At 73.5% G+C, this 57,128-nt stretch carries 48 protein-coding genes (2 of these 48 cut by a window edge); 21 read left to right on the forward strand and 27 right to left on the reverse strand.

Going from position 1 to position 57,128, the window contains the following annotated elements:
- Positions 1-1,122 carry the 3' portion of a flavin-containing monooxygenase gene (locus ACIBST_RS08130; RefSeq protein ID WP_397170096.1) on the forward strand. The gene continues 351 nt to the left of window position 1, outside the view, so 1,122 of the gene's 1,473 nt are visible here — the last part of the coding sequence; its start codon lies beyond the left edge, outside the window; it ends in the stop codon at positions 1,120-1,122.
- Positions 1,123-1,132: 10 nt separating this feature from the next.
- Here ACIBST_RS08130 and ACIBST_RS08135 read toward each other — a convergent pair whose 3' ends face one another.
- Together ACIBST_RS08135 and ACIBST_RS08140 are read right to left on the reverse strand one after the other, a co-directional pair.
- On the reverse strand, positions 1,133-1,606 hold the full coding sequence (locus ACIBST_RS08135; protein WP_397170098.1) for a glycoside hydrolase family 25 protein: 474 nt from the start codon (positions 1,604-1,606) through the stop codon (positions 1,133-1,135).
- 228 nt (positions 1,607-1,834) lie between these two features.
- Positions 1,835-3,559 carry a gamma-glutamyltransferase family protein gene (locus ACIBST_RS08140; RefSeq protein WP_397170100.1) on the reverse strand — a complete coding sequence of 575 codons (1,725 nt, stop codon included), beginning with the start codon at positions 3,557-3,559 and terminating at the stop codon, positions 1,835-1,837.
- A 94-nt stretch (positions 3,560-3,653) separates the two neighbouring features.
- On the opposite strand from ACIBST_RS08140, the gene ACIBST_RS08145 reads away from it, so the two are divergent.
- A complete protein-coding gene (locus tag ACIBST_RS08145; RefSeq protein WP_397170102.1) occupies positions 3,654-4,763 on the forward strand; it encodes a sensor histidine kinase in 1,110 nt (369 codons plus the stop codon).
- Positions 4,760-5,407 (forward strand): response regulator transcription factor, encoded by a 648-nt coding sequence (locus ACIBST_RS08150; RefSeq protein WP_352349443.1) that lies wholly within the window; start codon positions 4,760-4,762, stop codon positions 5,405-5,407. The genes ACIBST_RS08145 and ACIBST_RS08150 overlap by 4 nt, the downstream gene beginning before the upstream one ends.
- On the opposite strand, the gene ACIBST_RS08155 is transcribed toward ACIBST_RS08150, so the two are convergent.
- Positions 5,388-6,866 carry an FAD-dependent monooxygenase gene (locus ACIBST_RS08155; RefSeq protein ID WP_397170103.1) on the reverse strand — a complete coding sequence of 493 codons (1,479 nt, stop codon included), beginning with the start codon at positions 6,864-6,866 and terminating at the stop codon, positions 5,388-5,390. The genes ACIBST_RS08150 and ACIBST_RS08155 overlap by 20 nt on opposite strands.
- A 57-nt stretch (positions 6,867-6,923) precedes the next feature.
- Here ACIBST_RS08155 and ACIBST_RS08160 point away from each other — a divergent pair, with 57 nt between their 5' ends.
- The 6 genes from ACIBST_RS08160 (at position 6,924) to ACIBST_RS08185 (ending at position 11,220) form a co-directional block, all read left to right on the forward strand.
- Positions 6,924-7,121, forward strand: coding sequence for a helix-turn-helix domain-containing protein (locus tag ACIBST_RS08160; RefSeq protein ID WP_352326953.1), 198 nt, complete (start codon positions 6,924-6,926; stop codon positions 7,119-7,121).
- An 8-nt stretch (positions 7,122-7,129) separates the two neighbouring features.
- A complete protein-coding gene (locus ACIBST_RS08165) occupies positions 7,130-7,591 on the forward strand; it encodes a Clp protease N-terminal domain-containing protein (protein ID WP_397170105.1) in 462 nt (153 codons plus the stop codon).
- Between the two features lie 58 nt (positions 7,592-7,649).
- The gene (locus ACIBST_RS08170; RefSeq protein WP_397170106.1) at positions 7,650-8,423 is read left to right on the forward strand and encodes a class I SAM-dependent methyltransferase; all 774 of its coding nucleotides are present in this window, start codon (positions 7,650-7,652) and stop codon (positions 8,421-8,423) included.
- 140 nt (positions 8,424-8,563) lie between these two features.
- Positions 8,564-8,800 carry an SHOCT domain-containing protein gene (locus ACIBST_RS08175; protein WP_397170108.1) on the forward strand — a complete coding sequence of 79 codons (237 nt, stop codon included), beginning with the start codon at positions 8,564-8,566 and terminating at the stop codon, positions 8,798-8,800.
- 96 nt (positions 8,801-8,896) lie between these two features.
- A complete protein-coding gene (locus tag ACIBST_RS08180; RefSeq protein WP_397170109.1) occupies positions 8,897-9,775 on the forward strand; it encodes a sulfite exporter TauE/SafE family protein in 879 nt (292 codons plus the stop codon).
- Positions 9,776-9,831: 56 nt separating this feature from the next.
- Positions 9,832-11,220 carry a tetratricopeptide repeat protein gene (locus tag ACIBST_RS08185; protein ID WP_397170111.1) on the forward strand — a complete coding sequence of 463 codons (1,389 nt, stop codon included), beginning with the start codon at positions 9,832-9,834 and terminating at the stop codon, positions 11,218-11,220.
- A gap of 34 nt (positions 11,221-11,254) precedes the next feature.
- Here ACIBST_RS08185 and ald read toward each other — a convergent pair whose 3' ends face one another.
- Both ald and ACIBST_RS08195 read right to left on the reverse strand, forming a co-directional pair.
- The gene (ald, locus tag ACIBST_RS08190) at positions 11,255-12,364 is read right to left on the reverse strand and encodes an alanine dehydrogenase (RefSeq protein WP_358282942.1); all 1,110 of its coding nucleotides are present in this window, start codon (positions 12,362-12,364) and stop codon (positions 11,255-11,257) included.
- A gap of 52 nt (positions 12,365-12,416) precedes the next feature.
- Complete coding sequence (locus ACIBST_RS08195) at positions 12,417-13,799, reverse strand: aspartate aminotransferase family protein (protein ID WP_397170113.1); 1,383 nt, start codon at positions 13,797-13,799, stop codon at positions 12,417-12,419.
- Positions 13,800-14,030: 231 nt separating this feature from the next.
- On the opposite strand from ACIBST_RS08195, the gene ACIBST_RS08200 reads away from it, so the two are divergent.
- Complete coding sequence (locus tag ACIBST_RS08200; protein WP_397170115.1) at positions 14,031-15,386, forward strand: M20/M25/M40 family metallo-hydrolase; 1,356 nt, start codon at positions 14,031-14,033, stop codon at positions 15,384-15,386.
- Positions 15,387-15,487: 101 nt separating this feature from the next.
- Here ACIBST_RS08200 and ACIBST_RS08205 read toward each other — a convergent pair whose 3' ends face one another.
- Positions 15,488-15,712: a hypothetical protein gene (locus ACIBST_RS08205; protein ID WP_397170117.1), complete on the reverse strand. Its 225-nt coding sequence runs from the start codon at positions 15,710-15,712 to the stop codon at positions 15,488-15,490.
- 10 nt (positions 15,713-15,722) lie between these two features.
- Positions 15,723-16,223, reverse strand: coding sequence for an ArsR family transcriptional regulator (locus ACIBST_RS08210; RefSeq protein ID WP_397170118.1), 501 nt, complete (start codon positions 16,221-16,223; stop codon positions 15,723-15,725).
- Between the two features lie 94 nt (positions 16,224-16,317).
- Here ACIBST_RS08210 and ACIBST_RS08215 point away from each other — a divergent pair, with 94 nt between their 5' ends.
- The 4 genes from ACIBST_RS08215 to ACIBST_RS08230 are packed head-to-tail and all read left to right on the forward strand — an operon-like array spanning position 16,318 to position 20,428.
- Positions 16,318-16,962 (forward strand): alpha/beta fold hydrolase, encoded by a 645-nt coding sequence (locus tag ACIBST_RS08215; RefSeq protein WP_397170120.1) that lies wholly within the window; start codon positions 16,318-16,320, stop codon positions 16,960-16,962.
- A 57-nt stretch (positions 16,963-17,019) separates the two neighbouring features.
- Positions 17,020-17,589 (forward strand): ATP-binding cassette domain-containing protein, encoded by a 570-nt coding sequence (locus tag ACIBST_RS08220; protein WP_397170122.1) that lies wholly within the window; start codon positions 17,020-17,022, stop codon positions 17,587-17,589.
- On the forward strand, positions 17,589-19,865 hold the full coding sequence (locus tag ACIBST_RS08225; protein ID WP_397170123.1) for a YhgE/Pip family protein: 2,277 nt from the start codon (positions 17,589-17,591) through the stop codon (positions 19,863-19,865). The genes ACIBST_RS08220 and ACIBST_RS08225 overlap by 1 nt, the downstream gene beginning before the upstream one ends.
- Positions 19,862-20,428 (forward strand): TetR/AcrR family transcriptional regulator, encoded by a 567-nt coding sequence (locus ACIBST_RS08230; protein ID WP_397170125.1) that lies wholly within the window; start codon positions 19,862-19,864, stop codon positions 20,426-20,428. The genes ACIBST_RS08225 and ACIBST_RS08230 overlap by 4 nt, the downstream gene beginning before the upstream one ends.
- An 82-nt stretch (positions 20,429-20,510) precedes the next feature.
- On the opposite strand, the gene ACIBST_RS08235 is transcribed toward ACIBST_RS08230, so the two are convergent.
- On the reverse strand, positions 20,511-21,032 hold the full coding sequence (locus tag ACIBST_RS08235) for a cysteine dioxygenase (protein ID WP_397170715.1): 522 nt from the start codon (positions 21,030-21,032) through the stop codon (positions 20,511-20,513).
- A gap of 117 nt (positions 21,033-21,149) precedes the next feature.
- Between ACIBST_RS08235 and ACIBST_RS08240 the strand changes: the two genes are divergently transcribed.
- The 3 genes from ACIBST_RS08240 (at position 21,150) to ACIBST_RS08250 (ending at position 29,323) form a co-directional block, all read left to right on the forward strand.
- A complete protein-coding gene (locus ACIBST_RS08240) occupies positions 21,150-22,031 on the forward strand; it encodes a LysR family transcriptional regulator (protein ID WP_397170127.1) in 882 nt (293 codons plus the stop codon).
- Between the two features lie 96 nt (positions 22,032-22,127).
- Positions 22,128-22,757, forward strand: a complete 630-nt coding sequence (locus ACIBST_RS08245; protein WP_397170129.1) for a LysE family translocator — start codon at positions 22,128-22,130, stop codon at positions 22,755-22,757.
- Between the two features lie 83 nt (positions 22,758-22,840).
- Positions 22,841-29,323: a hypothetical protein gene (locus ACIBST_RS08250; protein WP_397170131.1), complete on the forward strand. Its 6,483-nt coding sequence runs from the start codon at positions 22,841-22,843 to the stop codon at positions 29,321-29,323.
- Positions 29,324-29,455: 132 nt separating this feature from the next.
- Here ACIBST_RS08250 and ACIBST_RS08255 read toward each other — a convergent pair whose 3' ends face one another.
- The 5 genes from ACIBST_RS08255 to ACIBST_RS08275 are packed head-to-tail and all read right to left on the reverse strand — an operon-like array spanning position 29,456 to position 35,652.
- Entirely contained in the window at positions 29,456-31,042 is a 1,587-nt protein-coding gene (locus ACIBST_RS08255) for an acyl-CoA synthetase (protein ID WP_397170133.1), read from the reverse strand.
- Complete coding sequence (locus ACIBST_RS08260) at positions 31,042-32,190, reverse strand: thiolase domain-containing protein (protein ID WP_397170135.1); 1,149 nt, start codon at positions 32,188-32,190, stop codon at positions 31,042-31,044. The genes ACIBST_RS08255 and ACIBST_RS08260 overlap by 1 nt, the downstream gene beginning before the upstream one ends.
- A 3-nt stretch (positions 32,191-32,193) precedes the next feature.
- On the reverse strand, positions 32,194-33,213 hold the full coding sequence (locus ACIBST_RS08265; protein ID WP_397170137.1) for a thiolase domain-containing protein: 1,020 nt from the start codon (positions 33,211-33,213) through the stop codon (positions 32,194-32,196).
- A complete protein-coding gene (locus ACIBST_RS08270) occupies positions 33,210-34,112 on the reverse strand; it encodes a Zn-ribbon domain-containing OB-fold protein (protein ID WP_397170138.1) in 903 nt (300 codons plus the stop codon). The genes ACIBST_RS08265 and ACIBST_RS08270 overlap by 4 nt, the downstream gene beginning before the upstream one ends.
- Entirely contained in the window at positions 34,102-35,652 is a 1,551-nt protein-coding gene (locus ACIBST_RS08275) for an acyl-CoA synthetase (RefSeq protein WP_397170140.1), read from the reverse strand. The genes ACIBST_RS08270 and ACIBST_RS08275 overlap by 11 nt, the downstream gene beginning before the upstream one ends.
- A gap of 126 nt (positions 35,653-35,778) precedes the next feature.
- Here ACIBST_RS08275 and ACIBST_RS08280 point away from each other — a divergent pair, with 126 nt between their 5' ends.
- On the forward strand, positions 35,779-36,588 hold the full coding sequence (locus tag ACIBST_RS08280) for a crotonase/enoyl-CoA hydratase family protein (protein WP_397170142.1): 810 nt from the start codon (positions 35,779-35,781) through the stop codon (positions 36,586-36,588).
- 105 nt (positions 36,589-36,693) lie between these two features.
- Entirely contained in the window at positions 36,694-37,167 is a 474-nt protein-coding gene (locus ACIBST_RS08285) for a carboxymuconolactone decarboxylase family protein (protein ID WP_397170143.1), read from the forward strand.
- On the opposite strand, the gene ACIBST_RS08290 is transcribed toward ACIBST_RS08285, so the two are convergent.
- The 6 genes from ACIBST_RS08290 to ACIBST_RS08315 all read right to left on the reverse strand — a co-directional run bounded on the left by ACIBST_RS08290 (position 37,143) and on the right by ACIBST_RS08315 (position 43,083).
- A complete protein-coding gene (locus ACIBST_RS08290) occupies positions 37,143-37,931 on the reverse strand; it encodes an arginase family protein (RefSeq protein ID WP_397170145.1) in 789 nt (262 codons plus the stop codon). The two genes, ACIBST_RS08285 and ACIBST_RS08290, sit on opposite strands and share 25 nt — an antisense overlap.
- Positions 37,932-37,956: 25 nt before the next feature.
- Positions 37,957-39,063, reverse strand: coding sequence for an NAD(P)H-dependent flavin oxidoreductase (locus ACIBST_RS08295; RefSeq protein WP_397170146.1), 1,107 nt, complete (start codon positions 39,061-39,063; stop codon positions 37,957-37,959).
- 88 nt (positions 39,064-39,151) lie between these two features.
- Positions 39,152-39,901, reverse strand: coding sequence for an SDR family NAD(P)-dependent oxidoreductase (locus tag ACIBST_RS08300; protein WP_397170148.1), 750 nt, complete (start codon positions 39,899-39,901; stop codon positions 39,152-39,154).
- Positions 39,902-39,962: 61 nt separating this feature from the next.
- Entirely contained in the window at positions 39,963-41,282 is a 1,320-nt protein-coding gene (locus ACIBST_RS08305) for an FAD-binding protein (RefSeq protein WP_397170150.1), read from the reverse strand.
- Positions 41,279-42,166: a decaprenyl-phosphate phosphoribosyltransferase gene (locus tag ACIBST_RS08310; RefSeq protein ID WP_397170151.1), complete on the reverse strand. Its 888-nt coding sequence runs from the start codon at positions 42,164-42,166 to the stop codon at positions 41,279-41,281. The genes ACIBST_RS08305 and ACIBST_RS08310 overlap by 4 nt, the downstream gene beginning before the upstream one ends.
- Positions 42,163-43,083: a DUF3068 domain-containing protein gene (locus ACIBST_RS08315; RefSeq protein WP_397170153.1), complete on the reverse strand. Its 921-nt coding sequence runs from the start codon at positions 43,081-43,083 to the stop codon at positions 42,163-42,165. The genes ACIBST_RS08310 and ACIBST_RS08315 overlap by 4 nt, the downstream gene beginning before the upstream one ends.
- A gap of 120 nt (positions 43,084-43,203) precedes the next feature.
- Here ACIBST_RS08315 and ACIBST_RS08320 point away from each other — a divergent pair, with 120 nt between their 5' ends.
- Entirely contained in the window at positions 43,204-44,451 is a 1,248-nt protein-coding gene (locus ACIBST_RS08320; protein ID WP_397170154.1) for an acyltransferase family protein, read from the forward strand.
- Here ACIBST_RS08320 and ACIBST_RS08325 read toward each other — a convergent pair.
- The gene (locus ACIBST_RS08325) at positions 44,394-46,217 is read right to left on the reverse strand and encodes an ArnT family glycosyltransferase (RefSeq protein WP_397170156.1); all 1,824 of its coding nucleotides are present in this window, start codon (positions 46,215-46,217) and stop codon (positions 44,394-44,396) included. The two genes, ACIBST_RS08320 and ACIBST_RS08325, sit on opposite strands and share 58 nt — an antisense overlap.
- Between ACIBST_RS08325 and ACIBST_RS08330 the strand changes: the two genes are divergently transcribed.
- Positions 46,216-46,989 carry a class I SAM-dependent methyltransferase gene (locus ACIBST_RS08330; RefSeq protein ID WP_397170157.1) on the forward strand — a complete coding sequence of 258 codons (774 nt, stop codon included), beginning with the start codon at positions 46,216-46,218 and terminating at the stop codon, positions 46,987-46,989. The two genes, ACIBST_RS08325 and ACIBST_RS08330, sit on opposite strands and share 2 nt — an antisense overlap.
- Here the strand turns inward: ACIBST_RS08330 and ACIBST_RS08335 are convergent.
- The 7 genes from ACIBST_RS08335 to ACIBST_RS08365 all read right to left on the reverse strand — a co-directional run.
- Positions 46,930-47,907, reverse strand: coding sequence for a DUF3068 domain-containing protein (locus ACIBST_RS08335; RefSeq protein ID WP_397170159.1), 978 nt, complete (start codon positions 47,905-47,907; stop codon positions 46,930-46,932). The genes ACIBST_RS08330 and ACIBST_RS08335 overlap by 60 nt on opposite strands.
- On the reverse strand, positions 47,904-49,742 hold the full coding sequence (locus ACIBST_RS08340; protein ID WP_397170161.1) for a hypothetical protein: 1,839 nt from the start codon (positions 49,740-49,742) through the stop codon (positions 47,904-47,906). Before ACIBST_RS08340 ends, ACIBST_RS08335 begins: the two co-directional genes overlap by 4 nt.
- Positions 49,739-53,878 carry an alpha-(1->3)-arabinofuranosyltransferase family protein gene (locus ACIBST_RS08345; protein WP_397170162.1) on the reverse strand — a complete coding sequence of 1,380 codons (4,140 nt, stop codon included), beginning with the start codon at positions 53,876-53,878 and terminating at the stop codon, positions 49,739-49,741. The genes ACIBST_RS08340 and ACIBST_RS08345 overlap by 4 nt, the downstream gene beginning before the upstream one ends.
- Positions 53,875-55,098 (reverse strand): glycosyltransferase family 4 protein, encoded by a 1,224-nt coding sequence (locus ACIBST_RS08350; RefSeq protein ID WP_397170164.1) that lies wholly within the window; start codon positions 55,096-55,098, stop codon positions 53,875-53,877. Before ACIBST_RS08350 ends, ACIBST_RS08345 begins: the two co-directional genes overlap by 4 nt.
- An 82-nt stretch (positions 55,099-55,180) precedes the next feature.
- Positions 55,181-55,312, reverse strand: a complete 132-nt coding sequence (locus ACIBST_RS08355) for a hypothetical protein (protein WP_260477562.1) — start codon at positions 55,310-55,312, stop codon at positions 55,181-55,183.
- A 124-nt stretch (positions 55,313-55,436) separates the two neighbouring features.
- Positions 55,437-56,945 (reverse strand): hypothetical protein, encoded by a 1,509-nt coding sequence (locus ACIBST_RS08360; protein WP_397170166.1) that lies wholly within the window; start codon positions 56,943-56,945, stop codon positions 55,437-55,439.
- 77 nt (positions 56,946-57,022) lie between these two features.
- Positions 57,023-57,128, reverse strand: partial view of an acyl-CoA dehydrogenase gene (locus ACIBST_RS08365; protein WP_397170167.1) — the end only. Its footprint extends 2,072 nt past the window's final position; 106 of the gene's 2,178 nt are visible here — the last part of the coding sequence; its start codon lies off the right edge, out of view — the gene reads right to left on this strand; its stop codon occupies positions 57,023-57,025.

Genomic DNA, 57,128 nt, shown 5'->3' on the forward strand with positions numbered 1-57,128 from the left:
CGCCGGAACTGGACGGTCACCACGGAGGACGGCGCAACCATCCGGACGAACGCGATCGTTTCCGGCATCGGCGCCCTCCACATCCCGAAATTTCCGGAAATTGTGGGGAGGGAATCCTTCGCCGGCCCGTCCTTCCACTCCGCCGAATGGGACCACTCGGTCGACCTGACCGGCAAGCGCGTCGCCGTCGTCGGCACCGGCGCGTCCGCCGTCCAGTTCGTCCCCCGGCTCGCCCCCCGGGTGCGCGAGCTGACCGTCTTCCAGCGCACGCCGCCGTGGATCCATCCCAAGCCCGACTTCGCCTTCTCCCCCGCCGCCCGGCGCGTCCTGGCCCTGCCCGGCATGGCGCGGGCCCTGCGCGGGGCCATCTACTGGGCGCTGGAGAGCCGGGCGCTCGGCTTCGCGGTGCACCCGCGCCTGATGAAGGCGCACGAGGCGCTGGCGCTCAGGCACCTGGCGGCGCAGGTGCCCGATCCCGGCCTGCGCCGCAGGCTGACGCCCGGCTACACGATCGGCTGCAAGCGCGTGCTGATCTCCAGCGACTACTATCCGGCCCTGACCCGGCCGGACGTCACCCTCGTCACCGACGGCATCGCCGAGATCCGGCCCCGCTCGATCGTGACCACGACCGGCGCGGAGCACGCGGCCGACGTGATCGTCTACGGCACCGGCTTCAAGGTCGTGGAGGCCCTCCAGGACCAGCGCATCACCGGCCGGAACGGCCTGAAGATCCAGGACGCCTGGCAGCACGGCATAGAGACCTACCACGGCATCACCACCTCCGGCTTCCCGAACCTGTTCTTCCTGCTCGGCCCGAACACCGGCCTCGGGCACAACTCGGTGGTCTTCATGATCGAATCGCAGGTCCGCTACGTCATCGAGTGCCTGCGCCTGCTCTCCAGGAACCAGGCCAGGGCGCTGGACGTCAGGAAGGACGTCCAGGACGCCTTCAACCGCCGGCTGCACGCGCGCCTGGACCCGCTCGTGTGGAACGCGGGCGGCTGCCGCTCCTGGTATCTGGACGAGCACGGAGTGAACCGGACGATCTGGCCGGGCTTCACCTTCGAGTACTGGGCCCGTACGCGGCGGGTGCGGCCGCAGGCGTACGAGCTCATCTACTGAGGACGGCGGGTCACCCGCGGCCCAGCGCCTTGAGCTGGACGGGGGTGAGCGCGGAGACGTTCTGGTCCACCGGCGCGTCGGCGTACTGGTGGATGGTCCAGGTCTGCCAGTCGGCGGGGGCGTTCACCTGGCCGGGGCCCACGCCGCAGCGGGCCACCCACAGCGGGTACCCCTGGAGGCCGTGGCCGTACTCGTCGGCGAAGTTCCAGCCGCTGTAGAACAGCGGCGTGACGCCGGTCCTGGCCTGGACGTGCGCCAGCCACTTCCTGGCCCAGGCGTTGACCTCGGTCACCGACCGGCCGTCGGCGGTCTCCAGGTCGAGCGCGAGCAGGTCGCCCTTGGCGGCCGGCTGCCGGTCGACCACGGACAGGAAGTGGTCGGCCTCGGCGATCGGGTCGTTCGACGGGTGCCCGTAGTGGTAGGCGCCCCGCACCTTGCCCTTCGCGCCCAGGTCGGCCCAGTGGCGGGCGAAGGAGGCGTCCACGCGGGTGGCGGTTCCTCCTGAGGGGAACCGGGGCCGCCCACGGGTGTCTGTCGGAATGCCACGACGGCGGCTGATGAGCTGCGGCAGGCGGTTCCCGCCCGGCGGCATGGCGCGTCGCGATGCCCGTCACCACCCCGTGACCTGGGCAAACATTCCCTCATGCCGGAGTCAAGCCGGCACTCCCCCGCGAGGGGCGGCGGCCCGCGAGGGGGCCGCCGCCGTGCGCGCTCAGCGCGGGTTCACGACCAGGGCGCTGCCGCCGCCCCGCCGTACGGGCTCGGCGACGGCCTGGACCAGGCCGTGGCCGCGCAGTTCCAGCGCCGTGGCCGCGCCGATCTCGGGGTTCAGCGCGAAGCCGTGCCCCTTGGCCTCCAGCTCGGTGCGGTACTTGTCGAGGAACGCCTGCTCGGCCTGCGTCTGGGCGGTGTTGCGCTGCGTGGCCCGCGGCGCGGCGAGGGCGTCGGGCAGGCTCATGCCGAACTCGTACCGGTTGACCAGGATCTGCAGCACGGTGGTGATGATCGTCGAGCCGCCCGGCGAGCCCGCGGCCAGCACCGGCCTGCCGTGCTCGAACACCAGCGTGGGCGCCATCGACGAGCGCGGCCGCTTGCCGGGGCCGGGCAGGTTGGGGTCGCCGGGGGCGGGGCCGAAGGTGAAGTCGGTCAGCTCGTTGTTGAGCAGCACGCCGCGGCCCGGCACCACGATGCCGTTGCCGCCGGTCGACTCGATGGTGAGGTTGTAGGCGACCACGTTGCCCCAGCGGTCGGCGACGACCAGGTGCGTGGTCTCCGGCCCCTCGTCCGCGATCGGGGTCGCGCTGCCGGTCGGGGTGGCGCAGGAGCCGTACGTGCCGTCGGGGCTGCCGGGTGCGACCGGGCTGGTCAGGGCCCTGTCGCCGATCAGGCAGGCCCGCTCCTTGGCGAACCCGTCGGACAGCAGCTCGCGCAGCGGCACGCCGGGGATGTCGCCGACGTAGGCGTTGCGGTCGGCGAAGGCCAGCCTGGACGCCTCCAGGTACTCGTGCAGGCCCACCTTGGGCAGGGCTTCGAGGATGTTGAGCGCCTCGCCGACGGTCGAGCCGCCCGAGGACGGCGGGGCCATGCCGTAGACGTCCATGCCGTTGTAGGAGATCTTGGTGGGCTCGCGCAGGAGGGCGCGGTAGTCCCGCAGGTCCGACAGCTCCATCAGGCCGGGCCTGACGTTGCGGGTGCTGCCGGGGGTGACCGGCGGCTTCTTCACCGTGGCCACGATCTCGGCGCCGAGCCGGCCGCCGTACAGCCAGCCGGGGCCGCGCCGGGCCAGTTCCCGGTACGTGTTGGCCAGTTCCGGGTTCCGGAACACCGAGCCGACCGGCGGCGGGGCGCCGTTCGGCAGGTAGAGCCGGGCCGTCGAGGCGATGTCCTTGAAGCGGTCGGCGTTCGCGGCGGTCTGGTCGTGGAAGGTCTGGTCCACGACGAAGCCGCGGGAGGCCACCTCGATGGCGGGCTGGAGCGCCTGGCCGAGCGAGAGCGTGCCGAACCGGCGCAGGGCCAGGTCCCAGTGCGCCAGCGTGCCGGGCACGCCCGCCGACAGGCCGCTGGTGACGCCCTCGTCGAACGGGATGCCCTCGAAGCTGGTGGCGGTCATCGCGCGCGGGGCGGTCTCGCGGCCGTCGATGGTGACGACCTTGCGCTGCCTGGCGTCGTACAACACCATGAAGCCGCCGCCGGTCAGGCCGGCCGAGTACGGCTCGGTCACCCCGAGCACGGCTCCGGCGGCCACGGCCGCGTCGACGGCGTTGCCCCCGCGTCTCAGCACGGAGATCGCGGCCTTGCTGGCGTCGAGGTCGACGGTGGCGACGGCGCCTCCGTACCCCTCGGCGACCGGGGCCTTCTGCTGGGGGCCCGCCGACGCGGGCGCGGCGGGCAGGAGTGAGATGAGGACTGCTGCTGCGGAGAAGATCACACGGCGCATGGTGTCCACGATGACCCAGCTACGCCCGTCGTGGTAGGGCCCCCTCGGACAAGGGGATGATGTCGCGCGCGCCGCCGTGGCCTAGCGTGGAGGCGTGCGTAGGAAGTCCGGTTTCGACCCTTATCTCGCCCTGATCGTGGCGGTCGCCCAGCTGGTGATCGCCCAGGGCGCGACGTGGGGCCAGCGTCTCCTCAGGGAGCAGCTCGACCCGTACGCGTACGCGTTGCTGCTGGTCGGGCCGCTGGCCATCCTCTTCCGCAGGCGCTTCCCGCTGCTGACGGTCGCCGTCGCGCTCGCCGCGATGGACCTGTTCCTCATCGGCGGCTACGCCTACGGCCCCGCCTTCCTCAGCCCGGGCGTCCTGCTGTTCCTCCTGGTCACCGGAGGCAGACGGCTGATGGCCTGGACGATGGCGACCATGACGGTGACCTCGCTGCTCAGCTACGCCTGGTGGGTGGGCAACCGGGACCTGTTCCACAGCGTGGCGATCCTGGCGTTCATCCTGCTGTTCATGGTCGTGGCCGAGCTGGTCAGGATCGTCAGGGAGCGCCGGGCCGAGCGCGAGCGCGTCGCGGAGGAGGAGGCCAGGCGGCAGGCCAGCGAGGAGCGCCTGACCATGGCCCAGGAGCTGCACGACGTGCTCGCGCACAACATCTCGCTCATCCACGTGCAGGCCAGCACCGCGCTGCACCTCATCGACGCCAACCCCGAGCAGGCCCGCTCGGCCCTGGCCACGATCAAGACGGCGTCCAAGGAGGTGCTGGGCGAGATGCGCTCGGTGCTCAACGTGCTGCGCGAGGGCGCCCCGCGATCCCCGACGGCCGGGCTCGACCGCCTCGACGACCTCGTCCAGCGTTCGGGGATGGAGGTCTCGCTCAGGCGGGTGGGGTCGCGGCCGCTGCCGCCGCAGGTCGAGCGGGCCGCGTACCGGATCGTGCAGGAGTCGCTCACCAACGCCGCCCGCCACGCGCCCGGCTCGCGGGTGTCGGTGCGCCTGGAGTACGGCGCCCAGGAGCTGGTCATCGTGGTCGCCGACACGGGGGCGACCAAGCCGGCCGTGCTGTCGGAGGAAGGCAGCGGCAACGGCATCCCCGGCATGCGCGAGCGCGCCTCCGCCCTGGGCGGCACGCTCGTCGCCGGCCCGTCGGGCGGCGGCTTCCAGGTCGAGGCCCGTCTGCCCCTACCCGAGGAGAACCCAACGTGATCAAGGTGTTGCTCGCCGACGACCAGGCGCTGGTCCGGGCGGGCTTCAAGGCCCTGCTGGACGCCCAGCCCGACATGACCGTGGTCGCCGAGGCGGCCGACGGCGCGGAGGCGGTGCGCCTGGCCGGCGAGCACGCCCCTGACGTCGTGCTGATGGACATCCGCATGCCCGGCACCGACGGCCTGACCGCCACCCGCCTGATGCCGCCCGGGCCGCACATCATCATCCTGACCACCTTCGAGCTGGACGAGTACGTCTTCGAGGCGCTGCGCGGCGGCGCGTCCGGCTTCCTGGTCAAGGACACCGAGCCGGCCGAGCTCATCCAGGCCGTGCGGGTGGTCGCGGCGGGCGAGGCGCTGCTGTCGCCGAGCGTGACCCGGCGGCTGATCGCCGAGTACGCCTCGCGCGCCAAGGAGCCGGTCGCCACCCAGGGCCTCGACCAGCTCACCGAGCGCGAGCGCGAAGTGCTGTCCCTGGTCGGCACGGGCATGACCAACGACGAGATCGCCGCCAAGCTGTTCATGTCGCCGGCCACGGCCAAGACCCACGTCAGCCGGGCCATGATGAAGCTGCACGCCCGCGACCGCGCCCAGCTCGTCGTCATCGCCTACGAGTCGGGCCTGGTCAAGCCGGGCTGGCTCTGACGGCGGACGGTCCCGCGCCGAACCACGCCCGCGCGGCCTCGGCCAGGCCGCCGGTCCCGGCCCAGGCCACGTACCCGTCGGGGCGGACGAGCAGCACGTCGGCGGGCGGCTCGGCGCACCGCGCCCGCACCACGTCGATCCAGCCGCCTTCGGGCAGCGCCGGGGCCGGGTCGTCGCGGAGGTCGAGGAGGACCGGCCGTCCGGACCGCAGCAGCCCGGCCGCCCGCTGCTCCCCCGCCGCCGTGCTCAGCGGCAGGTCGGGGAGGAACCGGCCGGCGAGCGGATGCGGGTGCTCCAGCCCGGACGCGGGCGGGTAGCGGGTGTCGGAGCCGTGCAGGAGCGCGGCGAGCCGGCGCAGCGGCTGCTCGTCGGCGAACAGCTCGGCGAGCAGCGCGCGCAGGGCGTCGCCGTCCTCGCCGGGGGCCCGTTCCAGCGCCGCCTGGGCGCGGGTCTGGGCCAGCGCTCGCGCGGCCACCGGACGGCGCTCCTCCTCGTAGGTGCCGAGCAGCCCGGCGGGCACCCGTCCGAGCAGCACGGCGGCCAGCTTCCAGGCCAGGTTGGCCGCCTCCGTCAGGCCGACGTTGAGCGCCGATCCGCCCGCCGGGAACAGGTGGGCGGCGTCCCCGGCCAGGAACACCCGCCCGGCCCGGTAACGCTCGGCGAGCCGGGCCTGGGCGACCGTGCCGGACAGCCAGATCGGCTCGCCCAGCGGCAGGTCCCGCCCGATCACCCGGCGTACGGCCGCGCGGAAGTCGTCCGGGGTCACCGGGCCGACGGGCAGCGTGCCGCGCTCGCGCACCCCCGCGATGAGCACGCCGGGCCGCAGCGAGGTGAGCAGCAGGCGGCCGGACGGGGTGCGGTTCCAGCCGGGTTCCAGGCCCTCGACCCGCGGCGCCCGGAACGGGCCCTGCTCGTCCAGGGCGAAGTGGCCGAGCCGCAGCACCTCGTCGTCGGTGGTGCCCGGGAAGCCGATGCCCGCCAGGGCGCGGACGGTGCTGTGCCCGCCGTCGCAGCCGACCACGTACCGGGCGCGGGCCCGGCCGGTGGACAGCTCCAGCGTGACGCCCTCCTCGTCCTGGGCCAGCCCGACGACCTCGTGGCCGCGCCTGATCTCGGCCCCGAGCCGGGCGGCCCGCTCGGTCAGCAGCCGTTCCAGCCGGGGCTGCTGGATCAGCAGCAGCCGCAGCGGCATGCCGTCGTGCCCGGCGAAGCGCAGCGGCACCTGCCCGAACGGGAACCCCGGGGCGGGGCCGGCGAAGCCGCTGCCCTCGGCGAGGAGGCCGAGCAGGCCGCGGTGGCCGAGCAGTTCCACGATCTGCCCGGCGAGCCCGTTGGCCTTGGGCAGCTCGCTCGGTTCCGGGCGTTTGTCCAGCACGATCGGGCGTAAGCCGGCCAGCGCCAGCTCGCCCGCGAGCATGAGCCCGACCGGGCCCGCTCCCACGATCATCACGTCGTCCATGCCTGTCAGGCTAGATTGACAAAATCCCGCCTGTCAATCTAGCCTGACAGCGTGGACATGGAAGAGCTGTCTCAACGCATCAGGTCGAACGACCCCGCCCTCGGCCTTCGGGCGGTGGGCGCGCTGCACCGGCTGGCCGAGCAGGTCGAGGCGGCGTCGGTGGCGGCCGCCAGGGAGCAGGGCTGGACCTGGGAACAGATCGGCGACGCGCTCGGCATGTCGCGGCAGTCCGTGCACGCCAGATACGGAAAGTGAGGATCGCCATGTTCGGCAAGGAGAAGAGCCCCTTCGCGACCGTCGTCAGCGCGGCGCTCGACGAGGCCAGGCAGCGCGGCGACCGGCGGCTCGGCACCGAGCACCTGCTGCTCGGCCTGCTGCACGATCCCGCCGCCGAGCCGGCGCGGGCGCTCGGCGTGGACCTGGCCGGGGCGCGCGCCGCGCTCGACGAGCTCGACCGCGAGGCGCTGCGCTCGATCGGCCTCGACCTCGGCCAGGCCCCGCGCGCGACGCCCCGCCGGCATCCGCCGGTCCCCGGCACCGCGCTCACGTCGAGCGCCCGCGCGGTGATCAACGCCGCCATCGGGGCCACCCGGCGGAAGACCAGGTCCCAGGCGCCCCACCACCTCCTGCTCGCCCTCCTGGAGCGGGACCGCCACGACCCGGTGGCCCGGCTGATCGACCAGCTCGGGATCGACCGCGCGGCCGTCCGCGCCCGCGTCGCCTGACCGGCGACACGGGAGAAATCCGGTTGAAGCCGCGCCGGGGCGCTGACAGGGTCGAAGGATGCGGCGTACATACGATGACCTGGTCGAAGAGGCCGACACGGTGTCCGTGGCCGGCTGGGACTTCTCCTGGCTGGAGGGCCGGGCCACCGAGGAGCGGCCCTCGTGGGGCTACTCCCGCCTGCTGGCCGGGCGGATGGCGGGGGCGCAGGCGGCGCTCGACGTCCAGACCGGCGGCGGCGAGATCCTGGCCGGGCTGCCCACCTTGCCGAAGGTGACGGTGGCGACCGAGTCGTGGCCGCCCAACCTGGCGCTGGCCGCCGCCCGGCTGCGCCCGCGCGGCGCGTACGTGGTGGCCGACGACGACGAGCCGCGCCTGCCGTTCCGCGACGGCGTCTTCGATCTGGTGGTCAGCCGCCATCCGGTGGCCACCTGGTGGGCGGAGATCGCCCGGGTGCTGCGTCCCGGGGGCGCGTACTTCTCGCAGCAGGTCGGCCCGCGCAGCGTGTTCGAGCTGACCGAGTTCTTCATGGGCCCGCAGGACGGCTCGGCCCGCGACCCGCGTCAGGCCGTGGCGGAGGCGGAGGCGGCCGGGCTGGAGGTGGCCGACCTGCGGGCCGAGCGGCTGCGGATGGAGTTCCGCGACATCGGCGCGGTGATCTACTTCCTGCGCAAGGTGATCTGGATCGTGCCGGGCTTCTCGGTCGCCCGCTACGGCGACAAGCTGCGTGAGCTGCACGAGCTCATCGAGGCCGAGGGCCCGTTCGTCGCCCATTCGTCCAGGTTCCTCATCGAGGCCCGGCGGCCCGAAGCGCACCCGTCCTTCGGACGATGAGACGCGCCGGCGCGCTACCGCCCCGGGCGTACGCCGGGCCGGCCTGAGCACTCCCCCGGGCGCAGCGGCGGCGGCTCCCGGCGGGCGATTCGCCGCGCCACCGCAAGGCGGACCCTGGAGGCAGGACGAAGGAGGAAGTCATGCATCCGCATCTCTGGCCGGTCTTCCCGGTCTTCTGGGGCCTGTTCTGGGTCGCGCTCGTCGCGCTCACCGTCACCGCGCGCCGCAAGGGCTGGTGGGGGCGTCGCCCGGCGGCCGTTCCCGAGCGGCCCACCGCGTCGGCGGAGCAGATCCTGGCCGAGCGGTACGCCCGCGGCGAGCTGGGCGACGACGAGTTCTTCGAGAAGATGTCCGTGCTCAAGGGCGCAACCACCTAAACATCACTTAGGGTACAAGAACTGTCACTGGCCGCATCCGGCCTGCCGCGTTACGTTTCCCCCGAAAGCATCGCGCGCGAGCGGGGAGGGCTGAGCGTGGAGGCGGTCACCCTGTTCGCCGGGGGCGTGGCAGCCGGGCTGGTGGCGGGCACGGCCTCGTGCACGGCCGCCCAGGGCGGGCTGCTCGTGGGCCTGGTCGGCCACCGCCCCGGCCGCGACCCGGCGCTGGTGGCCTGGTTCCTGGCCGGGCGGCTGGCCGCGTACACGCTGGCGGGGGCGCTGCTCGGGCTGCTCGGCTCGGCGGTCGGCCTGCCGCCGCGGGCGCGGGCCGTGCTCCTGGTCGCGGCCGGCTGCGCCGTGATCGTGTTCGCGGTCCGGCTCATGCGCGGCGGGCGGCACGCGTGCGCCGAGCCCGTCCGGCCGTCCGGGTACAAGGCGCCGCTGCTGGGGGCGGCCACCGTCCTCGTGCCCTGCGGGGTGACGATCGGCATGGAGATGCTCGCCGTCTCCAGCGGCTCGCCGCTGTCGGGCGCGGCGGCCATGGCGGGGTTCGTGGTCGGCACGGCCCCGGCGTTCGCGCTGCTCGGCTACATGCTGCGGCGGATCTCCCGCACCCGGCTGGCCAGGTTCGCCGGGGTCGTCGCCGTCGCCGCCGGGCTGTGGACCGTCGTGGCCGGGCTCAACCTGGGCGGCTGGACGGGAGAGGCCGCGCCGGCCGCCGCGGGGCCCGCCGCCCGGACCGTCACGGTCTACGCCACCCGCGAGGGCTACCGGCCCGCCGCCGTGTCCGTTCCGGCGAACGTACCGGTCGAGGTCATCTTCAAACTGGTCGATCCGGGCTGCACGGGCACCGTCACCATCGACGGGCGCGACGTGGCCCTGCCCGCCACCGTACGGCTGCCGCCCCACCGCCCCGGCTCGCTGCGTTACGTGTGCGGGATGGGGATGTATTCCGGGTTCATCAGGTTCTCCTAGGGCCGTTGTCGGCGATTACGGTTCGCGATCGTATGATCACGTGCCACTCTGTCGCCATGGCCTGGTGGCAGGGAGAGGTGGCGACGCCGGCCGTTCCGGCGCCACGGGTGGGTGACGAGCCGGAGTTGCTGGTGGCCGCGCAGCAGGGCGACGCCCAGGCGGCCCACCGGCTCGGCAAGCTCTACGCCCAGCGCGGCGACCGCGCGGCGGCCCGGCTCTGGTGGGAGCTGGCGGCCGCGGGCGGCAACGTCGACAGCGCGTACAACCTGGGCGTCTGGCACGAGAAGCACGGCAGCCTGGAGGAGGCGGTCATCTGGTACGAGACCGCCGCGGCCACCGGCGACGCGGAGGCCGCCGCCAACCTGGCCACGCTCCTGCTAGAACAGCGCGGCGACGCCGGCGCGGCGAGGGCCTGGTTCGAACGCTCGGCCCTGGCCGGGTCGCGCGCCGCGGCCCGCCGGCTGGCGCTGCTGTGCGAGGACACCGGCGAGACCGGCGTGGCCCGCGAGTGGCACCGCAGGGCGGCCGACGACGGCGACATGGCCTCGGCCCACGACCTCGGCTTCCTGGCCTACTCCGCCGGCGAGGACGAGGAGACCGTGCGCTGGTGGGAGTACGCCGCCAGGGGCGGCCACGCCGACTCCGCCCACTGCATGGGCCTCTACCTGCACGCCAGCCGCGACCCCGAGGGCGCCGAGGCCTACTACCGGCTGGCCGCCAAGAACGAGCACCCGGGCGCCGCCTCCCGCCTCGGCGCCATCTCCCTGTCCCGCGGCGACCTGCGTACGGCCCGCGCCTGGTACGAGCGGGCGGCCGCCGCCGGGCGGCTGGAGGACCAGCGCATGGCCGGGTTCGTCTGCGTGGAGCTCGGCGACACCCCGGCGGCCAGCCACTGGTTCGGCAGGGCGGCGGCGGGCGGCGACGCCGAGTCCGCCTTCAACTACGGCCTGCTGCTGATCGCCGAGTTCGGCGACCTGGCAGGCGGCCGCCACTGGTTCCGCCAGGCGGCGCGGGCGGGCCATCACGGCGCGGCGGTCGAGCTGGGCGGGCTGCTGACGGTCGCCGGCGAGCTGGGCGAGGCCGAGGAGTGGCTGGCCGACCCGCCGCCGCAGGCGTGGGCGCGCACCCCCGAGCCCGAGCTGGCCGCCCGCGCGGAGCTGGCGGCGGCGGCCACCGGCCGCAGGGGCGGCGTGCCGCTGTCGGTGCCCGACCTGACGGAGGTGCTGGGCACCTGGGACGTGGTGACCAGGCCGCTGCACGACCACTCCGACGTGATCGGCTGGCTGGTGGAGCGGAGCGGGGTGCACCGCAGCGCGGTCGAGCACCTGGCGTCGGTGCGCGGCACGCTGCTGCGCCCCGGCAGCGCGCCGTGGCCGGGCACGGGCGAGATCCAGCACGTCCTGGCCACCGCCCGTGACCTGCGGCGCCGACTGGGCGTGCGTTAGGGGCGCGACCGCCGGCCGCGCCCCTGGAGGAGAATCAGAGAACGTCGGCGACCGGCGTGTACGGCAGCCCCAGCGCCTGGGCGACCGGCTCGTTGGTGAGCAGGCCGTCGTGGGTGTTCAGCCCGCCCGCCAGGCCCTGGTCGGCCTTCAGCGCGTCGCGCCAGCCCAGGTTGGCCAGCTTGACCGCGTACGGGAGCGTCGCGTTGGTCAGGGCGTAGGTGGAGGTGTTGGCCACCGAGCCGGGCATGTTGGCCACGCAGTAGAAGATCGACCCGTGCACCGTGTACGTCGGCTCGGCGTGCGTGGTCGGCCGCGAGTCCTCGAAGCAGCCGCCCTGGTCGATGGCGATGTCCACGAGCACCGAGCCCGGCTTCATCCGCGCGACCAGGTCGTTGGAGACCAGCGTCGGGGCCTTGGCGCCGGGGATCAGCACCGCGCCGATGACCAGGTCGGCCTGCAGGACCTCGCGCTCGATCGCGTACGAGGTGGACACGAGGGTCTTGAGCCGGCCCTGGTAGATGGCGTCGATCTGGCGGAGCCGGTCGATGTTGGTGTCGAGCACGGTCACGTCCGCGCCCATGCCGACGGCGATCTGCGCCGCGTTGAGGCCCGACACGCCGCCGCCGATGACGACGACCTTGGCCGGGGCCACGCCGGGCACCCCGCCGGGCAGCACGCCCCGGCCGCCGTTGAACCGCATGAGGTTGTAGGCGCCCACCTGCGGCGCGAGCCGGCCCGCGACCTCCGACATCGGGGCGAGCAGCGGCAGCGTGTGGCCGACCTGCACGGTCTCGTACGCGATGCCGGTCGTCCTGGCGGCGAGCAGGGCGTCGGTGCACGGGCGGGAGGCGGCCAGGTGCAGGTAGGTGAACAGCACCAGGCCCTCGCGCAGGCGGTGGTACTCCTCCGCGATGGGCTCCTTGACCTTCAGGACCATGTCCGCCCCGGCCCAGACGGCGTCGGCGTTGTCGAGGATCTTCGCGCCCGCGGCGAGGTACTCCTCGTCGGTGATGTGTGAGCCGAGGCCGGCACCCCGCTGGACGGTGACGTCGTGACCGTTCCGCACCAGCTCGTGAACACCGGCGGGGGTGACCGCCACACGGTATTCGTGGTTCTTGACCTCGGCAGGGACGCCGATCTTCATCGTAGGGATCCTTTCGGAGACCGGCACTTCGTCGTACCGGGTGGGGAGGGTGTTAGAGGCGCGCCCACGCTTCCGAGAGCACACCCCGCAGGATGGATCCGATCTCGTCGAACTCCCTCTGCCCCGCGATCAGCGGGGGCGCGAGCTGGATCACGGGGTCGCCGCGGTCGTCCGCCCGGCAGTAGAGTCCGGCGTCGAACAGCGCCTTGGACAGGAATCCGCGCAGCAACCGCTCGGACTCCTCGGCGTTGAACGTCTCCTTGGTGGCCTTGTCCTTGACCAGCTCGATGCCCCAGAAGTAGCCCGAGCCCCGCACGTCGCCGACGATCGGCAGGTCGCGCAGGTCGTCGAGGGCGGCCTGGAAGAGGGGCTCGTTCTTGGTGACGTGGCCGAGCAGGTCCTCGCGCTCGAAGATGTCGAGGTTGGCGAGGGCCACGGCGGCCGACACGGGGTGGCCGCCGAAGGTGTAGCCGTGGGCGAACATGTTGTCGCCCTGCTTGAACGGCTCGAACAGCCGCTCGTGCGCGATCATGGCGCCGATGGGCGAGTAGCCACTGGTCAGGCCCTTGGCGCAGGTGATGATGTCGGGCACGTAGTCGAACTTCTGGCCGCCGAACATGGTGCCGAGGCGGCCGAAGGCGCAGATGACCTCGTCGGAGACGAGCAGCACGTCGTACTCGTCGCAGATCTCGCGCAGGCGCTGGAAGTAGCCGGGGGGCGGCGGGAAGCAGCCGCCGGCGTTCTGGACGGGCTCGGCGAAGACGGCGGCCACCGTGTCGGGGCCCTCCATCTCGATGGCGCGGGCCACGCGGTCGGCCGCCCAGATGCCGTACTGCTCCGGCGACATGCCGGGGACGCCGCTGATCTCGTCGGCGCGGTAGTAGTTCGTGTTCGGGACGCGCACCGAACCGGGCACGAGGGGCTCGAACATCTGCTTGAACGCCGGGATGCCGGTGATCGACAGGGCGCCCTGCGGGGTGCCGTGGTAGGCGATCTGGCGGCTGATGACCTTGTGCTTGAGCGGCTTGCCGACGAGCTTGTAGTACTGCTTGGCCAGCTTCCACGCGGTCTCGACGGCCTCGCCGCCGCCGGTGGTGAAGAAGACCCGGTTCAGCTCGCCCGGCGCCTGCTCGGCCAGGCGGGCGGCCAGCTCGGCCGCCTTGGGGTGCGCGTAGGACCACAACGGGAAGAAGGCCAGCTCCTGCGCCTGCTTGGCGGCGGCCTCGGCCAGCTCGCCACGCCCGTGCCCGACCTGGACGACGAACAGCCCGGCCAGGCCGTCGAGGTAACGCTTGCCGTGAATGTCGTAGATGTAGGACCCCTCACCGCGCACGATGGTCGGGATCTCGTTCTCCTGGTAGGCGCTGTGCCTCGTGAAGTGCAACCACAGGTTGTCCTGCGCGGCCTTCAGGACGTCGTTTTCCGGCTGCGTCATGGTTATCTTCCCTCGTGTCGAACTCTCCACAGTGTGCATCTTCACCTGCGGTTTGCCAAGCGAATCGGTCGCAGCACTATGCAAGAAAATCGAGATCCGCAGAACCGTTGTGTAACAGCAACGAAATCCGCAGGTAGATTAACGCGCGGGTCATGCCCGTTTCCATACTGTGGAACCTTCTGTGATCCAATGAGACCAAACTGCCGAGAACGACCCCCGGGGGACCGTCCCGTGACTCCTGACCAGATCGAGAGCGCCGTCGCCGCCGCGATGCCCCGAGCCATCGAGGAGCTCAAGCGGCTCGCCGCCATCCCCTCCGTGGCCTTCCCCGGGCACCCGGAGGAGCCGGTCCTCGCCGCCGCGGCGGTGACGGAGGAGCTCGTGCGCTCGGCGGGCCTGCCGCACGTCCAGCAGGTCGCCGTCGAAGGCAGCTTCCCCGCGATCTACGGCGAGGCCCCGCCCCCTCCCGGCGCGCCCACCGTCCTGCTGTACGCGCACTACGACGTGCAGCCCGCCGGCGACCTGGCCGCCTGGCGCACGCCGCCGTTCGAGCCCACCCTGATCGACGGCAAGCTGTACGGCCGCGGCTGCGCCGACGACAAGTCGGGCATCATCTCCCACATCGCCGCGCTGCGCGCCTTCCAGGGCCGGTTCCCGGTGGGCATCAAGGTCATCATCGAGGGCCAGGAGGAGTACGCGGGCGAGCGCCTGGAGGCCTTCGTCGAGCGCAACCCCGAGCTGCTGCGGGCCGACGCCATCGTGGTCGCCGACACCGGCAACCCGCGCGTCGGCGACCCGGCGGTCACCACGTCGCTGCGCGGCATGGCGGCCTTCACCATCGAGGTGCGCACGCTGCGCGAGGCCGTGCACAGCGGCTCGTTCGGCGGCGCCGCGCCCGACGCGCTGGCCGCCCTCATGCGCATGCTGACCGCGCTGCACGACGAGAACGGCGACATCCGGGTGCCCGGCCTGCCGCGCGGCAGCTTCCTCGGCCAGGGGCCCTCGGAGGAGGAGTTCAGGAAGACCGCCGGCGTGGCGGACGGCGTCTCGCTGGTCGGCTCCGGCTCGCTGGCCGACCGGCTGTGGGCCTCGTACGCCATCACCGTCACCGGCCTCGACGTGCCGACCGTGTCGGGCGCGGTGAACGCGGTCCAGCCGGCGGCGCGGGCCCGGGTGACCGTCCGGGTGCCTCCGTCCGGCGACCCGAAGACCACGGTCAACGCCGTGGTGGAGTTCCTGCGCCAGGTGGCGCCGTGGGGCGTGCAGGTGTCGTTCGACGACTTCACCGTCGGGTCCGGCTTCCAGGCCGACTCCGGCGGCAAGGCGCGGTCGGCGCTCAACCGGGCGATGGAGCGCGCGTTCGGCCGCCCGCCGCGCGACGTGGGCGCGGGCGGGTCGATCCCGCTGGTGAACACCCTGCTCAAGCAGTACCCGGCGGCCGAGATCCTGCTGTTCGGCGCCGAGGACGAGGACGCCGCCATCCACGCCCCCAACGAGCGGGTCGACCTCGACGAGCTGCGCCGGGTGGCCACCGCCGAGGCGCTGTTCCTCCAGGAGCTCAGCCTGCCGTCGGCGCTCGGCGTCTGAGCCCCGTCCCCTTGCCCGCCCGCTCGCCGCGGGCGGGGAGTCGCGTCGCCCTTCCCGGCCGGCCGCACGACGTTCCGCGGCAGCCGCCAGGAGGGGCCGCGTCAGGCGTGGTGGTCGGCCAGGCGCGACGGGTGCCTGGCCGTGCCGCGGCAGACCAGGCGCAGGCCGGTCTCCACCAGGGCCCAGCCCAGCCGCCGTTCCCAGGCGCGGGCGAGCGTCCCCGGGGCCGTCCGGCGTGGCCGGTCGGTTCTGTGGTGGGCCTGGGCGGCGGCGCGTAGTTCTTGTCCGCGTACTCGCTCGACAAGTAGGTATAAGTCGGGATTCATCCTGCTCTCCTCACGTCGTGAACGGGAACCCGTACAGGTGCACGGCCACGTTCTCGCGGCCCTCGGTGTCACCCGCCTCGCCGGCCGCCTTGCCGCGGGCCGTCCACTTCACGACCACGTCGTCGATCTCCTGCCTGAGGCCGCGCAACTCCTCCGCGGTCAGCGACAGCAGGAACTCCGACCCGAAGGACGAGTCCTGCCAGGCTTCGCTCCAGGCCCACTGCGCGTCGAGGTAGCCGTCGTACATCTCGGCGAGCTGGCGGGCGTGCAGGCGGGACAGGGTCTGGTGGACCACGACGCCCTCGGGGCTGTCGCGGAAGTCGGAGTTGCGGGTGGAGAAGCTCTCCGCCGACGTCCGCCACCAGCGCTCCCGGGCGTCGCCCCGGCCGCCCTGCGTCTCCTCGATCAGGCCGTGCGAGGCCAGCTTGCGCAGGTGATAGCTGACCAGGGAGACCGCCTCGTCCACCTGCTCGGCGAGCTGCGAGATTTTTCTGTCGCAGGCGGTCGCCATACTGCGTCCAGGAACAGGGACACGACGAGGGAGCAGGAACCATGAGCGAGGCATCGCGGGGCGTTTCCGGCACGACGGCGCGGGGGTGAGGCGGATGGCGACGTTCGCGCTGATCCACGGCGGCGGCAGCTCCGCCTGGGACTGGCACCTGGTCGAGGCCGAGCTGCGCGCCCGGGACCACCGCACGGTGGCCGTCGACCTGCCGATCGAGGACGAGTCGGCCGGCCTGGCCGACTACGCCGACACGGTGGCGCGGGCCGTCGGCGAGGCGGACGAGCTGGTCGTGGTGGCCCACTCGTGGGGCGGCTTCGTCGCCCCGCTGGTCTGCGACCGCCTGCCCGTCAAGCTGATCGTGCTGGTCACGGCCATGATCCCGGCCCCGGGCGAGCCGCCGGGCGACTGGTGGGCCAACACCGGCTACCGGGGCGCCGACGACCTGGACACGGTCGCGCAGTTCATGCACGACGTCCCGGAGGAGCTGGCGGAGGAGGAGCTGTCTCGGGGGCGTCCGCAGGCGGAGAAGTCGTCCGTCGAGCCGTGGCCGGGCGCGGCGTGGCCCGACGTGCCGACGCGGTTCCTGCTCTGCCGGGACGACCGGTTCTTCCCGCCCGAGTTCATGCGGCGCGTGGTCCGGGAGCGGCTCGGTGTCATGCCCGACGAGATCGGGGGCAGTCACATGGTCATGCTGTCGCGCCCGAAGGAGCTGGCCGAGCGGTTCGAGGCGTATCTCACAGTGTGACGCACCGCATCACGAGGTAATCTTTTGTACTGACCAGTCAGTTCAAGAGATGGGGTTGTGGTGATCGTCGCGGAGGGCTTGTCGATCGAGGGGGTGTTCCCGGCGGTCTCGCTGAAGGCGGGCCCCGGCACGCTCACGGCGGTCGCCGGGCCGGCGGGCAGCGGGCGTACGAGCCTGCTGCTCACGCTGGCCGGGCGGATGAAGCCGACGACGGGCACGCTCTCCGTCGCCGGGCACACCAGGCCGCGGGCCATCCGCAAGGCGGCGGCGCTCGCGCTGGTCGACGGCGTGACCGATCTCGACAGAGCGCTGACGGTCAAGGAGCACCTGCGCGAGCGCAGGCGCAAGCCGTACCAGGAAGTCCTGAAGCGGGCGGGGCTCGCGGCGCCGGACACGACGCCGGTGAGCGAGCTGGACCGCGAGCAGCAGGTGCGCCTCGGCGTCGCCCTGGCCCTGCTGGACGAGCCCGCGGTGATCCTCGCCGACAACGTGGACGCGGGCCTGCCCGACGACCGCGTACAGGAGCTCTGGGACCTCCTGCGCGACCTCGGCGCCGGCCTCGGCACGGCCGTGGTCGCGAGCTGCGTGCGCCCGCCCGCCCGCTACGACCACCTCGTGGAGCTGTGATGAAGGGCATGCTGCGGTCCCGGTTGACCCGGGCTGCGCTGGCGGCGGTGATCGTGCTGCCGCTGCTGTACGCCGGACTGTACCTGTGGTCGTTCTGGGACCCCCAGGGCAACCTCGACCGGGTCCCCGTCGCGCTGGTCATGGAGGACCGCCCGGCCACGGTCGACGGCAAGACCCTGCACGCGGGCCAGGATCTGGCCGACGAGCTGCGCGAGCGCAAGACGTTCGCCTGGCACGAGGCCACGCCCCGGCAGGCGGCCGACGGGGTCGCCGACGGCAGCTACTACCTGTCGCTCACCGTGCCCGCCGACTTCAGCGCCCGCCTGGCCTCCCCCTCCGACGACACGACGACCCCCACCCCCGCCCAGCTCGGCCTGCGCGTGGACACCGGCCGCAGCTACATCGTCGGCAGCATCTCCGACGCGGTCTTCAACGAGGTGCGCGCCGCCGCCGAGCGCACGGCCATCCACGACTACTTCGACAAGGTCTTCGTCTCGATCGGCGACATCCACGACGCCACCACCGAGGCCGCCGACGGCGCCGGCAAGCTGCACGACGGCGCGGTCAAGGCCGGCGACGGCGTCTCCCGGCTCAACTCCGGCCTCGGCACCGCCGAGAACGGAGCCCGGCAGCTCTCCGTCGGCCTGAACAGCGCCAACACCGCCACCGGCAAGCTGCGCAACGGCTCGGCCCAGGTCACCGGCGGCATCGGCAAGGCGCAGCAGGCCATCGGCGAGCTGCGCGACGGCCTGCGCAAGCTCCGCAGCGAGGGCACCTCCGAGCTGCGGAAGGGCACCCGGAAGGCGGCCGACCAGGTCCACACCCAGACGCGCGCGGTCAACCAGCTCGCCGACAAGTACGTGCCGGTGCTGAACGAGTGGGGCCCGAAGGTCGCCGACGCCGCCGAGCAGGTGGCCGAGGCCGCCGACCGGCTGGCGGACGGCTCCGGGACGGGCTCCGGCACGGGCGCCGGCGCGACCCGCGCGGCGGGCAGCGCCCGCGAGGCCGCCTCCCAGGCCCAGGCCGCCCTCGACCGCCTCGGCGCGGACGCCGACCCCGAGGTGCGCTCCCTGCTGCGCAGCGCGGCGAACGCCGCAGAACGCGCCGCCGAGCAGGCCGGCTCGGCGGGCACCGGCGGCGCGGCCCGCACGGGCGGCGCCTCCGCCCTGTCCGCCCAGGCCCGCGAGCTGGCCAGGAACGCCAGGAAGATCGCGGCCGTGGCCCCGCAGATCGGCCCCAAGGTCGACCAGGTCAGGACCCAGGTGAACGCCCTGGACGACGGCCTGTCCAAGCTGGCCGCGGGCGCGGCGACCGTGGACGCGAGCCTGGCCAAGGCCGGCACCGGCGCGGGCGCCCTCTACCAGGGCGCGACCAAGCTGCACGACGGCTCGGCCCAGGTCACCAGCGGCCTCGGGCAGCTCGGCGGCGGGCTGGTCAAGCTGAGCGACGGCGCGAGCACCCTGCGCACCGGGGTCGGCCGGCTGCACGACGGCGCCGGCCAGGTGGACAAGGGCATGGACCAGCTCGCCAAGGGCTCGAAGGACCTGGCGGGCGGGCTCGGCGAGGGCGCGGAGAAGATCCCCGACTACGACGCCCAGCAGCGGGCCGCCCGCGCCGACGTGATGAGCGACCCGGTGCGGCTGGCCAAGACGGTCGACAACGAGGTCCCCAACTACGGCACCGGCTTCGCGCCGTTCTTCCTGCCGCTGGCGCTGTGGGTGGGCGCGATGATCACGTTCATGGTGCTCAAGCCGCTGAACCAGCGGCGGCTGGCCGGGACGCAGGGCGCGGTGCGCATCGCGCTGGCCGGCTGGCTGCCGGCGGTGGCGCTGGGCGCGGCCCAGGTCGGCGTGCTGGCGGCGGTGCTGCGGTTCGCCCTCGGCCTGGAGGCGGCCCACTGGCTCGGGGTGATCGGGCTGCTGCTGCTGGCGGCGGCCGCGTTCCTGGCGGTGGTGCAGGCGGTCAACGCGCTGCTCGGGCCGCCCGGCCGGGTGGTGGGGCTGGCGCTGCTGATGCTCCAGCTCACCTCGGCGGCGGGGACGTACCCGATCGAGACCTCGCCCGGGTTCTTCCAGACGATCTCGCCGTGGCTGCCGATGAGCTGGGTCGTCTCGGCGCTGCGCAGACTGATCAGTGGCGGCGATCTGACCGTGGTGTGGCAGGCTTGCGGCGTGCTGTCCGCATTCCTCGTGCTCGGGCTCGCGCTGACCACCCTCGCGGTGGAGCGGGGCCGCGTCTGGTCCATGAAGCGCCTGCACCCCGAGCTGTCGCTGTGAGCAGGCAGGACACCCGGGCGAAGGTGTTCACGGCGGCGGTCGAGCTGATCGCCGAGCAGGGCTACGCGGCCACCACGGTCGACGCGATCGCCGAGCGCGCCGGGGTGGCCAAGGGCACCGTGTTCTACAACTTCGGCAGCAAGGAGGGCCTGTTCTCCGCGCTGCTGGAGCACTCGATCGAGCGGCTGGCGGGCGCGCTGGCCGCCGCCGACACCGGCGAGAGCGGGGTGGCCGCCCTCGACTCGGTCGTGCTCGGCCAGCTGCGCTTCTTCGAGGAGCACGGCCCGTTCGCCCGGGTGCTGCTGGCCGAGATGTGGCGCACCGCCTGGCAGGAGGCGGTGGCGCGGCTGCGCGAGAGCGCGCTCGGCGTGTACGCGGGCGTGCTGCGCAGGGCGGCGGCGAGCGGCGAGATCCGCGCCGACCTCGACGTGGAGACGGCGGCGACCGCCCTGTTCGGCATGGTTCTGACGGTCGCCATCGAACGCCGGGCCCTCTATCCCGAGCGGCCGATCGAGCAGACCCACCAGACCCTGGTCGAGCTGCTCCACGGCCGCCTCAGGTGAGGCGCGCTCAGGCGAGGCGGGCTCAGGCGAGGCGGAATCAGGCGAGGCGGAATCAGGTGCGGCGGAATCAGGTGCGGCGGGCTCAGCGCACCGGCAGCTCGTAGACGCGGCGCACGCTGCTGCCGAGCTTGCCGACGTCGGCCCCGTACACGTGCAGCGACACCCCGACCTCGTCGCTGGTGTTGAGCACCATGTGGATGTCGCCGGGCGGGGCGAAGCCGCTGACCTCGCCCGGACGGTTGTCGGCGCGTCCGATCTCCATCAGGTGGTCGCCCATGTCGCGGTAGAGCGTCTCGTGCTCGACGCCGCTGAGGATGCCGAACGTACACCAGGACACGTGGTCGTGGATCACCGTGTACTGGCCGGGACGCCACACGACGGCCACGATCGAGAACTCGTCCTGGGCGTGCAGCAGGTGGGAGGCGTAGCGGTCGGGCGTGCCGAGGCGTTCCTCGGGCGTGAGGATGTCCATGCCGGGCAGCCGGTCGCGCAGCAGATCGGCGACGGTGAACGCGGTCTGGCGGGCGCCGAGCTTCCTGGCCACGATCTCGGAGATGCCGGACACCAGAACGTCGAGCCCTGGCCTGGTGGTGGTCGCGACCATGTTCACGGTGTCCCCCTAGGGAAAATGCGGCGATTTGTCCTCCCTCTCTACGGTGGCCCATGGCGATCGATAGGTCCAACAGAAGTCTTCTGGCCTATTGATAGATACGATTGATGAATGCTCGACGTCGCCCGGCTCCGCGTCCTCGTCGCGGTGGCCCGCAAGGGGTCGCTCACCGCGGCCGCCAAGGAGCTCCACTATTCCCAGCCGTCCATCAGCCACCATCTGGCCCGGCTGGAGGCCGAGACCGGCGCCAAGCTCGTCCAGCGGGTGGGGCGCGGCATCCGGCTGACGGAGGCGGGCCGGCTGCTGGCCGACCGCGCCGCCGACATCATCGGCCGGATCGACGCCACCGCCGAGGAGCTGGCCGCCCACGTGGGCCTGCGCGAGGGCCGCGTCCGGCTGGCCGCCTTCCCGTCGGCGCTCGGCACGTTCATCCCGTCCGCCGTCCGCCGCCTGTCGGCCGCCCATCCCGGGCTGCGGCTGGAGCTCACCGAGACCGAGCCGCCCGAGGCCCTCAGGCTGCTGCGCGCGGGCCGGGTCGACGTCGCCGTCATGTTCCGGTACGACGACACCGCCCCCGAGGACGCCGGCCTGCACCTGATCCACCTCCTCGACGACCCCAGCTACCTGGTCTCCCCCGAGCCGGGCGGCGAGCTGGCCGACCACGCCGGATCCCCCTGGATCGCCGGCTGCGACCGCTGCCGCAGCCATCTGCTCGACATCTGCGCCAAGGCCGGGTTCGAGCCGCGCATCTCCTTCACCAGCGACGACATCGTGGCCGTGCAGGCGCTCGTGGCGGCCGGCATGGGCCTGACCGTGCTGCCCGGCCTGGCGCTCAGCGCCCACCGCAACCCCGACGTCGCGGCGACCCAGGTGCCCGGCTCCACCCGGCACGTCTACGCCGCCGTCTACGGCGACCCGCCGCACCCGCCGGCCACCGGCGCCCTCCTCGAAGCGCTCGGCGCGAGCCTGCCGCCCACCGCGGAAAGCCGTTGACGGCGTCCTGACGGGCACAGGAGGGAAAGCCGTTGACGCCGCCCTGGCGCCGGACACACGAGGGAAAGTCGTTGACGGCGTCCTTACGATGAGCACATGCCGGACATCACGCATATCGCGCTGTTCTGCGGGGTCACGCTGGGGCTGCTCCTGGTTCCCGGCCCCGCGGTGCTCTACATCGTCACCCGCAGCGTCTCCCAGGGACGGTCCGCCGGGTTCGTCTCGGTGCTGGGCGTGCACGCCGGCTCGCTGGTGCACATCGGCGCGGCGGCCGTCGGCATCAGTGCGCTGATCGCGGCCTCGGCGACCGCCTTCACGATCGTCAAGTACGTGAGCGTGGCGTACCTGCTCTGGCTCGGCCTGCGCAAGCTGATGAAGCGCGACGGCGAGCCCGAGGAGGTCGTCGAGCTGAAGGTGCAGTCCACGCGGCGGCTGTTCTGGGAGGGGTTCGTGGTCAACGTGCTCAACCCGAAGACGGCCGTGTTCTTCCTGGCGTTCCTGCCGCCGTTCACCGACCCGTCGGCGGGGCCGGTGGGGCCGCAGATCCTCCTGCTCGGCGGGTTGTGGCTGGTGCTGGGGATGGTCAGCGACGGCATGTACGCGCTGCTGTCGTCGGCGCTGGCCGGACGGCTGCGCGGGTCCGTACGGGCCCGGCGGCGGCTCGACGTGGGCAGCGGCCTGGTGTACCTCGGGCTGGCCGCGTGGCTCACAGCCGAGAAGGCATGACAAGCCGCGAAATTTCCCGCTCTTAATGCGATAGTGAGATCGATCGGGGGACAAAAGCCGGGACGTAGCAGCTAGGCGGACCCATGGACGCGCCACCGCACCGCCTCGGCCTCGAACGAGTCGTCGAGGTCTACTCGGGTCACGACGACGTGGTCGGCGTGACCGGGACCGGCCATGTGATCGGCACGGATCTCGTGCTGACCGCGTCCCTCGTCGTGGACCCCGGCGCGCCCTGCCAGGTGCGTCCGCCGTGGTCGTCCCGGTGGACGGCGGCCGAGCAGGTCTGGCGCGGGCACGGCGCGGTGCTGCTGCGGGTGCCCGGACCGCCCTGGGCCGACGTGCCGGGCATCGGGCACGTCCGGTGGGCCGCCTTGTCCGGGGAACGGGTGCCGTGCCTGGCCATGGGCTTCCCGCAGGCGTGGCGGCGGTCGGGGTTCAGGGACGTCCGGGTGCTGTCCGGAGCCGCCTGCGCCCCCACGGGCCCGGCGTCGCGGACGCTCGGCATGGACGTGACCGGCCCACCGCCTCCCATGCAGGTGTGGGCGGGCCTGACCGGGGCCGCGCTGCTGGCCGAGCCCGCCGGGCAGGTCGCCGCCGTCGTCACGGCCTCGGCCGCCGGGCACGCCCGGGGGCGGCTCGACGCGGTGCCGGTGGGCGTGCTGCTGGGCGACGACCGGTTCCGCGAGCTGACCGGGGTGGCGCCGGGCCCGCTGGAGAGCGTTTCCGCCGGTGACGGGAGGGTGGTCCTGTCCGGGCTGCTGCTGCCGGCGCGCGAGCCGTTGCCGTCCGACTGCCCGGACTGGCGGCTGCTGCTGCCGCGGCACGCCGTCGTGCCGTACTCCGGGCGGGACGGGCAGCTCGTCGCCCTGCGGGCCTGGGCCGGGGAGCCGGCCGCGCTGTCGGTCGCGGTGGTGACCGGGCGCAGCGGCACGGGCCGTACCCGGCTGGCCGGGGAGCTGTGCGAGGAACTGCGGGAAGCGGGCTGGGACGCCGGTTTCCTGGCCCTGGACGCCGCGCTCGCCGCCCTGTCCGGGCGCGCGGCGGTGTCGCTGGAGGCGATGCGGCCCTCGCTGGTGGTCGTGGAGTCGCCGGAGCCGTCCGCTCCGCTGGTGGGCGAGCTGGTACGGCGGCTGGCCAAGCACGGGCACAACCCCCGCGTACGGGTGCTGCTGCTGGCCCGCGAGCCCGGCGAGGCCGAGTGGTGGCGGCGGCTGGACACGGCGGCGGGCAGCTGGCTGCGCCGGCTCAACACCACGACCGTGCAGCTCAACCAGCATCCGCTCACCCTGAACGAGCGCACCGAGCACGCGTTCACGGCGATGAAGGCGTTCGCGCCGAGCCGGGCCGCGCTCCCCACGCCCCCGCGCCTGGACGACCCCGAGTACGGCCTGCCGCTCCGCGTCCACCTGGCGGCCCTGCTGCGGCTGCGCGGCGGCGAGACGGAGGTGCTGCCCGCGCCCGCCGTCCCGGACGCCCTGCCCGGCGGCGGGCTCGGCGCCCCGCCCTACCGGACGGCCCCCGAGCCCCGCCCCGGGACGTCCTGGAACGCCTTCCGTCCCGGCGGCCGGAGCGGGACCAGGACGCGCGCGGTGGTGACCGTCGGCGAGGAGCTGCTCAGCCGCTTCCTCGACCGCGAACGCGACCAGTGGGCCACCGTCTGGCCCGCCGGCCGCGCCCCCGTGGACGACACCACCGCCCGGCAGTCCGTCGCCCTGCTCACGCTCACCGCCCCCACCCCCGCCGAGCTGCCCGGCCTGCTGTCGGCCGTGCCCGCCCTGCACGGCGATCCGCAGGCCGCGGCGGTCGTCGCCGACTGGCTGGGACGCGTCTTCCCCGGCGTGGACCGGCTGTGCCCGCTCGGGCCTGACCTGGTGGCCGAGCAGGCGCTCGCCGAGACCGAGGGCCTGGACGCGCTGGTCCTGGCCGTGCACGACCACGAGCGGCGGACGGCCGGGCACCTGGCCCGCCTGCTCGACGTGCTCCGCCTGGGCGCGGAGCGGGCGGAGGTGGAGCGGGCGCTGCGTTCGCTGGTGACGTCCAGGATCGGGGCGCTGGTGGCGGAGGCGGCGGCGAACCCCGCCACCCGGCTCGGCGACCTGCTCAACGCCGCGCTCACGCGCCTGCCGGCCGACCGGGCGACGACCGCGGCGGTGGCCGCGCTGCCGTTCGCGCCGCAACTGGGTGCGCAGGCGGGTGCACAGGTGGGTGCGCAGGCCGATGCGCCGGTGGATTCCCGGGCGGATTCATGGGGTCCCTTTCTGGCTGGGCCGCCGCTCGGTTTGCGGGCCCTTGAAGTGACGCTGGCCGAGTTGTCCGTACGGCATTTCCGTGCGGGCGGCAGGCGGACCGCGCTGGCGGGGGCGCTGGCCCGGCTGTCGTCCCGGTTGTCGGCCGTGGGCCGGGTGGGTGAGGCGGTGGTGGCCGCCGCCGAGGCAGTGGAGATCTTCGCGGCCGCTCCCCCGTACGAGGAGGCGGCCGGTCAGGCGGAGGCGCTGTTCGTCCTGGGGGCGTGCCTGCTGCTCGCGGGCGAGTCCGGCAGCGCGCTGCGTCCCGCCCAGGAGGCGGCGACCCGGTTCCGCATCCTGTCCGAGGACGACCCCCGGTACGCGGGACGGGCCGGGCAGGCGTACCACAACCTGGCGTGCGCGCTGCTGGACTCGGGGCGGACGGCCGAGGCGGTGGAGGCGTTCGCGGCGGCGGGCGGTGCCGGCGAGGTCGCCGCAGCCCTGACCGACATCCTCAGAACAACCCCCTTCCCCACCACCCCCGCTTCCCTACCCCAGCCCCCCACCCCCACCACCCCCACCACCAGCCAAGCCCCCGCGCCCACCACTGGCCAAATCCCCGCGCCCGACGCCGGACCGCCTGCCATGCCGGGTGTCGTCAGGCGGGTGCCCGCGCCTGTTCCGCCATTCGCCCTCGCCGACACCGGCCCCGAACCCGAGGCGTTGCCCGAGTTGGCCGCCTGTCTTGCCGTCGCGGCCACCGCCGCCGTGTCGGGCGCGGCGCCGACCGACAGGGATCTGGCCGAGCGGTTGTGCCTGCTGGCCGGATGGCTCGGAGAACATGGCAGGGCGGCTGAGGCCGTCGCACCCGCCGCGGAGGCCGTCGTACGGCTGCGCGGCCTGGCGGACGAGGAGCCGGGCCTGCGGCTGATGCTGGCCGAGGCCGCGGCCCTGCTGGCCGGACTCCATCGCAAGCTCGACGACCTGGATCCGGCCGAGCGGTTCGCCGCCGAGGCGGTGCGGAACCTGCGCTCGCTGGTCGCCCTCGAACCCGACCGGCACCGCCCGGCCCTCACCGTCCAGCTCCTCGACCTGGGCGAACTGCTGCTGACCGACGCGCGCCCCCGCGAGGCGCTCGACCCGCTCCAGGACGCCGCGATCCTCGCCTCCGACCTGGACGAGCGGCCCACGGCCACCAAGGCCCGCTCCAGACACCTGCTCGCCCTCTGCCTGGCCGACCTCGGCCGTCCCGCCGACGCCCGATCCCACCTGGAGGCAGCCGCCGCCCTGTACGACGCCCTGAGCACCGAAGACGCGTCCTACCGGCGACATCGTGAGGAGATCCAAGCCTGGCAGGACTCGACCACCGCCCTCACCCCTGCCGGAGAACCCGAACAACCCTGGATGACCACCCTCATCACCCCACCACCCGACGTCGCCAGAGCCGAACGAACCCTGCTCGAACGCCGCGCCGCCCTGGAACCCTCGGACAGCCCTGCATTCACCACCGGCCATGCGGCCCTGGAAGCCCCACAGGTCATGACCGTCCCTGAGGTCGTGGGCGGCGATGGGGTCATGGGCGGCCCTGAGGTCGCGGGTGGCCTTGGGGTCGCGGGTGGCCCTGAGGTCGCGGGTGGCCCTGGGGTCTTGGTGAACCCGCAAGCCCACACCGGACCGCCGCCCGCGAACAGTCCGCACACCGCGGACAGGCGGCAGAACGCGAACCATCCGCAAACCGCCAACGGCCTGCAAGTCGGGCGGGTGCAAGCGTACGCCGCCGCCCAGGCAGCGCTGGCACGCGCCTGGGCCGAAACCGGACGCGCCCGCGACGCGCTCCTCCTCGCAACCCAGGCCACCGGCCTGCTACGACGCCACGCGGCCCCTGACCACCCCGGTGACGGAAATGACGCGCCCGGCACAGGTGGCGCGAGGGCGGGCGCCGACGGCGCGGGCGGGGCGGACTCGGACGGGGCCAGCTCGGGCGGGGCAGGCTCGGGCGTGGGCAGCGCAGGCAGCGAGGCCGAGGGGGGCGCGGGTGGGGAAGGGGGTGCGGTTGGTGGGGGGATGTTGGGTGGGGTGGTTGTGGGTGGGGCCGTTGTGGGTGCGGTTGGGCGTGCATTAGTGGGGTTGGGGAGGTATGGGGAGGCGGTGCCTTATCTGCGGGGTGCCGTTGGGGCGTGCGGGCCGCAGGCTGAGGTCAGTTTCGTGGTCCAGCAGGAGCTGGCCAAGCTGCTGGTCCTGGAGGTCGTGGCGCTGGAGGCCACGGGCCGCCTGGAGGCCGCCGACGGCGAGGCGGAGCGGCTGGTCGCGGTGTGCGAGGGGCTGGTGGCCGAGCGGCTGGAGTCCCCGGTCGTGCTCGCGGGGGCGCTGCGTCTGCACGCGGGCCTGCGGCTGGACGCCGGGAACGTGGCAGGGGCGCTCCAATCGGTCACCCGCGCGCTGGACATCCTCGTGCCCGAGCCGCCCGAGCGCACCCGTCTGCTCACCGCCACCTGCCTGGAGCTCAGCGGCCTGTGCCACGCCGACCTGGACGAACGCGACCTCGCCGCCGCCGAGCTGGCCAAGGGCGTCGCCCTGATGGCCGAGGAGGAGGGCCCGCTCACCCGGGACCTGGCCGGCGTGCACGTGCGAGCGCTGGCCCGGCTGGCCCGGCTCCGCGTGACCGGCCACGGCCCGTCCGCCGGAACCGACTTGTACGCCCAGATCCTCCGGGTACGCCCGCTACCCCACCCCGACGTGCTCACCACGGCCGTGGACGAGCTGTCCGCCCACCTGCGCACGGCCAACCCCAGGACGGCCGCCAGGCTGCTGCCGCTGCTGACGTCGTTCGCCGAGGCCCTGGAACGCGAGGCTCCGGTCAGCGAGAACCCGCAGCTCCACGAGCGGTTCGGCCACTGCCTCATGCTGAGCGGCGCGACGGCGGCTCCGGCCGTACGCGTCCTCAAGGGGCTGGCCGCCCGCGACGCCGGCCACCGGCATTCCCTGGGACTGGCGCTGGCCGCGCTCGGCGACGCCGACCTGGCCGTCCTTGAGCAGGCCGTGGACCTGCTGTCCGAGGACGGGAGGGCGCTGGCCGACACGCTGAACAGGTACGCGATCAGGCTGTTGGAGGCCGGTCGGCCGGTGGAGGCGCTGGCCCACTCCGAACGCGCCGCCGACCTCTGCGACGAGCTGGACGAGCCCGCCGTCGCCGCCGTCACGTACGCCCAGCTCGGTGCCGCTCTGGCCGCCCTCGACCGGCCGCAGGCCGCGCTGGAGGCGGTGACCTGGTCGCTGGCCGAGCAGGAACGCGCCGCGGAGGCGCGGGGCGGCGAGGCCGGGCTGCTCGGCGTGCGCGCGCAGGCGATCCAGGTGCGCGGGCAGGTGCTGCGCGCGTCCGGCCGGACGCAGGAGGCGCTGGCCCACCTGGTGGAGGCCATGCGGCTGCACGTCCGGCTCGCCCGGCCGGCGGCGGCGGCCGAGGTGGCCGGGACGGTCGCCGACGACCTGCTGGCCGCCGGGCGTCCCGAGGAGGCCGCCGAGTACGCCAGGATCGCCGTCACCGGGCTGCCGCCGCGCACGCTCAGGCATGCCCTGGCCACCCAGCGCCTGGTCAGGTGCCACATGATGCTGGGCGAGGCGCGGGAGGCGGGCGCGCTGGCCGAGGAGCTGATCCGGCTGGCCAGGCGGTCGCCGGGCGAGGTGACGTACCGGGCGATCCTGGCCGATTCGCTGGCGCAGAGCTCGGAGCTGCTGCCCCTGCTGCGGCCCGGCGCGGCGGCGGAGGCCGAGCAGCGGGCCCGCGAGGCCATCGCGATCTACGACGAGCTGCTGACCACGGGCATGAACGCCGAGGCGCTGCACGTCAGCCGGGCGGGGGCCGGGCTGACGCTGGCCGCCGCGCTCCGGCTGCGCGAGCAGCCGGCGGCGGCGGTGGGGCCGCTGCGCGAGGCCGTCGCCGTGCTCGAACGCCACGCCCCCGCGAACCCCCTGCTCGGCGGCATCCTGTCCCGCGCCATGCTCATGCTGGGCGACGCGCTGATGGAGTCGGGCCGGGCGCTGGAGGCGAGCCTGGTCTTCCATCGCGGTACCCAGGTCATCGACGACGAGCCGGCCGCCGCCGTCGCCCACGCCCGGCTCGGCTTCTGCCAGCAGGAGCTGGGCAGGGACGACGCGGCCGACACCGCCCTCCGGGTCGCCCACGGGCTGCTACGCGGCCTCCTGGCCACCGGCGGCACCACCGCGAACGGCGAGCTCGCCGAGCTGCTGCGCGACGTGCTGCGCGGCCGCCTGCGCCTGCTGGAGAAGTCCGGCAGACGCGAGGAAGCAGCCCAGGTGGAGGCCGAACTACGCACGACCTAGCCCCACGCGCGGCCGGAGCCCACGAGCGACGACGCCGACCGGCCGGAAGGCGCGGCCCGCGCAGAGAGGGACGCCCGGAGAAGGGCGCGGGCCCGGAGAAGGCGCCCTGGGCAGGCGGTGAGTCGCGGGTGGTCAGGTGGTGGCGGATTCGGCGGTTTGTCGGGCCCAGCGGTAGTCGGCCTTGCCGGCGGGCGAGCGGACCATCTCCTTCACGAACGCGTACGAACGCGGCACCTTGTACCCCGACAACGACGCCCGGCAGTGCGCGTCCAGCTCGGCGGCGGTCACCTCGACGCCGGGACGCGGCTCGACCACGGCCGCCACCCTGCTCCCCCACCGGTCGTCCGGCACACCGGTCACCACCGCGTCGAACACCCCGGGATGGCCCTTGAGCACGGCCTCGACCTCCTCGGGGAAGACCTTCTCGCCGCCGGTGTTGATGCACTGCGAGCCGCGCCCGAACACGTGCACGGTGCCGTCGGCGTCCACGGTCGCCAGGTCGCCGGTGAGCAGCCAGCGGGTGCCGTCGGGGTCGGTGACGAACGTGCGCGCCGACTTGTCCGGGTCGTTGTAGTAGCCGAACGCCACCCGCCCGGACCTGGCCACCGTCCCCATCTGCCCCGAACCCGGCGGAACGGGACGTCCCCGCTCGTCCAGGACGCTGATCCTGGCCGACGGGTTGGGCTGGTAGCGCAGCCCGGTCTCGGGGGTGGAGCCGGGCAGGGCGGAGGCGGTGTAGCCGGACTCCGTCGAGCCGAAGCTGTCCACGATCATGACATCGGGCAGCAGGCCCTGGAGCCGGTCGCGGACCGCGCCGCTGAGGATCGCGCCGGTCGAGCTGACGACGAACAGCGACGACAGGTCGTACGTGCCCGTCTCCAGCGCCTCGGCCAGCGGTCTGGCCATGGCGTCGCCCGTGATGCTCATGGTGAGCACGCGCTCGCGCTCGACCGCCCGCCACACCTCGTCGGCGTCGAACTTGGGGACGAGCACCATGGTCCCGCCCGCCCACCAGCTGATGAAGGTGGCCATCTGCGCGGCGCCGTGCATGAGCGGCGAGGTGGCCATCATGATCACGGGGTTGGCCTTGACGGCCTCGTCTATGACCTCCTGCGGGGTGGTGCGCGGGTCGCCGTACGGGTTGCCGCCGCCGAAGGCCATGAACAGGTCCTCGACGTGCCACATCGCGCCCTTGGGCATGCCGGTGGTGCCGCCGGTGTAGATGATGTAGACGTCCTGGCCGGTGCGCGGCTCGAAGCCGCGGCCCGGATCGCCGCGCTCCAGCGCCGCCTCGTACGGCACCGCCGAGGCGATCGACGACTCGCCGCCGACCGCGATCAGGTGGTCCAGCAGCGGCGCCTGGTGCGCGACGGCGGCCACCCGGGGGTCGAACTCGACGTCGTAGACCAGCGCGCGCAGGTCGGCGTCCTGGTAGAGGTAGAGCAGCTCGGCCTCGACGTACCGGTAGTTGACGTTGATCGGCACGGCCCGGATCTTGAGCGCGGCCAGCAGCCCGGCCAGGTACTCCACGCCGTTGTACAGGTGCAGCCCGACGTGCTGGCCCGGCCGCACGCCCAGGCCGGCGAGGTAGTGGGCGAGCCGGTTGGCCTCGGCGTCCAGCTCGGCGTAGGTGCGCCGCCGGTCGCCGCAGACGACGGCGGTGCGGTCCCCGATCGCGTCGGCGAGTGCTTCGAACAGGTCCGCGTGGTTGAACTCCATCAGGGTCTCTCCCGTCCGACGATCCACATCGCGAAGAACTGGGCTCCGCCGCCGTAGGCGTGGCCGAGCGCCGTGCGGGCGCCGTCCACCTGGTGGTCGCCGGCCTGGCCGCGCACCTGGAGCGCGGCCTCGGCGAACCTGATCAGCCCCGAGGCCCCGATCGGGTTGCTCGACAGCACGCCGCCGGAGGCGTTCCACGGGATGTCGCCGTCGAGGGCCGTGGCGCCGGACTCGGTCAGCTTCCAGCCCTCGCCCTCCGCCGCGAAACCGAGGTTCTCCAGCCACATCGGCTCGTACCAGGAGAAGGGCACGTACACCTCGGCCACGTCGATCTCGCGGCGCGGGTCGGTGACGCCGGCCTGGCGGTAGACGTCGGCGGCGCAGTCCTTGCCGCCCTGAGGGCTGACGGTGTCGCGGCCGGCCCGGAAGATGGGCTCCGAGCGCATGGCGGCGCCGTGCACCCAGGCGGGGGTGCCGGTGACCTTGTGCTCGGCGGCCAGGACCATCGCGCACGCGCCGTCGCTGGACGGGCAGGTCTCCAGGTAGCGGATCGGCTCCCAGAGCATCGGCGTGGACTCGACCATCTTCTGGTCGATGCCGGGGATCCGCAGGTGGGCGTAGGGGTTCTTCAGGGCGTTGAGCCGGTCCTTGACGGCGACCAGCGTGCCGATGTGGCCGGGCGCGCCGGACCTGCGCATGTACTCGCGGATGTGCGGCGCGAAGTAGCCGCCCGCGCCGACCACGAGCGACGCGCTGAAGGGCAGGTGCGTGGACAGCGCCCAGGTGGCGTTGGACTCCGACTGCTTCTCGAAGGCCACCACGAGCACCCGCTCGTGCACGCCGCCCTGGATCAGGCTCGCGCCGACCAGCGCCGTCGAGCCGCCGACGCTGCCGGCGGTGTGCACCCGCATCATCGGCTTGCCCGCCGCGCCGAGCGCGTCGGCCAGGTACGCCTCGGGCATCATCACGCCCTCGAACAGGTCGGGCGCCTTGCCCACCACGACGGCGTCGATGTCCTTGAACGTCAGCCCGGCGTCCTCCAGGGCCCGCAGCGCCGCCTCACGGACCAGGCCCGCGATGGAGACGTCCCTGCGCTTGGTGGTGTAGTGCGTCTGCCCGACCCCGATCACCGCGCAGCGATTGCCCATGATTCACGCCTCCAGGACCGTGACGAGGTTGTGCTGCAGGCAGGGGCCGCCGGCGGCGTGCCCGACGGTGCGGCTCGCGCCGCCGTCGAGGATGCGCCGCGCGGCCTCGCCGATGCGGATGAGCCCCGTGGCCATGACGGGGTTGGCGGCGAGCGGTCCGCCGGACGGGTTGATCAGCGTGTCGCCGCCCAGTTCGAGCGCCTCGCGCAGGATGAGCTCCTCGTGCGGGAACTGGGCGTGCAGCTCGGCCACCTCGACCGGGCCCTTGCCGACGCCGGCGGCCCGTGCGGCGTCGGCCGCGGAGGCCGATCTGGACAGGTCCCGCATGCCCAGGTAGTGCGGCTCGATGCGGTGGGCGATGCCCTTGACGAAGGCGGGGCGGCTGGTGAGCCGTCCGGCCAGTTCCGCCGTGGCCAGCACGATCGCCGCCGCGCCGTCCGTGACGGGCGGCACGTCCGTCTTTCTGAGGGGTTCGACGGCGACCTCCTCGCCGTCCGGTTCGGGCAGGTCGAGCGCGTACGGGTTGTTCCTGCCGTCCGCCCTGGACCTGCGGACGATCTCGTCGAGCTGCTTCCTGTCCGCGTCGAGCGCGTTCGCCTGGAGTGCGGCCAGGGAGAGCTGGTCGAGGCCGAGGGGTTCCAGGTAGTAGGGGTCGAGCTGGAGGGTCATGATGGTGCGCAGGTCGCCGAGCGACGACTTGCCGAAGCCGTAGACCAGGGCCGAGTCGATGTCGCCGTGCTGGAGGCGGACCCATGCCTCGTACAGGGCCCAGGCGCCGTCCATCTCGACGTGGCTCTCGGAGATCGGCGGCCAGGCGCCGAGCGCGTCCAGGGCGCTGACGAACGAGAACGGCGCCCCGGCCAGGTAGTCGCAGCTCCCGGAGCAGGTGAAGCCGAACCTGGTCAGCCCGGTCCGCTCCTTGACCTCGCTGATCACGGGCAGGATCAGCTCGGGCTCGGTGAGCCCGGTGTCGTGGTCGGTGTGGACGGTCTGCGCGAACGCGACGATCGCGACCTCTCTCATGACAGCTCCACGTCGGGCTCGCCGGTGGGGGCGAACCAGCGGATGTTCGCCATGGACTTGCTCCGCTCCTCCTCGGGCACCCAGACGGCCCTGACCCGCATGCCCTGGCGCACCTCGTGCGCGGGTACGTCGCCGATCAGGGCGATCATGGGGATGTCGGCGTGGTCGAGCAGGATGTAGGCGGAGACGAACGGCACTTCGGGTGCGCGCGGATCCGGCAGGTTGTTGATGGCGAACGTGGTGATCGTCCCGGTGTCGGGGAGTTCGAGCGTCTCCGGGATGAGCCCTCCGCACTGGGGGCAGGACATCCGGTAGGGCACGTACACCTGGTCGCACTGCTCGCAGCGTCCGCCGAGGAAGACGCCGCGCTCGACGCCCTCCAGGAAGACGCGGAGCGAGCCGCCCGCCTGGAGGCGGTACTCGGCCCGCACGTTGGACACGATCTTCGTGACCTCGGGCGCGAAGTGGGAGATGTCGGTGATGTGGCCCGTGGGCCGGTCGCGCCACACCGGCCAGACCCGGGAGCCTTTCGACAGCGCCTTGGGGTTGTCGGCGGCGACGGCGTGCACGAGGGCGGTGTCGGCGCCGTCCAGCAGGATCGTGGCCCAGGCGAAGGGCCGGTCGAGCGGGTGGTTCGCCAGGGGCTCGGGCACCCAGGCCCAGGAGGTCACCGTGCCGGCCGGGCCGACCTCGACGTACTCGGAGGTGACGGGGTCGCCGGTGGCGGGGTCGTATTCGAGGGGCGGCACGAGCACCTTGCCCTCTTTCGTGCGCACTCCGACGATGCGGCGACCGCGTAACTCGGTGAGGAAGCGCCCGATCACCGGCCCGGTCGTCCGGGTGTAGCCGCCGGGGAACTCCAGGACGTGCTGGGCGACCAGCGGATCGTCAGATGGCACGGTCGTGGCCCTCCCAGTACGGTGCGCGGAGCTTGCGCTTGAGCAGCTTGCCGTTGGGCTCGCGGGGCATCTCGGCGATGAAGTCGACGCTCTTGGGCCACTTCATCCGGGCCAGGCGGCCCTCCAGCGAGGCGATCAGCTCGGCCGCGAGCTCGGGCCCCGGCTCGACGCCCGGCGCGGGCTCGACGACGGCCTTGATCTGCTCGCCCCAGTCGTCGTCCGGGATGCCGAACACGGCCACGTCGGCGACCTTGGGGTGGATCATGAGCTCGTTCTCGATCTCGGCCGGGTAGATGTTCGTCCCGCCGGAGATGATCATGTCGGCCTTGCGGTCGCAGAGGAAGAGGAAGCCGTCCTCGTCCAGGTATCCGATGTCGCCGACCGTGAAGTAGTCCTTGAGCCGGTTCGCGGCGGTCTTGTCGGGGTCGCCCTTGTACTCGAAGGGCACGCCCATCATCTTCATGTAGATCGTCCCGGGGGTGCCGGTCGGCACGGGTTCGCCCTCGTCGTCCGCGATCAGCAGCTCGCTGATCGGCCAGGCGGAGCCGACCGTGCCCGGGTGCGCCTTCCAGCCCTCGGGCGTGGCCAGGGTGCCGCCGCCCTCGGTGGCCGCGTAGTACTCGTAGATGCAGTCGCCCCACCACTCGAACATCGCCCATTTGACCGGGACCGGGCAGGGGGCGGCGGCGTGGATCATCCACCTGAGCGAGGACAGGTCGTACTTGGCCCTGGTCGCCTCGGGGAGCGCGAGCAGGCGCTTGAAGTGCGTGGGGACCATGTGGGAGTTCGTGACGCGGTAGCGCTCGCACAGCCGGAGCGTCTCCTCGGCGTCCCATCTGTCCATGTAGACGAGGGTGTGGCCCATGTGCAGGGCGCTGCCGCCGAACTGGGTGACGGCGGTGTGGTAGCTGGGCGAGGTGACCAGGTGCGCGTTGGGCGGCCCGGCCGTGATGCCGAACAGGCCGAGCAGGAAGGTCATCAGCTCGGCGCCGTCGTCGGGGTCGAGGCCGCTCAGCGAGCGCCTGACGCCCTTGGGCCGGCCGGTGGTGCCCGAGGTGTAGTGCATGGTGGCGCCGGCCGTGCGGCCGGGCGGCGCGGTGTCCGGCTGCCCGGCGGTCAGCTCGCTCGCCGGGCGGAAGCCGTCCTGCTCGCCGTCCCCGAGGAGGAAGCGGCGGTGCGGCTCGATCGCCTCGGCTCCCCTGGCGCCCTCCTGGAGGAAGCGGGGGTGGACGAAGAACGCCTTGGCCTCGCTGTCGGACACGATGTAGCCGATCTCCGGGCCGGTGAGGTGCCAGTTGATCGGCGTGTAGTACCAGCCGGCCTGGAGCGCGGCCAGGTAGAGGACGAGGCCGTCCGCGCCGTTCGGGACCAGGCCGCAGATCCCGTCGCCCGGCTCCAGGCCGAGCTCGCGTAACCCGTGGACGAGGCGGTTCGAACGGGCCAGGAGGTCACCCGCGCGGTGCTCCGTGCCGTCGGGGTCGACGGCCGCGATCCACTCGGGATCCGCCTGCGCCAGCCTCCAGAAACCGAGCGTGCCCATCTGATCTCCTCAGCTCAGGCGTAGCAAAACAGGAACTTGTTCTCGTTTGCTGTGGGGAGCGTATCCCGCGGGTAAAGTTCGTAGCAAGCGCTTGATTCAGTAGCTTCTGGGACTTGGGAGGCGTACATGGAGCTTCTGCCGATCAGCACCCCGCACTGCCGGGTGGAACGCGACGGCCACGTCCTGACCGTCACGATGAACCGGCCGGAGGCCCGCAACGCCCTCTCCTCGGACATGCTGGTCGGGCTGGCCTCGGCGTGGGCGTACGCGTCGGCCGAGCCCTCGATCCGGGTCGCGATCCTGACCGGGGCGGAGGGCACGTTCTGCGCCGGGGCCGACCTCAAGGCCATGGGCCAACCCTCGACCGATCCAGAGGTTCAGGCAAGGGCCGCCCAGATCCCGAATTTTCACTGGAAAGGGCTCTTAAGGGAGGATTTGCCGACAAAGCCGATCATCAGCGCTGTCGAGGGGTACGCGGTCGCCGGCGGCACGGAACTGCTGGTCGGGACGGACCTGAGAGTGGTGGCGGAATCGGCCACCCTGGGGCTGTTCGAGGCCAAACGCGCGCTCTTCCCCATGGGCGGCAGCGCGGTCCGCCTCCCCCGCCAGATCCCGTACTGCCACGCCATGGACCTGCTGCTCACCGGCCGTTCCGTGACCGCCGCCGAGGCCCTGGCGATGGGGCTGGTCAACCGGGTCGTGCCGGACGGGCGGGCGCTGGAGACGGCCCGGGAGCTGGCGGCGGACATCGCCGGTTCCGGCCCGCTGGCGGTCCAGGCCATTCTGCGGACGTACCGGGACACCCTGGGCATGCCCGAGCCCGAGGCCCTGAAGGTGTCGGACGAGCTGGGCTGGCCGGTGATCGGCTCGGAGGACGCCAAGGAGGGCACCCGGGCGTTCCGCGAGAAGCGCCCGGCCCGCTACGAAGGCCGCTGACCGCTCCCCGGGAGGGGAGACGCACGTCACATCCGTTCCTGTCACATCCCGTCCGGCTGCCCCGTCCGAGAGGTGGAAGCAGTCGACGACGACAAGGAGCGCGTCATGGAAGCCCGTCTCAACCTCTTCGAGAACCAGGTCGCGGCCAAGGTCATGAAGCACCTGATCGGCACCAACAAGGTCATCATGGACTCGGGCCTGCCCCACGCCACGCAGGAGCTGGTGAAGATCCGGGCCAGCCAGATCAACGGCTGCGGCTTCTGCACCGACATGCACACCAAGGACGCCGCGCACGCCGGCGAGACCCCGATCCGGCTCAACCTGGTCGCCGCCTGGCGCGAGGCCAAGGTGTTCACCGAGGCCGAGCGGGCCGCCCTGGAGCTGGCCGAGCAGGGCACCCGCATCGCCGACGGCGCCGGCGGCGTCCCGGACGAGGTCTGGGCGAACGCCGCCAAGCACTACGACGAGGAGCAGCTCGCGGCGCTGGTGTGCCTGATCGCCCTGATCAACGCCTTCAACCGGGTGAACGTCATCATCCAGCAGCCCGCGGGCGACTACGTGCCCGGCATGTTCGGCTGACGGAGGGCCGCGGCGAGGACCGTCGTCACCAGGTGCTCGCGCACGCCGCCGGAGTCGTCCCGGCCCGGATGCCACGTGCAGGCGAGGTTGAGCGCGGCGAGCCGGCCGCTGTCCAGCACCACCCGCACGGCCCGCAGCAGGGCCGGGACGTCCGGCCCGCCGGCCGCCGGATACCGCAGGCCGGGCAGCCGGGACGGGTCGAGGACGTCCAGGTCGAGGTTGAGCAGCAGCGGCCCGGGAGGCAGGATCCCGGGCGTCAGCTCGTCGAGGCTCGACCGGGTCACGCCCGAGGACGCCAGGTAGCCGGCCTCGGGCGGGTCGAGGTCCCGGGCGTCCACGAGCAGCACCCGGTCCTCCGGCGGCGGGCGCAGGGCCAGGCGGCCGGCCACCTCGCCGGGGCGGTAGCCGAGCAGGAAGCGCAGCGCCATGCCGCCGAGGTAGCCGGACGTGGTCGTCTCCAGCGTCTGGAGGTCGCCGTGGGCGTCGATCCAGACGATCGAGGGGTCGAGCCCGGCCCGTTGCAGGCCCGCCGTCATGCCGATCGACACCGTGCAGTCGCCGGAGACCACGACCGGCCGCTCCCCCGCCCGCACGGTCCGCTCGACGGCGGCGGCGACGGCGTCGTAGAGCCGCCCGAGGCGGGACCAGACGTCCTGGCCGGGCAGCTCCACGGTGAGCTCGGCGACGGGCACGCCGCCGGGCAGCGGCACGTTGAGATCGGGCTGGTGCTCGTCGAGGTGGTACGGCACGTACAAGACCGACACGTCCTCCACGGTAACAGCCGGGCGATCAGTCCCCGGTGATGCGGCCGAGGCGTTCCAGGGCCTCCGCGTACTCCTCCACGAGCCCGAACACCACGTCCTTCGTCGAGCGGACCTGGTTGGTGAGGCCGATGACCTGCCCGGCGGGGAACGTGGCCAGCTCGGAGGCGTCCGAGCGGCCGATCCGGCGCAGGGCGTCCGAGACGAGCATGAACTGCAGCGGCATCGGCAGCGTGCCCGGCGACTCCTGCGACTCCCACGCCTCGGTCCACTCGTTCCTGAGCAGGCGGGCCGGCTTGCCGGTCCAGCTCCGGGAGCGCACGGTGTCGCGCGAGGTGGCCTCCAGGATGCGGCGTTTCGCCATCTCCGGGGTGTCGGCCTCCTCGACGGTGAGCCAGAGGGAGCCGGTCCAGACGCCCTCCGCGCCCAGCGCCAGGCCGGCCGCCATCTGCCGGCCGTTCCCGATGCCGCCCGCCGCGAGGACGGGGACGTCCACGGCGTCCACGACCTGCGGGATGAGCACCATGGTCGAGATCTCGCCGGTGTGGCCGCCGGCCTCGGTGCCCTGGGCGACGACGACGTCCACGCCCACCTCGACCTGCTTGAGCGCGTGCCGCGGGGTCGAGGCGAGGGCGGCGACCTTGACGCCGTGCCGGTGTGCGAGGTCCACGACGTCGGCCGGGGGCGGCCCGAGGGCGTTGGCCAGCAGGGCGATGGGATGGCGGAGCGCGACCTCGACCTGGGGGCGCGCGGTGGCGTCGGTCCAGCCGAGCAGCACCCGGCCGGGGTCGGCGTCGGACGACAGGGGCGGCACGCCGTGCCTGCCCAGCAGGTTCTCGACGAACGCCCGGTGCCCCTCGGGGATCATCGCCTGGAGGCGGCCGACCAGCTCTTCGGGGGCGAAGTCGGCGCCCTCGTAGGAGGCGGGCATGACCACGTCCACGCCGTACGGTCTGCCGTCGACGTGGTCGTCGATCCACTTGAGCTCCATTTCGAGCTCTTCGGGGGTGAAGTAGAGCGCGCCGAGCACTCCCATGCCGCCCGCGCGGCTGACCGCGGCGACCACGTCCCTGCAGTGGCTGAAGGCGAAGATCGGGAGCTCGATTCCGAACATGTCCGTGACCCGTGTCCGCATGGCCCGACGATAAGCCGCGCCACAGCCGAACTGCAACGTGTTCTACTCTAGAACCTTTTGTCGGGCGGCCTCCGGCTCGGAACGCGTTCTAGCGCGGCAGCCGTCGCCAGAGCGGCCGCGGCAGCAGGCGCAGCAGGCCGAACGCCGGGCCGAGCGCCCGCGGCACCCACACGGACGACGCGCCCTCGCGCAGCGCGCGCACGGTGGCCAGGGCCACCTGGCGGGGCGTCGAGGACAGCGGCGCCGGCGGCAGGCCCTTCGTCATCCGGCCGATCACGAAGCCCGGACGGACGATCAGCACGCGCGCGCCCGACCCGTGCAGCGCGTCGCCGAGCCCCTGCGCGAACCCGTCGAGCCCGGCCTTGGCCGAGCCGTAGACGAAGTTGGCCCTGCGCACCCGCGCCCCGGCGACCGACGAGAGCACCACGAGGGTGCCGTGCCCCTGCTCGCGCAGGACCCTGGCGGCGTGCAGGTCCACGGAGACGTGGCCGCCGTAGTTGATCGCGACGGCCTCGGCGGCGGCGGCCGGGTCGGCGTCGTAGTCGTCCTGGCTGCCGAGCACGCCGAAGGCGGAGATCACCACGTCGAGGTCGCCCACCAGCTCCACGGCCCCGGCCAGGACGGCGGCGTGCGACCCCACGTCCAGCGCGTCGAAGGGCAGGACGTGCACCTCGGCGGCGAGGGCGGCGAGGTCCGCCGGCGGCGTGAGCTCCCCTCTGGCGGCCAGCACGACCCTGGTCGCGCCCAGCCGGACCAGCAGCCGGACGATCTCCAGGCCGATCTCGCTCCGCCCGCCCAGCAGCAGCACGCTGTCCACGGCCCCGAGCGCGTTCCTCACGCCGCCCCCCGCCCCGGAGCGGCGGCCGCCCGGCTCGCGTCAGAAGCGTCAGAAGTGGTGGTCACAGTCGTAGTCTCCTGGACAGGTCCGAGCGGAACAGGCCCTTCGGGTCGGCCTCGTCCCTGATGCTCCGCCATCGTTCCAGTTCGGGGTACATCGCCGCCATCATGTCGGCGCGCAGCCGGGCGTCCTTGGCCAGGTACACCCGTCCGCCGGCCCGCGCGACGCGCTCGTCGAAGCCGCGCAGCAGGCCGCCCAGGCCGCGCTGACCGGCCGGGATGTCCAGGGCCAGGGTCCAGCCGGGCACGGGGAAGGACAGGAATCCGCCCGAACCGGGTCCGAACCGCTTGAGCACGGTCAGGAACGACACCGTCCCGTGCGCCGACAGCGACCCGACGATGCCGCGCAGCGTCTCCTCCGCGCCGAACGGCACCACGAACTGGTACTGCACGAAGCCGCGCGGGCCGTACATGCGGTTCCAGCCCTCGACGAAGTCGAGCGGGTGGAAGAACGGCGCGATGCCCTGGGTGACCGTCGCGCTCCGCGGCGCCCGGCGGTACCAGAGCTCGTTGAAGGCGCGCACGCTGAGCCCGTTGAGCAGCCCGTCCGGCGCCCACGGCGGCGCGTGCAGCCGGGCGCGCGGCGCGAAGACCCGCGGCGGCCCCTCCCCGTCGCGCGGCGCGTGGTCGCCCCTGGTCAGGACGCTGCGGCCCATCCGTCGGCCGCGGGCCAGCAGGTCGATCCAGGCCACCGTGTAGCGGTAGCGGTCGTCGGTGCGGGTCATGACGTCGAGCGTCTCGTCGAGGTCGGCGGTGCGCCGCACGTCCACCCGCATCAGGGACGACTCGACGGGCACGCAGCCGAACGTCGCCTCGGCCACCACCCCGGTCAGGCCCATGCCGCCGACGGTCGCCCGGAAGAGCGGGTCGCCGGGGCGCAGCACCCGGGCGGCGCCGTCGGCGGTTACCAGGGTGAGGGAGCGCACGTGCGCGCCGAAGGAGGAGTCGCGGTGGTGGTTCTTGCCGTGCACGTCGGCCGCGACGGCCCCGCCGACCGTGACGTGCCTGGTCCCGGGGCTCACGGGCACGAACCAGCCGCGTGGCACCAGCGCCGTCATCAGCTCGTGCAGGCTGACCCCGCCCGCCGCGGTCACGACGCCGGTGCGCTCGTCGAAGCTCCAGGCGTCCAGGCCGGTGCAGTCGAGGACGAGGCCGCCGGCGTTCTGGGCGGCGTCGCCGTAGGAGCGGCCGAGCCCGCGGGCGACGACGCCGCGGCCCGGCGCGGCCACGACCAGGTCGCGCAGCTCGTCCAGGGAGCGCGGGCGGCGCAGCACGGCGGGGGTGGGCGAGGTGCGGCCCCAGCCGGTGAGGAACGTGCTCACGCGTAGATCCCGAGCCCCACCAGGACGACCAGCGCGGCGGAGAAGACCAGGACGGGCCGGTCGCGGATCACCAGCTCCTCGGGCTCCTCGCCGCCGCCCCGCTCGACCAGCAGGTTGTGCCGGAGCACGAGGAGCAGGAACGGGACGATGCTCAGCCCGTAGAACACGTTCTCGTGCGCGTTCAGCGCCCACAGGCAGTACGTGACGATCATCGCCCCGGACGCCATGATCCGCACGTGCGTCAGGTACGCGGCCGGGTAGGCGGCCAGCGTGGCGCGCGTCCCCGACACGCCGCGCGACCGCAGCTCGGCCTCGCGCTTGCCCGCCACGAGCTGCAGCGCGGCCAGCGAGACGACCACGAGGAACCAGCCGGTCACCGGCACCGCGACGGCGACGGCTCCGGCGTAGGCCCTGATCACGTGGCATCCGGCGACCGCGATGAGGTCCACGACCTCCTGGTGCTTGAGCCAGGTCGTGTAGGCCAGGGTCAGGGCGACGTACCCGGCGACGACCGCGGGCGCCTGCCAGCCGCCGGCGAGCGCGGCGACCGCGGGCCCGAGGACCAGCAGGACGACGCCCGCCACCCGGGCCGTGCGCACCGACACCGCGCCGGAGGCGACGGCCCGGCGGCGCTTGCGCGGGTGCAGCCGGTCGGCCTCCACGTCGGAGGCGTCGTTCAGCAGGTAGGAGCCGCTGGCGGCCAGGCAGAAGGCGGCCAGGACGAGCAGCGCCGCGAGCAGGCGGCCCGGCTGCCCGAGCACCCCGGCCGCCATGGGGGCGGCCAGGACGAGCAGGTTCTTCAGCCACTGGCGCGGCCGGGCCGCCCTGACCAGGGCCAGCGCGGGCGCGGCCGACCAGGGCCGGGCGACCACGCCCTGGCTCATGCGGACCGGCGGCCGCGCAGGGCGAGCAGCAGGCCGCCCAGGAGCAGGACGACCCCGACCACGCCGAGCACGATCGGCAGCGTGGTCCTGATCAGGTTGATCTGGCTCTTGCCCTCGGCGGCGCTGTCGACCAGGCCCTTGACCGTGTCGTCGGTCATCTTGGCGGTGGCCACGAACGCCTTGGAGCGCTCGATGCCGTCCTGGCTCTTGAGCACCTCGTTGCGCACCTGCTCCTGCTTGACGGGCGCGCCGGTGGTGGGCTCGATCCAGTAGGTGACGGTGCCGGAGTAGAACCGGTTCAGCTGCACGTCGCCCGAGGTGCCCATGCCGAACCAGGCGGCGGGCGCGTTCAGCGTCTGCGTCCTGGTCTCGGGGACGGTCTGCTCGAACTTGTACGTGGCCAGCCCGTTGACCTGCTCCTCGCCGACGTACCTGGCGTCGAACGCCTTGCCCGCGCTGGCGTTGAAGACCTGGTAGGTCTTCTTCTCCACGTCGAACGGGAACTTGTAGATCTGGCCCTGGAGCTGCACCGGGGCCTTGTCGATGCTGGCGCCGCAGCAGTTGAGGCCGACGCCGGAGCGCTTGTCGAAGGCGCTGCGCCGCTCGCTGAAGTTGATGCCCGGCTTGCTGTTGGTGACGTCGTTGACGGCGGTGAACTCGTCCCAGACGACGCGGTCGTCGTTGGCCTCCTTCACGTCGCCGCGGGTGGTGACGATGATGTCGAGGTCGGCGGTCAGCACCTTGCCGTCCGGGATGCTGAAGTACTGGGCGCCCGTCGCGTGCAGCTTGGTGATGCTGTACTGGTCGCCCTTGGCGGCCATGAAGGCGGGTGCGACCTGGAGGCGCACCAGGGGAGCCAGAACGATGAGGAATGCCCCGACGGCGATGAGGACGCTGCCAACGACGACCCGGTTCATGGACCCTCCATGTGCGCAGGTGCACTGACGCCTGTTTGGGTGGTTAAGTACTGAAACGAACTACCTACTCGCCGGTATGTTATTGCGACGAGTGACCGACGTCACCAGGGATGCGGAAACGTGACCGAAACAGGTTCTACTTCGGGCGGGGTGCCGGTGGTCTCAGGACACCAGACCTCGCTCGACGGCGTGCGCGCCGTGGCCGCCTTCGCCGTCCTGCTGTTCCACGTGTCCATGGAGGCGGGGACGGCGCTGGACCCGGGGTTCCTGGGCGGCGTGCTGTCCAGGGGCGAGATCGGCGTGCCGATCTTCTTCACGCTCTCCGGCCTGCTGCTGTACCGGCCGTGGGCGGCCCAGGTGCTGCTCGGCGACCGGGCGCCGGACACCCGCCGCTACCTGTGGAAACGGTTCTTCCGGATCATGCCGGCGTACTGGCTGGTGGTCGCCGTGGCGCTGCTGCTGTGGGGCGACGCGCACCGGGCCGACCCCTGGACGTGGGCGCAGATGCTGTTCCTCGTGCACACCTACGACATCACCCCCTGGTGGTACGGCCTCGGCCCCAAGGGGCTCGGCCAGATGTGGAGCCTCGCGGTCGAGCTGACCTTCTACCTCACGCTCCCGCTGATGGCGGCGGCGCTGCGCAGGTTCGCCCTGCGCGGCGACCCCGACCTGCGGACCAGGGGACGGCGGCTGCTCATCGGCCTGGCCGCCTTCGGCGCGCTGTCCTACGTGTACACGGTCTTCGAGTACTTCCCCGACTACCGGCCCTGGATGAACGTGTGGCTGCCGCGCTCCTGGACGTTCTTCGTGCCCGGCATGGCGCTGGCCGTGCTGACCGTCTGGGCCAGGGCCGAGGACGGCCGCGCACGGCGGCTGAGCGCCGCGCTGGCCTCCTCCTGGGGCACGTTGTGGGTCATCGCGGGACTGGCCTACCTCATCGCCGCCACGCCGCTCACCGGGCCGCGGGCGGTCGGCCTGGGCAGCATCTGGACCGCGTTCACCGAGCAGGGCCTCTACACGCTCGTCGCCTTCTGCCTGGTCGCCCCGGCCGCGCTGGCGGCCGGACGGCCCACGCGGGTGCACGAGCTGCTCGGCGGCCGGGTGATGAGCTACCTGGGCCAGATCTCCTACGGCGTCTTCCTGTGGCAGTTCGTCATCATCTACCTCTGGTACGACTTCACCGGCCAGCGGCCGTGGACCGGCAACCTGCTGTTCAACCTGGTCGCCGTCACCGCCGTCACGGTCACCATGGCCGGGCTCACCCACCGCTACGTGGAGGAGCCCGCCAGGCGGCTGATCCGCCTGGTGCCTCAGCGCGCCGCCGGGCCCGGCTCGCCGAAGGCCACCGCCCTGAGGCAGAACGCCTGACCCTGCGCCCCGGCCGCGGTGATCCGCATGCCCCTGCCCGGCCCGTCGTGCGGCACGTAGAACAGCGCGCCCATGGCGCCGGTCGCGGGCAGCGTGGCCGCCCGCTGGGCCTCGCCGACCTCCACCACGACCTGCACGGGCCGCGGGCTGACGTACGACATGGCCACCACCACGCCGGGCCCGCCGAAGGACTCGACGGGGAACTCCTTGCCCGCCGGGTAGCACTTGCGCCCCTTGACCGCGTCGAAGAACGGCGCCACCCGTCCCACCAGGACGAGCTTGCCCGTGTCGTCCAGCACGTACGGCTCCGACGAGGGCCGCGGGTCGCGCATGCGCTGCCTGGTCTCGTCGTCGGCCAGCGGCGCCAGCACGTACGAGGTCATCCGGCGCTCCCCGTTCCACGGCAGGACGATCTCCGGCGGCACGGGACGGGGGTAGATGTCGGCCTCCCCCGCCGCCGCGGCGAGCGAGGCCCTGGCGTTCTCCAGGTACGTCCTGACCCGGTCGCCGGTGAGCGTGTCGCCGAAGGTGTTGATCGAGATCAGCGACACGACGAGGAAGACGGCGGTGAGCGCGCCGCCGACGGCCGGCATGCTCGCCGGCACCGGCCGGCGCACGACGTCGGGCTCGTCCTCCACCGGCATGACGGCCAGCGCCAGGCAGAGCGCGAAGAGCACGGCGGCGTCGGCGACGTACCGGGTCTCGGCGCCGACCAGGTCCCAGGCGGTGGCCCGCGCTATCACGGTGGGCACCGCGTCGGCGACCACCACGTAGGCCGCCAGGATCGCCCACGCCCGCCAGGCCCGCCTGCGGTACACGCAGGTGACCACGACCAGCGCGGCGAGCACCGCCCACGCGAGGACCACGGTGACCGGGGCCGGGTCGGCCAGCCCGCCGGTCGAGGTGACGCCGCCCCAGCGCAGCGGGCCGCCGACCGCCCCCGTGGGGAAGGTCTCGCCCAGCAGCCTGCGCAGCAGCCCCGGGACCACCTCGGCCTTCGGGCCGGTCAGCGCGTCGGCCCCGGCGGTGTCGCGGCGCAGCCAGTAGAGCACCGCGTACCCGGCCAGCAGCAGGCCGTGCGCCCACCAGACGGGCCTGCGCAGCTCGGCGAGCAGGGCGCGGGCCCACAGCCCGCGCCCGAGGTAGGCGCTGCTGACGCCCAGCACCACGAAGGGGATGAACACCCCCTTGGTGGAGAAGGCCATCCCGACGGCGGTCCAGGCCAGGGCCCGCCAGCGGCCCTTGCCCTCGCGCACGTACCTGACGTGCGCGGCCAGCGCCGCGATCAGCGCGAGTTGCAGCGGCACGGCGTTGAGCGCGGCCGACCACCAGCTCATGGCGGGCACGGTGAGCGGCGCGAACGCGTAGACCGTCAGCGCCGCGAGCACCGCCGCCCGGTCGCCGAACAGCCGCCGCAGCAGCACCAGGAACATGACCGAGGCGGCCCCCTGGATCGCGACGGTCACGAACGACACCAGCGCCCAGCTGTACGGCGCGACCGACGTGAGCAGCCACACCAGGCCGAGCGCGCCCGGCATGAGGTGCCCCTTGTGCACCCTCATCAGGTACTCCCAGGTCGGCCCGCTGTCGCCGGCCCCGGCCACGAAGAGGAAGTCGTCCTCGACGAAGTAGGCCTTGCTGAGCAGGCTCGCCCGGAACACCAGCGAGATCAGCACGATCAGCAGGCCCACGCCGATGACCGGCCCGGTGCGCACCGCCGGGATGGTGATCTGGAAGGGCTCGGCTCGCTTGACGTCTTCAGCCATGGACGTATCCCTCCACTGCAGTAAGCTCCGCGCCGTGGACACCGAACCGTTCCGAGCGGATCTCGGCAGATCCGTCCGGTTGCTGCGCGCCTTCCGTCTGGAGCAGAGCGACCCCGACTTCTTCTACGGCACCCTGGCCAGGGACACGGTGGCCCAGCTCGCCACCTACACCGACCTGGCCGGCGCGACCGTGGCCGACATCGGCGGCGGCCCCGGCTACTTCGCCGATGCCCTGCGCGCGGTCGGCGCGCGGCCCCTGTGCGTCGACTGCGACGCCGGCGAGATGCGCCTGCGCGACGGCGTGCCGCCCCGCGACGCCGTGCTCGGCAGCGCGCTCGACCTGCCGCTCGCCACCGGCTCGGTGGACGTGTGCTTCTCCTCCAACGTGCTGGAACACGTGCCCGACCCGCTGCGGATGGCCGGCGAGATGGTCCGGGTGACCCGGCCGGGCGGCGTGGTCTACCTGTCGTACACGATCTGGCTGGGGCCCTGGGGCGGCCACGAGACCTCCCCCTGGCACTACCTCGGCGGCCACTACGCGGCCCGCCGCTACGCCCGCACCCACGGCAAACCGCCCAAGAACGTCTTCGGCGAGAGCATGTACGCCGTCGGCGTGGCCAAGCCGCTGGCCTGGGCGCGCAGGAGGCGCGACGTGGAGGTCCTCGACGCGATCCCCCGCTACCATCCACGCTGGGCCAGGCACGTCGTCCACCTACCTGGCATCCGCGAGCTGGTCACCTGGAACCTGCTGCTCGTCCTGCGCCGCAGGTGAGCGCCGTCGCGACAGCCACAGGGCGGCCGCCACGCAGGCCACGCCGAGCAGGCCGCCGCCGATCGGGGCCACCGTGCCGAGCAGCAGGATCCAGCGCTTGTAGGCGGCCGCCGTCGCCAGGGTCGCCGCGACGTCCGGCTCCGAGGTGCGGAAGTCCGCGTCGAGGGCGGTCAGGCGGCCCCGTCCGTCCGCGGTGACCAGCGTCTCGGTCACCTCCTCCAGCGTCCTGACGGGCAGGCCGCTGACCGGTTCGACCCAGTACGTGCGCCGGATCTCGGCGTAGCGGCCGAGGCCCACGTCGCCCTTGCCGGGCAGGCCGAGCAGGCGGCGCGGCAGCGGCGGCGTCTCGCCGGGCACGAGCTGGCGCGGCGTGCGCTGGACGTAGCGGTAGGTCTCGACGCCGCGCACCCGCTCGACCCCGTCGAAGACGGCCGTGACCGGGCGGCGCAGGCGCAGGTCGAACAGCGGGTAGTCGCGGCGCTCGGCGTTGAACGGCCAGCGGAAGGCCTGCCCGCTCTGCCGGACGGAGACGTCCTCGTCCAGGTACTCGCCGCAGCAGTTCACGATCTCGCCGGTACGCCGGTCGAAGGCCAGGCGGCGCTCGTGGTAGTCCAGGCGGTGGCCGTCGCGGGTGGCCAGGGAGACCGACTCGCCCCACACCGCGCGGTCGTCGTCGCCGGCCAGCACGTCGCCGATCAGCCACCTGGTCTGGACCAGGTCGCCGGTGGTCTGCCGCATGGTCGCCGGGTCCACGTACGTGGCCGACCCGGCGACGGCCCTGGTCATGCTCTGCTGTTCCAGGGGGGCCTTGAGCACCCGGTCGTAGACGTACAGGCGGCTGAGCGGGATGAGCGTCAGCAGGAAGGCCCCCACGGCGGCCAGCACCAGCGCGAGGCTCCTTCGGCTCAGGGCGGTCACGGCCGGGGCACCGCCTGTCCCGGCGTCACGTCGCCCAGGCACAGGCCGGGCGGCACGTCGTGCACGACGATCCGATCCGCGCCCGGCACGGCCAGCACGAAGACCCGGCCGAAGCCCGCGCGCAGCTTCATGTCGGTGGCCCGGTCGCCCATCCACAGGGTGACCGTCGTGTCGGACCGGGCCGCGTACCCCAGCCTGACCAGGGTGCCCTCGACGCGGGTGACGCGGTTGTCCAGCGGCACCTGGACCGTCCCGCCGGTCACCGGCCAGCACCGGTCGCGGGTGGTGGGCACGAGCGGGATGCCCTGCACGTCCACCGGCCGCAGGCGGCCCTGGTCGTCGAAGACCAGGCCGTCGAGCGCGGCGGGCGGCGCCTGCATCCTGGCCCTGAGCGCGGGCGTGGCCAGCGCGCCCAGCACCCGCGAGGTCAGGCTGTAGGTCCGGTACGTGTCCGGCAGCACCTCCGTCGGCACCAGCCGGTCGTAGATCACGCTGTCCGGGGCCGCCCTGGCCAGCTCGGCGCGGGCGGTCTCGATGTAGTCGTGCCGCCGCTCGGCCCCCATGTACCCGGCGAACAGCGTCACCGTGACCAGCGACGCGCCCGCGAACAGCCCCAGCATCGCGCCGGCCGCCCCGGTCACCCGCTCGCGCGCCGGCAGCGCCCTGCGGTACGGCTCCTCCTCGCCGCGCAGCGGCAGCAGCGCCAGGCCCACGACCAGCGCGAGCAGCGGGACGGCGTCGGCGACGTACCGGGTGTCGGTGCCGACGAACGAGCCCAGCAGGTGGACGCGTCCCCACAACACCGGCAGCGCGTCCGCGACGAGCAGGTAGCCCAGCAGCGTGGCCCAGGCCAGGACCGCCCGCCTGCGGTACCGGCTGGTGACCACCACCAGCGCGGCCAGGACGACGAGGGAGGCGATCACCAGCGGCAGCGGCGGCGAGGCCACCCCCCAGTCGCCGCCCGCGAACCACCGCCACGGCCCGCCGAGCACGGTGGTGGCGAACGTCTTGCCCAGCAGCTCCCACAGGAAGCCCAGCGCCTGGTCGAAGATCGGCAGCGCCCCGGTGTTCGGCGCCGACAACGACCGCTGGACGTAGAGCGCGCCGAAGGCCACCAGCACCGTGACGTACATGCCCCAGGCGGCCAGGTGGCGGCGCAGCGCGGCGCGCAGGCCGCCGTGGTAGATCGCGGTGAGGGCGAACAGCAGCAGCGGCAGCGCGAACCCCTTGACGAAGCCCAGCAGCCCGACCAGCACCCACAGCGCCGCGGCCACGGCGTGCCGCAGCCGGCCCGTCCGCAGGTGGTGCCAGTGCGAGGCGACCGCCATGGGCAGCGCGACCTGGAGGAAGACGGTGTTGAGCCCGGCCGCCCACCAGGCCAGCGCGGGCACGGTGACCGGCGCGAGCAGGAAGACCAGCAGCGGCACGAGCGTCGCCGGCCGCCTGCCGAAGATCACCCGCGACATGCGCAGCACGCCCAGGGCGGCCAGGGCGTGCAGCGCCAGCACCGTGCCGGCCGCCCACCCCCAGTCGAAGGGGTGCAGCCGGGAGACCAGCCAGGCCAGCAGGAAGCCGCCCGGCATGAACTGGCCGAAGTGGATCCTGGTCAGGTAGTCGAACGACAGGTCGCTCTCCATCGCCCTGGCCACGAACTCGTAGTCGTCCTCCTTGAAGTAGGCCTCCTGGACGACGGCCGCCTTGCCCGCCACCGCGGCGGCGATGAGCACGAGCCCGGCCAGCAGGACGCCGTGGCGGCGGACCCACCGGGCGGCACGCGCCACCGGACCGGGAACCGTGATGACGGTCCCCGGCCGCGGCTTGATCGTGTCGGTCACGGAACACTCGTCATGGTCGGGCCGCCTGCGGCGACGGTGATCGGTACGGTGGTCTGCCGGGCCGGCGCGCGTCCGGCCGACACCTCGACGAGGAGCTGCCCGAGCAGCGGCAGGCAGAGCAGCTGCGCCCACAGGCCGCCCGCGCCGAGCGCCACCGCGACCGTGGCGGCCAGGTAGAGCGCGAGCCCGCCGGGCGGCCCGAGCAGCAGGGTCCAGCGCCGCCGCCCGCGCAGGTGCGCGGCCTCCCGCAGCGGACGCGACCAGGCGCCCAGCACGAACGCCACCCCGGCCACGCCCGCCCCCGCCGGCCCGCCGACCCAGTAGCCGAGCGCCACGGCGAACACCGCGACGTGCCGGACCCGCGGCCGGGCGGCCAGGACGGGCGCCAGATGCCGTCCCGGCCGGCCCCTGCCCACCAGGGCCAGCCCGGCGACGAGCAGCGCCAGCGCCCCGCCCGCCGCGAGCCCCGCCCGGTACGGCTCGTCCGGCTCGTAGGTGAGGGTCACCGTCCCGGCCGTGAAGGCGGGCAGGAACCAGGCCTGCCGCCAGCCGTCGAGCCGGACCGGCTTGAGCGCCGCGGCCCCCAGCGTGGCCTTCCAGCCGGCGTTGAAGTTCTCGTTGACCACCAGGTAGGCGTCGTCCTGGACGTTCACCTGGACGACCCGCTCGCCGGCCGCCCACTTGGTGACCGGCGTGCGCCGCATGACGGTCGGCCCGGCCGCGGGGCTGCCCGGCTCGTGCCGCACGACGGCCGACTCGACCCGGTACGACTCACCCGGCCGCACCGACAGCCGGGTCGGGCCGGCCACGAGCTGGAGCCGCTCGCAGGTCTCGAAGGTCACCGGCCGGCCGGTGACCACGTCGTGCAGGGTGCCGCCGGTGACGGCGGTGTGCACCTCGTTGCCGTCGACGGTGAGCGTCGGGCCGAAGCCGCACGGCAGCGTGAGCCTGAAGCCGGTCAGCGCGCCGAGCGGCCGCACGCCGGGGAAGGCCACGTCGCTGATCTCGATCGGCCGGCCGCCGGACGCCCCGAACTCCAGCGCGACCTTCCTGGCCCTCATCTCGGGGAAGCGGACGAGCCCGTCCGTGCCGACCCAGCTCTGCCGGACGCCGCCCTCCGCGCGGATCGTCACCCGGACGGGCGGGGCGCCGAGGTAGGAGTCGGGCGTGATGACCCGGATCTGCGACAGCTTCGTCTCGCGGGCCAGCTCGACGTTCAGCGTGGGCCTGGGGTCGAGCGGGTCGGCGAACCAGGCCGTCTTCGGGTCGCCGTCGAAGGCCCAGCGGCCGCCCGCCGCGCCGCTGTCCACCGCGGTGGAGGAGGCGCGCACGCTCAGGGAGTCGCCGGGCAGCGTGCTGAGGCGTTCGATCGTCGCGCGGTCGGTGACCGTGGCGCGGCCGGAGACGCCGTACGCGCCGTCCTTGCCGGTGACGAAGGAGCGGTCGAAGCCGTTGCCGTCGTCGCCCAGCACCTCGTGGCCCTTGGCGCAGCTCCAGGCGGCCGAGCCGCGGACGCAGCCGGGCACGTCGCCGGTCCTGGCGACCGCGATCGTGGCCGGCTCGCCGGTGTCCTCGCGCGGGTCGGGCACGACGATCGAGCGTCCTGGCCGGACGCCGGGGATGGCGAGCTCGGTGATGCCGACCCGGCCGCCGAGGCGGTTCGCCGGTTCGTACGCGGTGGCCACGACCGTCACCCGCAGCCGCTCGACCGGCCCCTTCGGCACGGCCAGCTCCTGCGGGTCGGCGCTCGCGCGCACCTTCTGGCGCAGCGAGCCGGCGCCGGTCTCCACGACGACCTCGCTGGGCGGCGGGCCGATCGGCGAGTTCTCGAACGCCACCTGGATCGTGGGGATCGTCAGCGGCTCGGCGAAGGTCACCTCCAGCCACTCGCCGACGGCGCCGTTCCAGCCGGTGGAGCGCCAGCTCGTGCGCCGGTCGCCGTCCAGGGCGGCGAAGGGCTGGTGGCCGGGCTCGCGGCTGTTCGCCGCGGCGCCGACGTCGGCCTCGGAGCTGGAGGCGGTGACGCCCGCGACGCCGGTGAGGCCCGCCGTGGAGACGTACCGCGCCCAGCCGGGGTCGAGCAGGTCGTTGGAGGGCGAGCTGCCGCGCAGGGGCTCGTCGGCGGTGAGCGTGGCGCCGGCGTTGCGGCGCAGGTCGGCGAAGGCCACCTCCCTGCGGCGCAGCGTGTCGGTCAGGATCGTGTCGTGCGCGGGCACCTTGACCACGCCCGCGTCGTCGTTGAGCAGGACGGGCCGGTCGTCGTCCAGGAGGCCCTGCTCGGCCAGGGAGAGCACGGACTCCGGCGCGCCGCCGACGCGCAGCGGGCGAGTGGCGTCCACGGTGCCGACCAGCGGCGCGGCGCCGGCCACGCGGTAGATCTCGACGGCCGGGTAGGGCTGGTCCAGCCAGGCGGCGGCCCGGCCGTACTGGGCGATGCCGACGCCCGGCCCCATCTGGGCCACCAGCGAGACGCCGGGCGAGTCCTCCAGCGCCTGGTGCACCCGGGCCGGCCAGGCGGTGCCGATCGTCGCCCGGTCCAGGTCGTTCCTGACGACCAGGTACGACACCCCCATCCGGCGCAGCGTGGCGGCCAGCCCCGGCGAGCCCTTGCCGGTGGCCAGGCGGTCGTCCACGGCGGCCATGAGGCGCGAGATGCCGGCCGAGCCCCACGGCACGATCGTGTGCGTGGCCCAGCGGGCCTGCGAGAGCGCCTGGAGCGGCTCGTCCAGGGGGCGGCCCCACAGGTACTCGCCGCGTTTGGCGCCCGGCACGGCCAGCACCATGCCGTCGCCGGCGTTGCGGTTGAGCCAGGTGATGGCCTGCCGCCAGTAGTCGGGGATGGCGGTGAAGCCGCCGGCGGGGGCCAGGCCGGCGTACAGGATGGGCAGGCCCGACAGGGTCACGAGCCCGGCGGCCAGCACGGTCAGGGGCGTGCGCAGGCGCGGGCGGGCCAGGGAGAGCAGCCCGGCGAGGCCGAGCGCGACGGGCAGCCGGATCAGCGCGTCGAACTTGTGCAGGTTGCGGAAGGCGGCCAGCGGGCCGTCGAGCAGCCCGACCATGAACTGCTCGTGCGGCGTGCCGGGATGGCCGGTGGTGATGATCGCGATCCCGCACAGCAGGCTGATCAGCAGGAACGGCCGCTCGGGCAGCCGGCGCAGGGTGAGCCCCGCCAGGCCGAGCGCGGCCACGGCGGCGGTGACCACGATCAGCCACGGGACGGTGGACTGCTGGTGGGCGTCGGGCAGCCAGGTCTGGCCGTCCACGGTCAGGAAGCTGAGCCAGCTCGACGTGCCGCGCAACGCGTTGACCAGCGACGTCACGCCGGTCGTCGCCGTGGCGGTCTCGATGTAGGGCAGGAAGGAGAAGATGTAGCCGCCGAGCGTGAGCAGCGGGACGGCCCACCACAGCGAGGCGAGCGCGACCAGCGGCAGCCACCAGGCGATCAGGCGGCGTTTGACCGGCCCGCCGCGCCTGGTCAGCAGGTAGACCATCGGCACCACGAGCACGGCCGCCTCGGCCACCGCGTTGACGCCGCCGCAGAACAGGAAGGCGAACGCCGACAGCGCGGCCGACCGGCGTGGCGTCAGCTCGCCCTTGGCCCCCTTGACCAGCGGGAGCAGGATCCACGGCAGCACGGCGCTGGGCAGGAACTCCGAGGAGTTGATGCCGATGAGCGCCTGGGCGTGCGGCGCGAGCGCGTACACGAAGCCGGCCAGGACGCGGGTGTGCGGGCCGCCGACGCCGAGCGCGCGGGCGAGCTGGACCACGCCGAGGAAGGCGACGCACAGCACGAGCGACATCCACAGCCGCTGGACGGCCCACGACTCCATGCCCAGCTTGAGGAAGATCGCGTAGAACGGTCCCATCGGGAACAGGTAGCCGTACGCCTGGTTCTGCAGGTGGCCGAAGTAGGCGCCGTCCCACAGGTGCAGCGCCCGGCCGAGGAAGCCCAGCGGGTTGACCGCCATGTCGAGCTTCGTCTCGGGGATGATCTTCTCGGTCGAGGTGTTGAACGCGATGGCGCCGAGCAGCAGGCAGGAGGCGAGCAGCCGCAGCCTGTGCCTGATCCGGGCCTCGTAGCTCTCGACGGTGGAGTCCCCGCGTTCCCCCGGGGGTCCAGGCGAGGCTTGGGTCACTGAGGGGCTCCGCCGCAATCTTGGAGTTTCGCCAGGATAAGTCCGGTCATGTTAGCCCCAGTTCGGGCCCACGTAAATTCCCCGGCCCAGGCGCGGCAGGCCGCGGCCACCTCCGCCCGCCGCCGCGGGTCGGCCAGCTCCTTCAGCGCGCGGCCGGTCACCTCGGCCAGGCTCTCGCCGTCCCGTACGAGCCAGCCGGTGACGCCGTCCCGCACGGAGTCGCGCAGCCCGGCGACGTCGTAGGCCACGGTCGGCACGCCGAGCGCGGCGGCCTCGATCACGGTCAGGCCCCAGCCCTCGAACTCCGAGGCCGTCACGTTGAGGCGGGCGGCGGCCAGCAGGGCGTTCTTGCGCGGCTCGGGCAGGAAGCCGTGCAGCTCGACCCGGCCGTCCAGGCCCCGGCCGGAGATCCGGGCGGCCAGGGCGTCGTGCTCGGGGCCGCGGCCCACGACGTGCACCCGCAGGCCCGGCCAGGCGTCGCCGAGCTCGGCGGCCAGGTCCACGACGCGCTCGATGCGCTTGTGGCCGATCAGGCGGCCGGCGTACACGAGGGCGGGCTCGCCCATGGCGGCCGGCGGCTCGGCCCGCGCGGGCTCGGCGCAGCCGTTCGGCACGACGGTGACCGGCGCGAGCCAGCGCAACTTCACGGCCAGGTCGTGCCTCGACGACTCCGAGACGGTGACCGTCAGGCAGCGCCGGTAGACCAGCCGGGCCACCTCGCCCTCCACGAAGCACCCGATGCGGGCCAGCCAGGCGGGCAGGAAGGCGTGGAACTGCCGGTCGTGGACGTGGTGCACGAGGCTGATCACGGGCGTGCGGCGGCGGACGACGAGCGGGGAGAAGAAGGGGATGCCGTTCATGGTGTCGATGACGACGTCCACGCGCCGCCGGTGGATCAGCAGCCAGAGCGGGACCAGCAGGTAGACGAGGTACGGGTTGCCCATCCTGCGCAGGTCCACGCCGTCGAGCACCTCGGCGCGGCGCTGCCCGCGCTGGCGGCCGGTGACGAACACGACCGAGGCGCCCTGGGTCAGCAGGAACCGGCTGACCTGCCAGGCGTACTCCTCGGCGCCGCCGGCCGTGGTCTGGTGGGGTTCGCGGAAGTTGAGCATCGCCACCCGGACGCCCGCGAGTGGCCGCTGCTCGGCCGTCGCCTCGCTCGTCCGCGGCTCGATCAGCCGTGCCGTGTCCGCCTTGCGCTCACCGGTAAAGACCACCATCACTCCTCGTCGGCGGGCACGCGGGCATGGCGGAGCCACACTCCGTGCTCGCTGTGCATGGCCCCGCGTCAAGCGGGATGGATCACCTGGTGCCGTAGTTGTAGAGCGGCTGGTTGGGCGGGGTGAGCGACGGTGAGGCCACGTTGACCACCGCGACGGAGGCTCCGACCGCCAGCAGGGCTCCTATCGCCAGGGCCACGAGAAGTCGCAACACGAAGCTCTCCCTTCCTTCCGGTGACGCGGTGTGCCGAGACTAGAACGTGTTTCGTCTTGAATCCATAACATTGGTCAAACCGTGATAAAGCAAGTTACCCTCCGGTACATCATGAAACAGCCGGTCAACGCCGCAGCAAGCGCAGCTCTTCGCCGTCGAAGACCGTTCTCCAGCCGGGCGGCGTGGACGGGAACCCGTTCTCGCCCGCGGCCATGAGGAGATACCTGGCGGGCAGGTCGCCGTAGGCGCCGGCGGCCAGCAGGTCACCGGCGACGCGGCTCAGCGGGTCCTCGCCGCGCACCCGCAGCCGGCCGCCGCCGGGCAGGCCGACGAGCAACGTGTCGTCCCAGAGCACCCGGCGCCGGAACAGCTTGGTCGCCGGGTCGAGCATCACCCGGCCGCCGTTCCAGGCGAAGGCCCGGTGGGCGCCCCACGGCAGCGAGACCAGCGCGCCCGGCGCGGGGTCGCCGTCCACGATGCGCTGGACCGCCGTCCATTCCGCCGGGTACGTCACCGCCTCCAGCCGGCCGAACGCGCCCAGCGCGAACGTCGGCAGGGCCAGCACCGGGGCCAGCACCCCGACCAGCGCGAGCGCGCCCGACCGCAGGAGCGAGGCGAGGCCGACCGCCGTCAGCAGGGCCAGCGGAGCCAGGTGGACCTGGCCGTCGCGCAGCGGCCCGAACCCGGGCCACAGGGCGATGAGCCATTTGAGCGCGTCCCGTCCCGGCTGGAAGGCGCCCAGCCCGGCGACGCAGAACCCGGCCGCCGCCGCCACCGCCAGGCCGCCCCACCAGGCGGGCCGCTCGGGGGCCGAGCGCAGGCGGGCGTAGCCGTACAGGCCGGCGAGTACCAGGAGGAGCCGGGCGGTCGCCGTCCACCACGCCTCCTGGCCCGGCAGCCCGGCCTCGGCGTTCCAGATGCCGCCGAGCGACAGCAGGCTGCCCAGCACGCCGAAGGGCCCGTCGGCGCGGGCCGCGAACGCGTCCACGCCCGCCGGGTCGGTCACCGCGCCCGAGCCGAGCGCGGGCACCGCCCACGGCAGGCTGTACGCGACCAGCACCCCGGCGGCGACCGGCGCCCTGCGCCGGGCGACGGCGATCGGCATCAGGGTGAGCCAGGACACCAGCATCGCCTGGAACCCGCCCACCGCCGCAGGCAGCAACGCCACCCCCAGCCGCCAGAACCGCGCGAGCCCTCCGGGCTTCTCCCACGTGAGCGCGCGGATCGCCCACGGGAGCCCGGCCACGCCCAGGAGCAGCGCCCACTGGCCGAGCATGAGCCGCTGGGCGAGGTAGAGGTTCCAGGCGTAGAACGCGGCGGCCACGAGCCGGGCGAGCCTGCGCTCCGGCGGCACCAGCGCCGCCGCCCCGGTCGCGGCCAGCACGAACACGGCGACCAGGGCCGCCTTCTGCACGATCTCCACGGGCAGCGCTCTGGCCAGCAGCGCCACGACCAGGTCGCTGGGCACCGCGCGGGGGAAGCCGCCGCGGTCGGGCCACAGGGGCGGATCGGGCACGAAGAGCAGGTCGTAGCGGAGCACCAGCCCCCAGCCCAGCGCCGGGCCGAGCGCCAGCACCGCCAGCCCGAGCCCCAGCGCCGCCGGCCCCCAGCGGCCCGCACGGCCTTCGCGCACCGTGACACCGCCTCTCCCTCGCGCCAGGACCGGCAATCCGGGCACAAGGGAGATTAGCCGCCGACGCCTCACATGTGTTACTTGCCGGGCTCGGGGTCCCGGGGCAGGCCGAGCATGCGCTCGCCGATGATGTTGAGCTGCACCTCGGTGGTGCCGCCGTAGATGGTCATGGCCCTGGTCGCG

Origin of the sequence: Nonomuraea sp. NPDC049684 (assembly GCF_044465345.1) — a bacterium.
Lineage (GTDB): Bacteria > Actinomycetota > Actinomycetes > Streptosporangiales > Streptosporangiaceae > Nonomuraea.

What these genes read in the sequence shown, in the direction of transcription:
- ACIBST_RS08140 (WP_397170100.1), bottom strand. Translation starts at nt 3,559, where the DNA reads ATGCGCCGTGTGATCTTCTCCGCAGCAGCAGTCCTCATCTCACTCCTG.
- ACIBST_RS08155 (WP_397170103.1), bottom strand. Translation starts at nt 6,866, where the DNA reads ATGGACGACGTGATGATCGTGGGAGCGGGCCCGGTCGGGCTCATGCTC.
- ACIBST_RS08160 (WP_352326953.1), top strand. Translation starts at nt 6,924, where the DNA reads ATGGAAGAGCTGTCTCAACGCATCAGGTCGAACGACCCCGCCCTCGGC.
- ACIBST_RS08165 (WP_397170105.1), top strand. Translation starts at nt 7,130, where the DNA reads ATGTTCGGCAAGGAGAAGAGCCCCTTCGCGACCGTCGTCAGCGCGGCG.
- ACIBST_RS08170 (WP_397170106.1), top strand. Translation starts at nt 7,650, where the DNA reads ATGCGGCGTACATACGATGACCTGGTCGAAGAGGCCGACACGGTGTCC.
- ACIBST_RS08175 (WP_397170108.1), top strand. Translation starts at nt 8,564, where the DNA reads ATGCATCCGCATCTCTGGCCGGTCTTCCCGGTCTTCTGGGGCCTGTTC.
- ACIBST_RS08185 (WP_397170111.1), top strand. Translation starts at nt 9,832, where the DNA reads ATGGCCTGGTGGCAGGGAGAGGTGGCGACGCCGGCCGTTCCGGCGCCA.
- ald (WP_358282942.1), bottom strand. Translation starts at nt 12,364, where the DNA reads ATGAAGATCGGCGTCCCTGCCGAGGTCAAGAACCACGAATACCGTGTG.
- ACIBST_RS08195 (WP_397170113.1), bottom strand. Translation starts at nt 13,799, where the DNA reads ATGACGCAGCCGGAAAACGACGTCCTGAAGGCCGCGCAGGACAACCTG.
- ACIBST_RS08205 (WP_397170117.1), bottom strand. Translation starts at nt 15,712, where the DNA reads ATGAATCCCGACTTATACCTACTTGTCGAGCGAGTACGCGGACAAGAA.
- ACIBST_RS08210 (WP_397170118.1), bottom strand. Translation starts at nt 16,223, where the DNA reads ATGGCGACCGCCTGCGACAGAAAAATCTCGCAGCTCGCCGAGCAGGTG.
- ACIBST_RS08215 (WP_397170120.1), top strand. Translation starts at nt 16,318, where the DNA reads ATGGCGACGTTCGCGCTGATCCACGGCGGCGGCAGCTCCGCCTGGGAC.
- ACIBST_RS08225 (WP_397170123.1), top strand. Translation starts at nt 17,589, where the DNA reads ATGAAGGGCATGCTGCGGTCCCGGTTGACCCGGGCTGCGCTGGCGGCG.
- ACIBST_RS08235 (WP_397170715.1), bottom strand. Translation starts at nt 21,032, where the DNA reads ATGGTCGCGACCACCACCAGGCCAGGGCTCGACGTTCTGGTGTCCGGC.
- ACIBST_RS08240 (WP_397170127.1), top strand. Translation starts at nt 21,150, where the DNA reads ATGCTCGACGTCGCCCGGCTCCGCGTCCTCGTCGCGGTGGCCCGCAAG.
- ACIBST_RS08245 (WP_397170129.1), top strand. Translation starts at nt 22,128, where the DNA reads ATGCCGGACATCACGCATATCGCGCTGTTCTGCGGGGTCACGCTGGGG.
- ACIBST_RS08250 (WP_397170131.1), top strand. Translation starts at nt 22,841, where the DNA reads ATGGACGCGCCACCGCACCGCCTCGGCCTCGAACGAGTCGTCGAGGTC.
- ACIBST_RS08255 (WP_397170133.1), bottom strand. Translation starts at nt 31,042, where the DNA reads ATGGAGTTCAACCACGCGGACCTGTTCGAAGCACTCGCCGACGCGATC.
- ACIBST_RS08260 (WP_397170135.1), bottom strand. Translation starts at nt 32,190, where the DNA reads ATGGGCAATCGCTGCGCGGTGATCGGGGTCGGGCAGACGCACTACACC.
- ACIBST_RS08265 (WP_397170137.1), bottom strand. Translation starts at nt 33,213, where the DNA reads ATGAGAGAGGTCGCGATCGTCGCGTTCGCGCAGACCGTCCACACCGAC.
- ACIBST_RS08275 (WP_397170140.1), bottom strand. Translation starts at nt 35,652, where the DNA reads ATGGGCACGCTCGGTTTCTGGAGGCTGGCGCAGGCGGATCCCGAGTGG.
- ACIBST_RS08280 (WP_397170142.1), top strand. Translation starts at nt 35,779, where the DNA reads ATGGAGCTTCTGCCGATCAGCACCCCGCACTGCCGGGTGGAACGCGAC.
- ACIBST_RS08285 (WP_397170143.1), top strand. Translation starts at nt 36,694, where the DNA reads ATGGAAGCCCGTCTCAACCTCTTCGAGAACCAGGTCGCGGCCAAGGTC.
- ACIBST_RS08295 (WP_397170146.1), bottom strand. Translation starts at nt 39,063, where the DNA reads ATGCGGACACGGGTCACGGACATGTTCGGAATCGAGCTCCCGATCTTC.
- ACIBST_RS08310 (WP_397170151.1), bottom strand. Translation starts at nt 42,166, where the DNA reads ATGAGCCAGGGCGTGGTCGCCCGGCCCTGGTCGGCCGCGCCCGCGCTG.
- ACIBST_RS08315 (WP_397170153.1), bottom strand. Translation starts at nt 43,083, where the DNA reads ATGAACCGGGTCGTCGTTGGCAGCGTCCTCATCGCCGTCGGGGCATTC.
- ACIBST_RS08330 (WP_397170157.1), top strand. Translation starts at nt 46,216, where the DNA reads ATGGACGTATCCCTCCACTGCAGTAAGCTCCGCGCCGTGGACACCGAA.
- ACIBST_RS08325 (WP_397170156.1), bottom strand. Translation starts at nt 46,217, where the DNA reads ATGGCTGAAGACGTCAAGCGAGCCGAGCCCTTCCAGATCACCATCCCG.
- ACIBST_RS08350 (WP_397170164.1), bottom strand. Translation starts at nt 55,098, where the DNA reads ATGGTGGTCTTTACCGGTGAGCGCAAGGCGGACACGGCACGGCTGATC.